The following is a 54,272-nucleotide window of genomic DNA, read 5'->3' as shown; positions in this document are numbered from 1 at the left end:
CGGTGGCCGTGATGCCGGAAGCGGACGAAATCGGCGAAGTCGAAATCAATCCGGCCGATCTGCGGATCGACACGTTCCGCGCGTCCGGCGCGGGCGGACAGCACATCAACAAGACGGATTCGGCTGTGCGCGTCACGCACTTGCCGACGGGAATCGTCGTCGAATGTCAGGACGACCGCTCGCAGCACAAGAACAAGGACCGCGCGCTGAAGGTGCTCGCGGCCCGCATCAAGGACAAGCAGTCGCACGAGCAGCAAGCGAAGGAAGCCGCGACGCGCAAGAGCCTGATCGGCTCGGGCGACCGCTCGGAGCGAATCCGCACCTACAACTTTCCGCAGGGACGTCTGACGGACCATCGGATCAATCTGACACTGTATCGCCTCGACGCGATCATGGACGGTGATCTCGACGAACTGATCGGTGCGCTCGTCAGCGAGCATCAGGCCGAGTTGCTCGCCTCGCTCGGCGACGCGGACTAAGCGCCGATGACGTCGAACGCGCCGGCCAATCGCAACGGTGCCGCTACGCCCGCCGCACTGTTGCGCGCCTCACCGCTGCCGCCGCTGGAAGCGCGGATTCTGCTCGCACACGTGCTCGGCTGGCGGCAAACGCAACTGATCACGCGCGCCGAGGAAGCGCTCGACAGCGGGTGCGTCGAGCGCTATCTGGCGTTGCAAGCGCGGCGCGTGGCCGGTGAGCCGGTGGCGCAACTCGTCGGCGTCCGCGAATTTTTCGGGCTCGAATTCGAGGTTACGCCGGATGTGCTGATCCCGCGCCCCGAGACCGAATTGCTGGTTGAAACGGCACTCACCGCGATGGAAAATCTCGCCCGCCCGCGCGTGCTCGATCTCGGCACGGGCACGGGCGCGATTGCTGTGGCAATTGCGTCGATGCGGCCCGATGCGCAAGTCAGCGCGCTCGATCGTTCGGCAGAAGCACTTGCGGTCGCCGCGCGCAACGCCGCGCGCCTCGTCGATCCGAAACGGCCCGGCGGCGCCGTGACGTTCACGCAGAGCGACTGGTACGGCTCGCTCGATGCGGCGCTGCGCTTCGATGTGATAGTGAGCAATCCGCCTTATATCGCGAGCGGCGATCCGCATCTGTCGCAGGGCGATCTGCGCTACGAACCGCGCGCCGCGCTCACCGACGAAGCCGACGGCATGAGCGCGATCCGCACGATCGCCGCGGGCGCGCCGGCGCATCTCGCTGCACATGGCGTACTGTGGGTGGAGCACGGCTACGATCAAGCCGAAGCCGTGCGCGAGCTTCTGGCTGCGCGAGGTTTCGCCGACGTGAGATCGGAACGCGATCTTGCAGGCATCGAACGGATCAGCGGCGGGCGGCTCGCTGGCTGAGGGAGCTTGGCGCGGACCGCCGCATCGGCCGCCGCAATCGTCGCCGCAATAGACGCAAAACGCAGGGCGACAAAGCGGCCGTCGGCCGGCGCGGGCGAAATCCGCTATCATTTCAGCCTATTCCCTACACATACCGGAACCGCAAGGTCAGTCATGGATACGCAACAACGCATCAAGCAAATCGTCGACGAAAACAACGTCGTGCTCTTCATGAAGGGCAGCGCCCAGTTCCCGATGTGCGGCTTTTCCGGTCGCGCAATCCAGATTCTGAAGGCATGCAACGTCAACGAGTTCAAGACGGTCAACGTGCTCGAAGACGACGAAGTCCGCCAGGGCATCAAGCAGTTCTCGAATTGGCCGACCATTCCGCAGCTTTACGTGAAGGGCGAATTCGTCGGCGGCTCGGACATCATGATGGAAATGTACGAATCGGGCGAACTGCAGCAACTCTTTGCCGCAACCTGAACGTCCACTTCAAAGCTGCTCTGAAAAGGCGCCGCGAGGCATGGAAACACGCGCTCCAATGCCCCGCCGGCTGATTGTCGCGATCACCGGCGCGACCGGCGCCATTTACGGCATCCGTCTGCTCGAGACGCTGCGCAAAGTCGGCGGCGTCGAAAGCCATCTGCTGATTTCCAGCGCCGGCTGGCTCAATATTCAGCACGAACTCAAGCTCGGCAAGGAAGACGTGCATCCGCTCGCGGATGTCGTGCACTCCGTGCGCGACGTCGGAGCAAGCATTGCGTCCGGTTCTTTCGCGACAGACGGCATGGTCGTCGCGCCGTGCTCGATGAAAACGCTCGCGAGCGTCGCGCATGGTTTCTCGGACAACCTGATTACCCGTGCCGCCGACGTCACGCTGAAGGAACGCCGTCGGCTTGTGCTGCTGGTGCGCGAAACGCCGTTCAACCTCGCACATTTGCGCAATATGACGGCCGTCACCGAAATGGGCGGCGTGATCTTTCCGCCCTTGCCTGCCTTCTACAATCAACCTGCCAGCATCGACGAGATGGTGGATCACACGGTAGCGCGCGTGCTCGATCTGTTCGCGCTCGGGCCGGCGTTGTCGCCCTCGTGGGCGGGATTGCGCGGCGCCGACGAGTAACCCTCGGACGAAATACGCCCACGGCTGAAAGAACGGGCGCGCTGAGAGTAGCGGGTTGCCAATCGTCGCCGCGGTTGCCAGCCGTGCCTGCTACAAACGACAGGCAACGGCACTCGCCGCCAACAATTACCAACAGTCGGAACACAATCAATTCCACTTTCGGCCATTTATCAAACGGCGGTGCGGCTCTATATTGGCAGCAACCGAACTTCCGATCGCGCCTCGCGGCCGCGCCGCTGCCATGAACCGCTTACCTTCGCTTTTCCTTTCCCACGGCGCGCCGACGTTGCCGATCGACCCGTCGCTGCCGTCCGCTGAATTCGCCGTGCTAAGCGCGCAGTTGCCGCGTCCTCAGGCCGTCCTGATGCTGTCCGCCCATTGGGGAACGGCGCAGCCGGTCGCAAGCACGTCGACGGAACCTGAGACCATCCACGATTTTTTCGGGTTTCCGCGCCAGCTCTATGAAATCCAGTATCCGGCGCCCGGTGCGCCCGATCTCGCGCGACGTGCGTCCGTTTTGCTCGGCGATAGCGGCATCCACGCCGACGTGCAGCCGCACGGCCTTGACCACGGCGCATGGGTGCCGATGCTGCTCATGTTTCCCGATGCCGATGTGCCCGTCGCGCAGTTGTCGATCCAGCCGCGCCTGGACGCGGAACACCATTTTCGCGTCGGCCGCGCGCTGCGCTCGTTGAGGGAGCAAGGCGTCATGGTGATCGGCTCCGGGCAGATCACGCACAATCTGCGCGCCGCCGATTTTTCGGCTCGGCCCGAGGACGCCGACCCCCGCGTCGCCGACTTCACCGACTGGTTCGAGACCAGGCTCGCCGCGCGCGACATCGACGAGTTGCTCGACTATCGCCGCCGCGCGCCGCACGCCGTGCTGATGCATCCGACCGACGAGCATCTGCTGCCGGTATTCGCAGCGCTCGGTGCCGCCGACGACGATTATTCGCTGACAGTTCAATCGCTTGGCACATACCAGCGTTCGCTCGCGATGACGAACTACGTGTTCGGGACCGCCGCGTGAGCGTCGGGGACGGCACGGTGCACGCGGCCGCAAGAGGCCGTAGAAGAACGAAAAAGCCCGCCTGAGCAGGACTCAGGCGGGCTTTTCATATTGCGTCGGACCTTTGGACCGCTCAACCGAAGGAGTGGACGGCGCAGCCAGCGTCTTAATGCGCGCCCATCCCCTCGAGGACTTCGTCGTGCGTCTGACGCTCTTCGAGATACTCAGAGCGGTAGCCGCTACGCACACCCCAGTAATAGAACACGAGCGAGAACGCGATCACCACCAGCATGTCCCAGCCGTACGGCAGAATGCCGTGGCCGCCGAACTCCTTGCTGCCGATCAGCGACAGAATCGCCATGATCGGCAGATACGCGACCAGCCACCACGCCGCCTTCAGATCGCGGCCCCAGCCGCCGAAACCCGACTTCGCCTGAAAGTAGAAGTACACCGGCAGCGCGACGACCATCAACAGGATGATTTCGCCCGTCAGCGGCCATTTCGCCCAATACAGAATCAGCGATGCGCAGACGAAGGCGAACGGCGCAATCACCTGCATGCCCGGAATGTGCAGCGGGCGCTCGAGGTCCGTCGCCGCGCGGCGCAGCGCCATCAGGCTGATCGGCCCCGTCAGATACGAAATCACGGTCGCGACCGAAATGACCGCCGCGAGCGAACTCCAGCCGCGGAAGAAAAACAGGAAGATGAACGAGACCAGCAGGTTGAACCACATCGCCGGACGCGGCACGCCGTAGAACGGATGCACGTTGCCAAAGATCTTCGGCATTGTGTTGTTGCGCTCCATCGCGTAAATCATACGCGTGGTGGTCGCCATGTAGGTCGTGCCGGTGCCGCTCGGGCTGACGAAGGCGTCGACGTACAGCAGAATCGCCAGCCAATTCAGGTTCAGCGCGATCGCCAGTTCCGCGAACGGTGAAGCGAAGTTGAAGTGGCTCCAGCCTTTCATCACGTCGGTCGGGCTCACCGCGCCGATATACGCGACCTGCAGCAGCACGTAGATCACGAGCGCGAGCAGAATGGAGCCGATCACCGCGAACGGCACGCTCTTCGCCGGATTGCGCGCTTCACCGGCAAGGTTGATCGGGCTCTGGAAACCGTTGAACGCGAACACAATACCGCTCGTCGCGACCGCGGTCAGTACAGCCGACCAGCCGTAGGGCGCGAACGTGCTCGCTTCGCCGAAGTTTTCCTTGTGAAAACCGGTCAGCATCAGGCCGAGGATCGTCGCGCCCGGAATGAGAAACTTGAAGATCGTGATGGCGGAATTGGCGCGCGCGAATAGTTTCACGCCCCAGTAATTCAGCAGAAAGTAAATGATCACGAGGGCTGCCGAGAGCAACAGCCCGTTCGTAGTTAACGATCCATCTACGAATAGAGCGTGCGCCCAGTCGTACGGCCAGGTGCTCATGTATTGAATGGATGCCTCGGCCTCGATTGGAATCACCGACACGATGGCGATCCAGTTGGCCCACGCGCTAATGAAGCCGACCAGCGCGCCGTGCGAATACCGCGCGTAACGTACCATGCCGCCCGACTCCGGGAACATCGCGCCCAGTTCAGCGTAGGTCAGTGCAATAGCCAGAATCACGACTGCGCCGATGATCCACGCGCAGATCGAAGCCGGGCCCGCGATTTTCGCGGCCTTCCACGCGCCGAACAGCCAGCCTGAGCCGATGATCGAACCCAAGCCGGTCAGCATGAGTGCGAACGGCCCGATGTTCCTTTGTATAGAACTTTTCACGTCTTCTCCTTTTTCAGAACCATGTCGGCACCCCAGACCTGCGCTTGTGACGCTGAAAACGGGTGGCACGCATGCATGCGCGGCGGTTATCCCAGTGGTGCAACCGGCGCGGGCGCGTAGTTTAACGGTTGCACCCGTCGCCTGCAGCGCAAGTAAGGGTTCTCCCTAGCAAAAAATCCGGCTACATAGCAAGCTTTGTAAGCAACTTTTTTGGGGCGCTATCGCGAAATTTTTGTAAAGTTGCCGACCGAGTGTTGACCTTCTCTCGAAATCGCCGTATAACGTTCGGGCAGGATTTCAAGCGGCGAGTGAATTGGTCTTTCGTAGTTCGCCCATCAACGGTACTCCGGTTGGTCCCATTACCCCCTTCCTTGATTTTCATGCACCCATTGGGCTTCGGCCTTATTTACCATCTTTAGGAACAAGTAATATGGAAACCGGTACCGTCAAGTGGTTCAATGACGCAAAGGGCTTTGGCTTCATCACGCCGGACGGCGGCGGCGAAGATCTGTTCGCGCATTTCTCGGAAATCCGCACGGAAGGCTTCAAGACGCTGCAAGAAAACCAAAAGGTTACGTTTGAAGTGAAGACGGGCCCGAAGGGCAAGCAAGCTGCTAACATCAAGCCGGTGTAAGCGCTACGCTGCTTCCTTCTGGACGCGAAAAACCCCGCCTCGGCGGGGTTTTTTTATATCCGTCGCTACTCACTGCGGCGATTATCTTCGCAGTATGCGGGGAGTAGTTGGTGGTTATGCGAACACGCGCCGCGCGTGAATACCGAGTCCCGTTGCGACACTCGCAAGACGATCGCCGAATACCGCTTCTGCATCTGGAAATGCCGCCGCCAATGCGCCGGATAGAAACGCGAGACCAGTCGAGCCGCCCGTGAAGTAAATCGCGCTCATGTCGCGAATCGAAACACCCGCGGCCTGAACCGTGTCGCGCGCGGCCGCTACGATGCGCCGCGTTTCTTCCTGACCGGCTTCAATAAGCTGGGCCTCATCGAACGCGAGGCGCAGATCGTCTTCGACTTCATCAAGGTCGATCACGGTCTCGCCGCCCGCCGCGACGCCGATTTTCGCTTCTTCCGCGTGCGCGGCGAGCGCATGCCCGAGGCGCCGCTCCACCACACGCATCAGACGGTCGTGATACTTGACGTCGGTGAAAAGGTGCCGCATCAGACCGAGTTCGCTGACGCGCTTCGGCGCATAAACCGTGTTGATCAGATGCCACGTTGCGAGATCGAAATAGACGCGATTCGGAATCTCGCGGCCTTCCGGATCGAGCGATTGATACCCGAGTTCGCGCAGAATTGTCGTCAGTTCCACGCGGCGGTCGAAGTCGGTTCCCGCGACGTGCACGCCGTGGTGTGCCAGCACGTCGTCCTTGCGTTCCACCTGGTTCATTCGCTCGGGTCCGACGCGCACGAGCGAAAAGTCCGACGTACCGCCGCCGATGTCGGCCACGAGCACAAGCCCTTCTCGCGTGAGACGCGATTCATAGTCGAATGCCGCTGCGATCGGCTCATACTGGAAGTGAATGTCACGCAAACCTACCGCGCGCGCCGCCGTTTCCAACTGCTTTTGCGCCATCTGGTCGGCACGCGGGTCGTCGTCGACGAAGAATACCGGGCGGCCCAGCACCGCGCGATCGATCGCCGCCCCGGCGCTTTTTTCGGCGGAACGCTTCAGGTGGTCCAGGAAAATTGCGATCACGTCCGTGTACTTGATCGCGGAGCCGTCGCCGAGATCGGTCGAATTCTCGGCAAGCGGCGAGCCCAGGATGCTTTTCATCGAGCGCATCAGCCGGCCGTCGAAGCCGTCGATGTACGCCGCGAGCGCCGCACGCCCAAATTCGCGGGTGTCTTCGTCGGTATTGAAGAAAACCGAGGTGGGCAGCGTCGTGTAGGCGCCTTCGACCGGCGCGAGCTTGAGCGCCGCGCCGTCTGGAACGGCTACGGCCGAGTTGGAAGTACCGAAGTCAATCGCGCAATAGTTCATGGCAGGAATCGCCGCTCACGGCTGGCGCGGACAGGAAGGGGGAGCGGCTTTGTATCACGAAAGCCGGATCAGCATCAACTTGCCAATAGAAAGCCGCGACGTGCAATTGCGGCGCATGCTCGCGGAACACAAATTGCTTCTCCCGGCTGTTCACGTCGTCAGAGCATGCAGCCCAGATAAGGCCGCCAAATTCCACATTCAAGGAGACCTTCAGCAATGAGCGCGCCGCCTGCCGCCGACGTCGAGCGAAGAACCGCCGGGACCATCGAAACGGATTTGCCGTCGCGGCTCGACCGCCTGCCGTGGGGGCGCTTTCACACGCTGATCGTCGTCGCGCTAGGCGTGACATGGCTGCTCGACGGACTCGAAGTGACGCTCGCCGGGGCGGTTGCGAGCGCGTTGAAGTCGAGCCCGTCGCTGCATTTCACCAACGCCGAAGTCGGCCTCGCCGGCAGCGCTTACATCGCCGGCGCGGTGCTTGGCGCGCTCGGCTTCGGCTGGCTTACGGACCGGCTGGGCCGTCGCAAACTTTTTTTCATCACGCTTGCGCTCTATCTTGCCGCGACCGCCGCGACCGCCGTTTCGTGGAATCTGGCCAGTTTCCTGCTGTTCCGTTTTCTGACGGGCGCGGGCATTGGCGGCGAATACACCGCGATCAACTCGACGATTCAGGAGTTCACGCCGCCTCGCGTGCGCGGCTGGGTCGATCTTGCGATCAACGGCACGTTCTGGGTCGGGGCAGGGCTGGGTGCGGCGGGTTCGCTGATCTTGCTGGATCCGCATCTGTTGCCGGGCGACTGGGGCTGGCGCGCGTGCTTTTTCATCGGCGCGGCGCTCGCGCTGATCGTGCTGCCGATGCGCATCTGGGTGCCCGAAAGCCCGCGTTGGCTTCTCACCCACGGCAACGAGCGCGACGCACGTGCGATCGTCGAAGGAATCGAAACGCGCTTTCGCAGCGAAGGCCACACGCTTTCCACGGACGGGCTCATGCGCCTGCGTCTGCGCGCGCGCGGACACACACCGCTGCGCGAGGTGTTTCACACGCTCTTCAATGTGCATCGGCGACGAGCGCTGGTCGGCCTGTCGCTAATGACCGCGCAGGCGTTCTTCTACAACGCGATCTTTTTCACTTACGCGCTCGTGCTAACCGATTTCTACGGCGTGCCGGGCGACCACATAGGCTGGTATCTGCTGCCTTTCGCGCTCGGCAATTTTCTCGGACCGCTCGCGCTCGGCCGGCTTTTCGATGTGATCGGGCGGCGCAAGATGATTGCGTCGACCTATGGCGTATCGGCGATTTTACTGACGGTAAGCGGCTACCTTTTCGAGCAGCACATGCTGACGGTCGTCACGCAGACCGTCGCGTGGATGGTGATTTTCTTCTTCGCATCCGCCGCGGCCAGTTCGGCTTATCTGACGGTCAGCGAATCGTTTCCGCTTGAAATCCGCGCGCTCGCGATCGCCGTGTTTTATGCGTTCGGCACGGCGCTCGGCGGAATCGCCGGGCCAGCTTTCTTCGGGCGGCTGATCGACACGCATCAACGCAGCGAAGTATTCTCCGGCTACCTGGTCGGTTCCGCGCTGATGCTCGCGGCCGCCGTGATAGCAGCGATCTGGGGCGTGGATGCCGAGCGCAAATCTCTCGAACATGTTGCGACGCCGCTCTCCAGCGTCGCCGACGACGCGCCGTAGACGCACCCATAAAAAAAGCGCGGTGTGTGCCGCGCGTTTTCTGAGACCTATGAAGCGGAGGAACCCCGTTCAGAACGGCTTCTTCCAGGCGCCGCCGTAGGCGATTTCCGCAAGCGGCAGACGCTGGCGCACCGACTTCTCACGTTCGCGCAAAACGGGGTCGAGCTTGTCGACGTCGCCGTAATGGCCGAGCGAAATTATGGCGATCGGTTCGACGTCGTTCGGCAGATCGAAAGCCGTGCGGAACGCGTTCGGGTCGAAGCCGCTCATCTGATGCGCGGCGAGGCCGAGCGCATGCGCTTGCAATACGAGCGCCATTGCGGCCGCGCCGGCGTCGTACTGAGCGCAGCGGTTGACTTCGCCCTTGGTCGTGCGCGTCAGCGTGGTGACAGCGATCAGCACGGGCGCCGGCCCGTTCCAGCCCTGGTTAAACGGCACGAGGGTGGCGAATGCCTGCTTGAACGCGACTTCGTCGACGCTGCGGTCGAATACGAGAAATCGCCAGGGTTGTGCGTTATACGAGGAAGGCGCCCAGCGTGCCGCTTCGAGCACAGCGTGCAGGTTCTCGCGGCTCACCGGCTCGCTCGAATACGCGCGCGGGCTCCAGCGACCGGCAATCAGCTCGTGAATGGCAACTGCGGTAGGGGCGGGTTTGTTGGTCATGCGCTTCTCTCAGTAGAAATTCATGATCGCGGGCGGCTGCCCGAGGCCACATAGCATAACCGGGGTTCGGCGCGCGCGCTGCATGAGGCGCGCAGTTAGTTTTTCCGTAGCGTGGAAAGACGCGGGCGCGCTGCGGCGCGGGTCCGCGTCTTTCCCGCGCCGCGTCAGACCGCCTGTGGCTGCGGCGCCTTGGCGGGCCGATTGATCCGCAAAACAATGACGGCAGCCACGAGGCACAGACCACCGGAAATCATCGACGCCACCGTGTACGTGCCGAGGCTCGCGCGCAGCATGCCCGCACCGAGCGCCGCAAACGCCGCGCCGAGTTGATGCCCGGCCACCACCCAACCGAACACTACGGGAGCCGCCTCCTTGCCGTAGACGTCCGTCGCGAGACGCACGGTTGGCGGCACAGTGGCGATCCAGTCCAGGCCGTAGAACACGGCGAAGAGCGGCAACCCGAAAAAGTCGATGCCGAAAGCGTGCGGCAGATACATCAGCGACAAGCCGCGCAGCCCGTAATACCAGAACAGCAGCACGCGGCTATTGAAGCGGTCGGACAGCCAGCCGGAGAGCGTCGTGCCGAACAGATCGAAGATGCCCATCGCCGCAAGCAGCGACGCACCCTGCACTTCCGACATGCCGTAATCGCCGCACATTGCGATCAGGTGCGTGCCAACATAACCGTTCGTGCTGGCGCCGCAAATGAAGAAGCTGAAGAACAGCAGCCAGAAATCGCGCGTCTTGCTCGCCATCGCGAGTGTGCCGAACGCAATCGCGAGCGGATTCTGCCTGGTGGCCGTGGCCGCCGCGGGCGCGTCGTGCGGTTCGCCGTAAGGACGCAGCTTCACGTCCGACGGGCGCTCCGGCAGCAGAAACGCGACCAGCGGCAGCACGATCGCCGCGGCTGCCGCGACGACCCACACCACCTGGCGCCAGCCGTAATGCTCGACGATGGCCGCGAGCATCGGCAGAAATACGAGTTGGCCAGTCGCGGAACTCGCGGTCAGAATCCCCATGACGAGCCCGCGATGCGTGGTGAACCAGCGCGTTACCACGGTCGCCGACAAGGACAGCGCCGCCACCCCCGTGGAACCGCCGACCATCACGCCCCAGATCAGGATCATCTGCCACGGATGCGTCATGAGCGATGACAAGGCCACGCCCGCCGCCATAGTGCCGAGCGCGATCAGCAGCGTGGGGCGCACGCCGAAGCGCTGCATCGCCGCCGCCGCAAAGGGCCCCATCAGCCCGTATAGCGCGATATTCACCGAAATCGCGAGCGAGATTGTCGCGCGGCTCCAGCCGAACTGATGCTCGAGCGGCACCATCATCACGCTCGGCGTGGCACGCGTGCCGGCCGCCGCAAGCAACACCAGAAACACCACGGCGACCGTCAACCAGCCGTAGTGGAAACGCCTGCCTATCAGTTTTGCTGCCCAGTTCATCGGCTCTCCTATCAACGCGGCTTTGACCCGCTCCGCCGTTCGCACTATTACTGTTTCGGTAAAGGACTTGTGACAGATCGGTCACAATTGGTGTTGCGATGTTAGTTACCGGTCGGTAACATGTCAAGGCGTCAATTGAATTCAGGAGCGGTCTATGTCTGAAAGCGAAATCTCCAAGCGCGGCGCCTCGGCGGCGGGGTCTTCGCCAGCTTCTTCGGCTGCTTCCTCGCCAACGTCGCGGCGCGCGCGAAGCAGCAAGACTTCTGGGCCTGAAGCGCAACAGCACCTGCTGAGCGCGGCCGACGAACTGTTCTACCGCGAGGGCGTGCGGGCAGTCGGAGTGGACGCTGTCGTCGAGCGCGCCGGCGTCAACAAGATGAGCCTGTACCGCCAGTTCTCGTCGAAAGACGATCTGGTGATGGCGTACCTGGAGCGCAAAGACGCTCAATTTTTCGGCTATGTCGAAAAGAGCTTCGCGAAACACGCCGGACAGCCGGCCAAGCAGTTGCAGCAATACTTCGATGATCTCGCCGTGCGAGCGTCACTCAAAGATTATCGCGGCTGCCCGTTCGTGAACGTCGCGGTGGAGTTCTCCGATAGCGCCCATCCCGCGCGGCAGTTCGTGTTCCGCAACAAGGAACGCCTGCTCGCGCGCCTAACCGAACTGGCGAGCACCGCGGGCGCCGACGATCCTGAGACGCTTGCGAACGCGCTGGCTTTGCTGATTGAAGGCGTGTACGCAGCGAGCCAGACTTACCGCGCAGGATCCGGCCCGGTGCTCGCCGCGCCGAAGGCCGCCGCACTGCTTATTGCTGCGGCATGCGGCGGGAAGGCGGCGCGCTAGCCGTTGGGGGCGTGGTTCCTCGCTTGCCTGTACGGCTTCGATTCTCAACTCCGCTCTCCGGGTGCCGCTGCGGCTTGCGTTTCGCACGCTTGGCGTTACAGCTTCGTTTTTGCGGCTTCTTTTGCGGCTTCGTTTTTTGCGGCTTCGTTTGAGGGAACCGCGGGCTGGCCACTGCAGGCGCCGTTAAAATGGCTTTTTGCCCTTATCGCTGCCTGCCATGCCGTTGACCTCCGAATCGCACGACGCTGTCGTTGCCACCACTCGTCACTGGCTGACTGAAGCCGTGATCGGGCTTAACCTGTGTCCGTTCGCAAAAGCCGTCCACGTAAAGGGGCAAATCCGCTATGCGGTTAGCGATGCGACCGACCTGGAAGGCGCGCTGGCCGACCTCGAAATCGAGCTCAAGACGCTCGCCGCCGCAGACCCGACCGCGTTGGACACCACACTATTGATTCTGCCGCAGACGCTAGGCGAATTTCTGCAATATAACGACGCACTGTTCTTCGCCGAAAGAATGCTCGAGCAACTTCGCCTCACCGGCATTATCCAGATTGCGAGCTTTCATCCTTTTTATCAGTTCGAAGGCACTGAACCGGACGATATCGAGAATTACACAAATCGCGCGCCCTATCCGATTTTTCATTTACTCAGAGAAGATAGTATTGAGCGGGCGGTTCAGGCATTTCCCGACGCCGAAGAGATTTACGAGCGGAATCAGGAAACGCTTCGGCGAATCGGGCTCGCCGGCTGGAATAAATTGATGAAGTCCTGATTTATTCGGAAACGAAAAACCTCTCTTTCAGTTCCTCGATGCCAAGCGTTTGCATCACCTCGTCAAGCCGCTCGGCCGGCCGCCGTCGCGGAAGGTCCTTGAACTGCGCGATGATCAGCTCGTTTTTCATCGAGTGCTCCCAGCCCACAAGTTCAGTTACGCTCACCTGATAGCCGTGTGCCTCCAATTGGAGGCAACGCAGCACATTGGTAATCTGGCTGCCGAATTCGCGCGTATGCAATGGATGCCGCCAGATTTCCGTCAACGCATTGGCGAGCGATTTGCTTTTGTTCTGGCGTAAAACACCCGCCACTTCAGCCTGACAACATGGCACGACCACGATGTACTTCGCCTTCTTTTCGAGGGCAAAGCGAATCGCGTCGTCCGTTGCGGTATTGCAGGCATGCAGCGCGGTGACGATATCGATTCGGGCGGGCAAGCGGTCCGACGTAATGGATTCCGCTACGGACACATTTAGGAACGACATGCCCTTGAAGCCCAGCCGTGCCGCCAGTTCCTCCGACCTCGCGACGAGCTCCTCGCGCGTTTCAATGCCGTAAATGTGCGACGCCCCACCTGCGGCATCCTGAAACTGCTTGAAGAACAGGTCATACAGGATAAAACCTAGATATGACTTGCCCGCGCCGTGGTCGACGAGCGTTACGGCGCCCTGCTCGTCCTTCAAGTCCTTGAGCAAGGGCTCGATGAACTGGAACAGGTGATAGACCTGCTTCAGCTTGCGGCGGCTGTCCTGGTTCATCTTGCCGTCGCGCGTCAGGATATGAAGCTCCTTCAGCAGTTCGATGGACTGGTTCGGGCGAATTTCGTGGGTTTTACTGGACATCGTGGGGAACCGCCAGTGATTGCAACGCGAACGTGCGTCAGGTGACGGAAAAAAGAAAAAGTTGCTGCCAGTTTACCCAAACGACGGCCCGCTCACCGAAGAGCCGCGCAAAAACTGCCGGAAGTGCAACATTCCTGGAACACTTCCTGCTCCTAACGGCACGACGCGGGACGTTTCCCGAGCGGCACAGAACCGCTTCGCGCGGTCGGGTTTCCGGGGCTTACGCGGTGATGCCGATAACAATAGGCTACCGGCCGTGATCACGACACACGGACCGGATGCATGTGGGGAGGGCGGCTCGGTAACACGAGCCGAACGTTACGTAACCGGCAGCGCCACGCGATCTCAACTGGATGCGCGCCCGGACAATAGAAGAGGCAGCAATGGATACGGTACCCAACGGAAACGTCGAACAGAAGTTCCAGGAAATGATGGCGAAGCTCACCGCCATGCCGGCCTGGTCCGAAAAGCAGCAACTGGAACTGGAAATGGCGCGCGACATCTCAACCGAAATGCTTCGTCTTGCGGAAGTCATGCGGGACGGGAGCGCCGACATGGAGACATGCCTGACGCTGCTCAAGTACGCCAAAGTGCTCGACTTCGTGATGACGACGCTGGCTTCGCGGCGCGATATCAAACCGCAAACGCTGCGGGTCATCTTCAAGCTTGCTGGCCTCAAGGTGGACGAGGCTTACCCGAGCTAAGGTCCGGCGAGACATCGCAGACAACATCGAACCCACGCCGCGACTCGCGCGAGTGGCCCGCCGCCGCTCGCCTCCCCCGCGAGTCAGCGCGGCGGCTCTTCATCCCGACCGGCTCTAATCAGGCACGCGGCGCTTCGACCGGCGGCGTGCCTTCGTGGAAGAGCGTCCTCAATTGCGAACGTAGTTCCGGCGAATCGTCGTGTTTGTGCACGCTGACGGCATGCTGCACGGCCGCGTCTAGCAGTTCGTCGTCGTTGTCTGCCGAGAGCGCAACGGTGCAATTCATTTCGCTCGGGAATTCGCGGCAGTCGATGTATTTGCGCGTCATGGCAGTCTCCGTCATCGATATGTTAAGGCTTCCACGCAGGCGTAACGCGCGAACCCGAACCCGCCACTGCCGATGCCACGACATGCGGCGAGGTGGACAACGCGATTACTCGTATGACGTAGGGAATGACGCGAATGCGCCGAATGGAAGGTGTGCAGAAATTATAGTTCGCCATGCTGAATAAGAAAGTTGTGGGCCGTACGAGTGAGGGAGCGAGGGCGCCGGAATCCAGCGTTCTCACGCCCGTTTAGCGGTGGGCGCGTTTTGCTCCACGCTGTGTGCGGTGTGTGAAAATAGCGCGCTTCGTGGCGCATTCCGGCGGGTTGCTGCGCGTTGCGTTGGCTCCTGATGCCTTCGTAGCGCCCTGTGGTCGTTGTTAGCGCCCCTTCGCGCTGTCCGGCCGTCGGTGCTGGCGGCGCGCCGCCTCTTTCGCTCAGGTCCGCATGTCATCTTCGTTCGATTCTGCCCGCGTCGCTGTCATCGGCGGAGGCCCCGCCGGTCTGATGGCGGCCGAGGCGCTTTCTCTGCAAGGCGTGCAGGTCGACGTCCATGACGCGATGCCCTCCGTCGGCCGCAAGTTCCTGATGGCCGGCAAAGGCGGCATGAACATCACGCATTCCGAACCGCTCCAACCGTTTCTCGATCGCTACGGCGCGCGCCGCGAATGGATTGCGCCCCTGCTGCAAACCTTCGGACCAGACGCGTTGCGCGCCTGGCTGCGAGGGCTCGGTGTCGAGACTTTCGTCGGCAGTTCGGGACGCGTTTTTCCCACCGACATGAAAGCCGCCCCAATGTTGCGTGCGTGGCTGCATCGGTTGAGGGAAGGAGGCGTGCGCTTTCACATGCGGCATAAATGGATCGGCTGGCAAGTTGACCCCGAGACTGCCGCTAATGCGCTTGCGACGCCCAATGCCGCGCACTCGCTTTCGTTCGCGACGCCGGACGGTGAACAGGCGGAGACCTACGACGCGGTCGTATTGGCACTCGGCGGCGCGAGTTGGCCGCGCCTCGGATCGGACGCGGCCTGGGTGCCCTTGATCGCGTCGCGCAAGGTGCCTGTGCGCCCGCTGCAACCGGCGAACTGCGGCTTCGACGCGGACTGGAGCCCTTATCTGCGCGAGCGTTTCGCCGGTCAGCCGGTGAAGTCCGTGGCCATTTCACTTGCCGATGTAGACGGAAAAGTCCACAATCGACAAGGTGAAATACTTTTGACCGAAACGGGCCTCGAGGGCAGTTTGATTTATGCGTTGTCGGCGGCGATTCGCGAGCGAATCCTCGCTGACGGCGAACTCACGATCACGCTGGATCTGGCTCCGGGCCTGGCTCTTGAGCGAGTGATAGCGGAGGTGACGAGGCCGCGCGGCTCACGGTCGATATCGAGCCATCTGCACGGAAGAGTCGGGATCAACGGCGTGAAACTGGCCTTACTGCACGAGATTCTGCCGAAGGACGTTTTCGCCGATGCCGCGCGCCTTGCGCACGCTATCAAGGCGCTACCGGTACGGCTCGTTCGCGCACGCCCAATTGCAGAAGCGATCAGTAGCGCCGGGGGCATTCCGTTCGAAGCGCTTGATCGGGATTTGATGATCGAGCGCTTGCCTGGCGTCTTTTGTGCGGGAGAAATGCTCGATTGGGAAGCGCCGACGGGGGGTTATCTGCTGACTGCATGTTTTGCGAGCGGTCTGGTGGCCGGGCGCGGCGCGGCGGCGTTTGTGCGGGCGCGCGCCGCGTTGCGGTGAAGCGGGGACGATGTCGCTAAACGGACGGGGCGTTGGGTCCGTGGGTCGTGGGGTCGTTGAGCCGTTGTCCCGATAAGCCGTTGGGCCGCCGACCCACTGAGCCACTGCCCCGCAGAGCCTCTGCGCCGTATTCAGCCCGCATCAAGACCGCACCTTCAGTCGCCACAGCGATGTAACTTCCGCGGCCCGCGCCGCGTGCAGCGGATCGGCTTCGTCGGTCGATTTGGGGTGCCTCGGACGAATATCCTCGCGCCCCATCACCGTCAGCCCGGCATTGTCGATGGCCGCAAGCAACCACTCGCGCCTGCGCAAACCGAGGTGCTCGGCGAAATCCGACAGAATGAGCCAGCCTTCGCCGCCGGGCGACAAATGCTCCGCCAAACCATTGAGAAAACCGAGCAGCATGCGGCTTTCCGGATCGTACACGGCATACTCGATCGGCGAAGCCGGCCGCGCCGGCACCCACGGCGGGTTGCACACCACCAGCGGCGCGCGTCCGTCGGGAAACAGGTCCGCTTTCACGACGTCGACTTGCTGCTCGTACCCGAGACGCACAATGTTCTCCCGCGCACAAGAAAGCGCACGCGGGTCCTGGTCCGTGGCGACGATTTTCTTCACGCCGCGCTTCGCGAGCAGCGCCGACAGCACGCCGGTGCCGGTGCCGATGTCGAACGCTTTATTCAACGAAGGCAGCGGCGTCCGCGCGACGAGATCGACGTATTCACCGCGCACGGGCGAAAAAACCCCGTAATACGGATGAATCCGCTCGCCGAGCGCGGGAATTTCGACGCCCTTCTTCCGCCACTCGTGCGCGCCTATCAGCCCGAGCAGTTCGCGCAGCGACACGACCGACGCTTCGTCCGTCGGGTGACCATAAGTTTCGATGCACGCCTGCTGCACCTCCGGCGCGCGGCGCAACGGAATCACGTAAGCGGGGTCGAGCGGAATCAGAATCATGCCCAGCGTACGCGCACGTTGCGACTGCGTCTGCCGGTGCAGGTTGAACGCCTCGAGCGGCGTTGCGCCTTGCTTGCGCGGTTTGCGTTCCAGCCGTCGCGTGACCGCCTGCAACAGCTGCCGCGCGTTCTGGAAGTCGCCGTTCCACAGAAGCGCGGTGCCTTCGCACGCAAGCCGGTAGGCGGAGTCGGCGGAGGTCCGGTCATCGGCGACGATCACCCGTTTGGGCGGCGGCACCGCCGCTTCGGAGCGCCAACGCGCGGTGCGGGGGCCGTCGGCTTCGGGCCAGGTGATGCTTGCGGGGCTAGTCATGATGAGGTGGGTCGTGTTGCGGGAGCGACGCGGTAAGACGTGGCTTCGTTGGAGGGCGTTACGCGCGGATGTTGCACCGGTATGCGTGAGCGGATCGCAATGCGGGCCGACGCCCGAATAGTAACCTCTGCCGCCTCGGGCTGCGGCACGCTATTAACCATCGAATTGACAACGAAGATAGACAGTTTCGTCCAAAAACGACAAGGTGAAAGAGATATGGCGAATCTGAGCCCTGGAAACCGCTCACCAAACGGCGACAAGCGGTGATGGGCCACGATTGCGGCCAAGTACCCGGGTCCATAACCACCGGATAACGGCCCAATAAAAAACGGGGTTCCTGACTGAACAGAAACCCCGTTTCGTACTACTGGTGCCGGCTGCAGGACTCGAACCCGCCACCTCATGATTACAAGTCAAGCGCTCTACCTGATGAGCTAAGCCGGCATGAGGCCGTGATTCTACTTCATTTTACGATCTTGAGGCGAGCCCTACCGCCACCTTTCGAACCGTCGTCGTCGGGCTGGTCGCCCTCCGGCGCGCGGTCGGTTTTAGCGGCGTCGTCATCGGCCGCCGAGCGGCTCTCGACCGCCCGCGGCGCACTCGGCGTAACCGGCGCGGCGGCCGGCTCGGTCGTTTCAGCGTCCGCGCCCGAATCCTGCGCTTCACCGCCCGCCGACTCGACCGGAAACGCCATGCCCTGCCCGTTTTCGCGCGCGTAGATCGCCAGGATGTTGGCGACCGGCACCTCGATCTTGTGCGACTTGCCGGAGAAACGCGCGCTGAATTCGACCCACTCGTTGCCCATTTGCAGCTGGCTCGTGGCCTCGAAGCTAATGTTCAACACGATCTCGTTGTCGCGCACGAATTGCCGCGGCACGCGCGTCTGGTTGTCGACGCGCACTGCAATGTGCGGCGTGTAGCCGTTATCCGTGCACCACTCGTACAGCGCCCGCAACAGGTATGGCTTCGTGGAAATCTCTTGCATCAGCGGTCCTCTTACCGGCCACGGGCGCACGCGCGTCAAGCCACGCGGGCGCCCGCAACCCAAAAGCCAAATCAACGACGCATCACCTTTTCCGAAGGCGTCAGCGCCTCGATATAAGCCGGACGGCTAAAAATGCGCTCGGCGTACTTCATCAGCGGCGCCGCATTCTTCGACAACTCGATGCCGTAATGATCCAGACGCCACAGGAGCGGCGCGATCGCGACGTCGAGCATCGAGAACTCCTCGCCGAGCATGTACTTGTTCTTCAGGAAGATCGGCGCGAGTTGCGTCAGGCGGTCGCGGATCGCGAGGCGCGCCTTCTCGTGATTCTTCTCGGCGGCCTTGCCCTTCTCGTTCTCGAGCGTGCCGACGTGAACGAACAGCTCCTTCTCGAAGTTCAGCAGGAACAGGCGAGCGCGCGCGCGCTGAACCGGATCGGCCGGCATCAGCTGCGGGTGCGGGAAGCGCTCGTCGATGTACTCGTTGATGATGTTCGATTCGTAAAGAATCAGGTCCCGTTCGACGAGAATCGGCACCTGACCATACGGATTCATCACGGCGATGTCTTCCGGCTTGTTAAACAGGTCGACGTCGCGGATCTCGAAGTCCATGCCCTTTTCGAACAACACCAGCCGGCAACGCTGGGAGAACGGGCAAGTTGTGCCGGAATACAGAACCATCATGTTTACGTTTCCTCAAAAAGCTGAAGGGCCAGCGCGCGGAAAAACCGTTCACAGGTTTTTCCTGGCGCCGGCCCCACGCCGTGTAGCGGCGTGATTATTTGATATGTTTCCAGTACGCGGCGTTCAGTCGCCAGGCGAAAAAGCTCAGAATGCCGAGGAACATCAGCACCCACACGCCAAGCTGCTTGCGGGTTTTCTGAGTCGGCTCGGACATCCAGGACAGATACGACACAAGGTCGGCCACAGCAGAATCATAATCTACCGGCGACATCGTCCCCGGAGTGACCTGCTGGAAGCCCACAAATTTGTGCACCGTTTCGCCCGTTCTTTCGTCGACTTCGTCACCGAACTTCGCGGTACGTTGCCCCTGAAGCTGCCACAGCACGTGAGGCATGCTCACGTTCTCATACACCAGATTGTTCCAGCCGGTCGGCCGCGTATTGTCGCGGTAAAAGCTGCGCAAATACGTGTAAAGCCAGTCCTTGCCGCGCGCCCGCGCCTCCACCGATAAATCCGGCGGACTCGCGCCGAACCACGCTTTCGCGTCATCCGGGCGCATCGCCACGGTCATCGTGTTGCCGACCTTGTCGGTGGTGAAGAGCAGGTTCGACTGAATTTCGTTCGGCGTAATGCCGAGATCGGTCAGCCGGTTGTAGCGCACGAGGTTCGCACTGTGGCAATTCAGGCAGTAGTTTACAAACAATTGCGCACCGTGCTGCAAAGAAGCGAAATTGTCCGCGTTATCCGGCGCGCGGTCGAGATGAACATTCTCGTCCGCGAACGCCGGGCCGCTCAGCACGGCGAGCAGTGTCGCGCCGATCAGCGCGCACGTCGAAAGCAGTTTCTTCATCTTCGTGTTCTCCTCGCTCGCCATTAGTGGGACTTGAACCGCACCCGCTCGGGCGGCTGCTTGAACGTGCCAAGCCTCGTCCAGAACGGCATGCCGAGGAAAAACGCGAAGTAGATCAACGCGCACACCTGCGCAATCAACGTAGCGGCCGGCGACGGCGGTTTAGTGCCGAGGAAGCCCAACGTCAGGAAAGCGAGCACGAAGATCCCGTAAAACACCTTGTGGAAGAACGGCCGGTAACGGATCGACTTCACCGGCGAGCGGTCAAGCCACGGCAGAAAAAAGAGCGAAATCACCGCGCCGCCCATCACCACCACGCCCCAGAACTTGGATTCGGTGAACGCCATCGCCAGAATCACCAGCACCGCGAGCACCGGCAAGCCGAACTTCCACTTGCCGCGCGCGCGCACCAGCGCAAGCAGACCGAGCAACGCGATCACGACCATCAACACGATCTTGAACGGATCGGTCGTGGCACGCAGCATCGCGTAAAAGGCCGTGAAGTACCACACGGGCGCGATTTCCTGCGGCGTTTGCAGCGGATTCGCCGGAACGAAGTTGTTGGCCTCGAGGAAGTAGCCGCCCATTTCCGGCGCGAAGAAAATTATCGCCGCGAAGATCATCAGGAAGACCGACACGCCAAAGAAGTCGTGCACCGAGTAGTACGGGTGGAACGGGATGCCGTCCAGCGGAATGCCGTCCGGGTCCTTCTTCGCCTTGATCTCGATGCCGTCCGGATTGTTCGAACCGACTTCATGCAGCGCCACGAGGTGCGCCACGACAAGTCCGAGCAGCACGAGCGGAATCGCGATCACGTGAAACGCGAAAAAGCGGTTCAACGTGACGTCCGACACCACGTAATCGCCGCGAATCCACAGCGACAGGTCGGGTCCGATAAACGGAATCGCCGAGAACAGGTTCACGATCACCTGCGCGCCCCAGAACGACATCTGGCCCCACGGCAGCAGGTAGCCGAAAAACGCCTCGGCCATCAGGCACAGAAAGATCGCGCAGCCGAAAATCCACACGAGTTCGCGCGGCTTGCGGTACGAGCCGTACATCAACCCGCGGAACATGTGCAAGTACACGACGACGAAGAACATCGACGCGCCCGTCGAATGCATATAACGGATCAGCCAGCCCCACGGCACTTCGCGCATGATGTACTCGACCGACGCGAACGCAAGCGTCGCGTCGGGCTTGTAGTTCATCGTGAGGAAGATGCCGGTGACAATCTGATTGACCAGCACCAGCAGCGCGAGCGAACCGAAGAAGTACCAGAAATTGAAGTTCTTCGGCGCGTAATACTCGGAAACGTGCTTTTTCCAAGTGGACGTGAGGGGAAAACGCCGGTCGATCCAGCCGACCAGCCCGGTCGTCTCTACTTCGTGTTCGATCGCCATTACGCTTCTCCTTTCTCGTCCTTGCCGATCACGAGCCCGTTGGCCGACGTGAACATATAAGGCGGGATGTCGAGGTTCTGCGGCGCAGGTTTGTTCTTGAAGACGCGGCCGGCCATGTCATAGGTCGAACCGTGGCAGGGGCACAGAAAGCCGCCAGGCCAGTCGTCCGGAAGATTGGGCTGCGCGCCCTCCATGAAGCGCGGCGTCGGCGTGCAGCCTAGATGGGTGCACACGGCAACGGCGACAAATATGTTCTTGCGGTCGGTGCGCGAACGGAATTCGTTGTTGCAGTATTCCGGCAACGGCATCGAAAAAACGTTCTTGCTGTGGGGATCGGCTACTTCGTTATCGGCTTTCTGGACATCGGCGAGCATTTTGTCCGTGCGGTTGATGATCCAGACCGGCTTACCGCGCCATGCAACGGTCATCATGTCGCCGGGCTTCAAGTTGCTGATGTCCACTTCGACCGGGGCACCTGCTGCCTTGGCCTTTTCAGATGGTGCAAACGAACTAACAAAGGGTACGACAGTGGCAACGCCTCCAATGCCACCTGCTACGGTCGTCGCTATCAGCCAGGTACGGCGGCTGCCGTCGACGCGTTCATCTTCCTTGTCTCGCATCACACGCCCCACTTCTGAGTTGGATTTTTCCTTCACGTCGCTTCTACCGCCGCTAGTTTGCTCGAATGGAGTCGCCATTTACAAGGCCCGATTGCCAAAAACCGTGCGAAGCCCTTGATAACTCAGGGTTTCTCCGTACTTATCGCAAACTTTTTCGCAGCTTCTTTTAAGTGCCCCCTCCGTTATTCGTGCCTTTTTCTTAGCTAATGCGCATTTGATAATCCCGCGATTCAAACGGGATTGGGGATGTCGATAAAGAGGTGCTCAATATCGAATTGCTCGGACAGGTGCTTGCCCACCGCCTGCACGCCGAAGCGCTCCGTTGCATGATGGCCGGCCGCGAGAAACGCGACGCCGCTTTCCGCCGACGTGTGCATCACCGACTCCGACACCTCGCCGGTCAGATAGACGTCGGCGCCGGCGTTGATTGCTGCGTCGAACATGCCTTGCGCGGCGCCCGTGCACCAGGCTACGCGGCGCAGACTGCGATCCGGGTCGCCGAACACCAGCGGCGCGCGGCCGAGCGTCTGCTCGATTTCTGCGGTGAAGTGCGCGAGCGTGATCGGCATCGCGAAAGTGGCGAGCCAGCCGAGGTCGTTTTCGCCGAAGCGCGCGTCGCTGATCCAGCCCATCTTCGCGCCGATCTGCGCGTTGTTGCCGAACTCGGGATGGTCGTCGAGCGGCAGGTGATAGGCGAACAGGTTAAGGTCGTTGCCGAGCAGCAGCTTCAGACGAGCGTATTTGCGGCCGGTGATCTGCGGCGCCTCGTTGCGCCAGAAGTAGCCGTGATGAACCAGCACGGCGTCCGCGCCCCAATCGAGCGCCGCTTCGAGAAACGCCACCGAGGCCGTCACGCCGGTTGCGAGTTTGCTGATTTTGCGGCGCCCTTCCACTTGCAGACCGTTGGGGCAATAGTCCTTGAAGCGCGCGGTTTCGAGGAGATTGTTCAAGTACAATTCAAGTTCGATCCGATCCATATAAACCTCTAGTCTTCAGATGCTTAGACGCTTTTGGCTGTTCTTTGCCCAAGCGGTGACTGTGCTGTTGGCGCTGATGTTCATCATCGCGACCCTCAAACCGCAGTGGCTCCAGCGTCAAGGGCAATTCGGCAAGCAGCTTGCCGAACCAATCGTCGCCCTTCGAGAAGTGGCGCCTGGCATCGGCAGCGGGCCGGCAACGGCGTCTTATGCCGACGCCGCTCAAAAGGCCATGCCCGCGGTCGTCAATGTGTTTTCCAGCAAAGATGGCTCACTGCCGCCGGATCCGCGCGCGAAAGATCCGCTGTTCCGCTACTTCTTCGGCGACAAGAACAATCGCAAGCAACGGGAGCAACCGGCAGCGAACCTGGGCTCCGGCGTGATAGTGAGTTCAGAAGGGTACATTCTAACGAACCAGCACGTGGTCGACGGCGCCGATCAGATCGAAATCGCGTTGGCCGACGGCCGCACCACGAATGCCAAGGTGATTGGCATCGATCCCGAAACGGATCTGGCCGTGCTCAAGGTCAACATGACGAACCTGCCCACCATCACGCTTGGCCGCATGGAACAGACCCGGGTGGGCGACGTCGTGCTCGCCATCGGCAATCCGTTCGGCGTCGGACAGACGGTGACAATGGGCATCGTCAGCGCGCTCGGGCGCAACCATCTCGGCATCAATACGTTCGAAAACTTCATTCAGACCGACGCGGCGATCAATCCCGGCAACTCGGGCGGCGCGCTCGTCGACGTGAACGGCAATCTGCTCGGCATCAACACCGCCATTTACTCGCGCTCGGGCGGTTCGCTCGGCATCGGCTTCGCGATTCCGGTCTCGACTGCGCGCAGCGTGCTCGAGAGCATCATCACCACCGGTTCGGTCACGCGCGGCTGGATCGGCGTCGAGCCGCAAGACGTCACGCCGGAGATTGCCGAGTCGTTCGGGCTCGATCAGAAGTCGGGCGCGATCGTCGCGGGCGTGCTGAAGAACGGTCCGGCCGACCGCGCGGGCATCAAGCCGGGCGACATTCTGGTGAGTGTGAACGGCCAGGAAATCACCGACACCACGCGCTTGCTGAACGTCATCGCGCAAATCAAGCCGGGCACGGCCGCGAAGGTGCACCTGGTGCGCAAGAACCGCGAGTTCGATCTCGACGTGATCATCGGCAAGCGCCCGCCGCCGCCGAAACAGCCAGTCGACGACAGCGATCAGCAGGACGACGACGGCGGTTAACGGGCGAGCGGTAACCTCGCGCACGCTTAACCGTGAGGGGAAACGCAGAACGCAAAAAGGGCAGTCCGTGACGGACTGCCCTTTTTGTTTGGCCGCACTCCGCACTGACCGCCCCGCAAGCGTCGCGGCGCGCTCAAATCAAGCCGGCGGACTCGCGTCTTCAACAACGGCCGGTTGCTTGCCGACAATCAACCGCGCAGCGACGATGCCCGCCTCGTATAGCACGATCAGCGGAATGGCGAGAATGAGCTGCGAGAACACGTCTGGCGGCGTGACCACGGCTGAAATGACGAACGCGCCGACGATCACATACGGTCGAATCTCCTTGAGCTTCTTGAGCGTTACCACGTTCATGCGAACCAGCAGCACGACGACGATCGGCACTTCGAACGTCACGCCGAACGCGATGAACATGGTGAGCACGAAGCTCAGGTAATTGTCGATATCGGTGGTCATTTCCGCGCCCAACGGCGCGTTGTAATGCGCCATGACGCGGAAGATGGTCGGGAACACCACGAAGTACGCGAAGGCCATGCCGCAGAGAAACAGCGTATAGCTGCTGCCGACCAGCGGCCCGACGAGCTTCTTTTCATGCTGATAAAGGCCCGGCGCGACGAACGCCCAGATCTGATACAGCACGATGGGCAGCGCGATCACGAAAGCGACCAGCATCGTCACTTTCATCGGCACGAAAAACGAACCGGTCACGTCGGTGACGATCATCTTGCCGTCTTTCGGCAGGTTCTGCATCAGCGGGCGCGCCAGCAGCCGGAAGATATCCGGCGCCCAATACACCAGCCCGACAAACACCACGATGACGGCTAGGCCCGCGCGGATGATCCGGTCGCGCAATTCAACGAGGTGGGAAATGAAGGTCTCTTCAGTGCCTTCGTCCTGGCTTTTCTGGGGGTCGCTCACACCGGCCCTCGGTTAGAGATTGTCGTTCTGATCATCAGAAAAACCGCGTCGGACGACGCATGGTGGCAGGCGTATGCCGCGCGACGCGTGCTGCACCCGACTGCACGCGCGTGCGGCGGGTGGTTGCGCGCTTGTACCAGGTGGGCATTGCGGTTTGCTTGACGCGCCAGTTCTTGCGCCTTGGTGCCCCCGCGGGCGTGCTGCTTTGCCACGAAGTGTTGCCGGCGTCTTCGACTGCACCGCCGGCAATGCTTGGCGACACCGACGTGCCGCTATTCCATGCGTCGTTCAGCTCGGCCTCATGCTTGCGCAGATTTTCCTGCACGGACGTCTGGACATTGTTCGCCGCCGTTTCGAACTCGGTTTTCATGCGACGCAGTTCGTCGAGTTCGATTTCCCGCGTGACTTCCGCCTTGACGTCGTTGATATACCGCTGCGCACGGCCAAACAGCGCGCCGGCCGTGCGGGCGACGCGCGGCAGGCGCTCAGGGCCGAGCACGACCAGTGCGACGACGCCAATCAGCGCCATCTTGGTTAGACCGAGGTCCAGCATGGGGAGAAATGTCCGTCAGTAACGCGGTTAGCCCGCGGCTTAGCGGTAATCGCCCGAACGCGGGGTCTTTTCCTTTGCTTCCACATCCACGGCGCCGTTGCGCGGCAGTTCACGCTGCTGCGCGTCGCTCGCCGGCGTTTCACTTTCCTTCATGCCTTCCTTGAAACCCTTCACAGCGCCACCCAGATCGCCGCCGATATTGCGCAGTTTCTTCGTGCCGAACACGAGCGCCACGATCAACAACACGATCAACCAATGCCAAATACTCAACGAACCCATGACTACTCTCCTTAACCCCGACGCCGCACGTGATGCGGCAAAAATTCGTCTGCCTTGCGGCGTGAATCGAAGCGCATGCGCTTCTTCTATACGTTACGGCGGCTGTACCGCCCTCACCGCCGAGTCCCCACGACACGGTGCTATTGTGACCAGCGAATCGCGTCGCCGAAATTACAACGCGGCAAAAATAACGCCGGCGCGACAGGCTGCTCACCTCGTTTGCGGCGGTCAGCCCATGCGCTGCCACGGACGCGGCCCCGCGAGAATGTGCGCGTGCAGGTGATAGACCTCTTGCCCGCCGCCCGGTCCGGTATTGATGACCGTGCGGAAGCCGGTTTCGCCACCGGTGTATGCCACGCCCAGCTGATCGGCAAGACGCGCCGTCAAAACAAGCATTCTACCAAGCAGCGGCGCATCGCTTTCGGTGCAATCGCTGAGAGTGGCAACGTGCTTGCGCGGGATAACCAGCACATGCGTTTCGGCCGCCGGACGGATGTCGCGGAAGGCGACAAACTCTTCGTCTTCATGGACTTTGGTCGACGGGATCTCGCCGGCGGCGATCTTGCAGAAGAGGCAGTTCGGGTCGTGACTCATCGTATTCCTGATGCGGTGTGGCTAAAGCGCAAAGCGTGGCTTGACACCGCGTGGCGCGGTTCCGGCGCAGTCATACATCGGACGAATCAGAACCACGCACGCGGATTCCCGAGCGGCTTGTTATCGTACAGATACAGCCAGCCCTTGATAATACGGTACAACATCCAGATGCTCACAGCCCACAGCACCGGGATGCCGATCACCACGAAGATCAGCAACCCGCCTATCGCATAGCCCAGGAGGCCGATCCAGAACGTGCGGATCTGCCAGTCGAAATGCGCTTCGTATGGCGTGCCCGCCACATCGCCACGCTTCACATAGTTGATGATGATCGCGACGAGGATCGTCAATCCGCCCGTCAGCCAGTGGACCGCGTACAGCGCGTACAGCACATGCGTGAGCGTGCGCAGGCTGCGTTCCCGCTCCGGCTCGATAGCGTGGCGATACGCTGGCGGCGGATAACTCTCGTGCGACTGTTCCATGCTTGCGTCCTCCCGGGGATGCGTTTTGCGATGCGTTCAGTGCAATGTGGGCGCCGGCGCTCGCCACTTCAAGAAGGGCGGGCAAAACACTAACGAAAAAATCGCGGGGTCAGTCGCCGTTCTGTTCGCGTTCGCGGCTCTTGCGCAGCGCCTTTTCCTCGATACCGGACATGCCTTCGCGCCGCTCCATTTCGGCGAGCACGTCGGCCGGGCTGAGATCGTAGTGCGACAGCATCACGAGGCAATGGAACCACAGGTCCGCGACCTCGCCCACCAGCGCCTTCGTGGGGCCGCCGTGGCGCGTGTCCTTGGCGGCCAGCACGACTTCGGTGGCTTCTTCGCCAATCTTTTTGAGCACCGCGTCGTCGCCCTTATGGAACAGACGCGAGACGTACGAGACGTCGGGATCGCCACCCTTGCGGCTGTCGATGATCGCCGCAAGACGCATCAGCGTGTCGGTCGTGGACGGCGTGGAAGGTGTGGCTGGCGTGGTCTGCGTCATTTGTAAATATGTTCGGGGTCTTTCAGCACGGGATCGGCGGCGATCCAGTCGCCATCTTCGGCCGTGCCTTCGAATTTCTGGAAAAAGCATGAGTGGCGGCCGGTGTGGCACGCAATGCCGGACACCTGCTCGACTTTCAGCAGCACGACGTCTTCGTCGCAATCGAGCCGCACTTCATGCACATGCTGCACGTGGCCGGACTCTTCGCCCTTGAACCACAGGCGCTGGCGCGAGCGGGAGAAGTACACGGCGCGCCCCAGTTCCACCGTTTTCGCCAGTGCTTCGCGGTTCATCCACGCGAACATCAGCACGTCGTTCGTCGACGCTTCCTGCGCGATGACCGGCACAAGGCCGTTCGCGTCCCATTTGACCTTGTCGAGCCAATTGACTGCCGTTGGGTTCACCACGTCACAACCTCACCGAAATGCCTTGCTCGGCCATGAAACGCTTGGCCTCGCCCACCGTGTGCTCGCCATAATGGAAGATGCTCGCGGCGAGCACGGCGTCTGCATGGCCGCTCTTGATGCCGTCGGCGAGATGCTGCAGATTGCCGACGCCGCCCGAGGCGATGACCGGAATCGGCACTGCGTCCGACACCGCGCGCGTGAGCGCGAGGTCAAAGCCGCTCTTGGTACCGTCGCGGTCCATGCTCGTCAGCAGGATTTCGCCCGCGCCGAGCTCGGCCATCTTGCGCGCCCATTCAACCGCTTCGAGGCCAGTGGCTTTGCGCCCGCCGTGTGTGAACACTTCCCAGCGCGGCGCTTCGCCGTCTGCGGATACGCGCTTCACGTCGATTGCGACGACGATGCATTGCGAGCCGTACTTGTCGGTTGCGTCCTTCACGAGTTGCGGATTCGCAACCGCCGACGAGTTCATGCTGATCTTGTCCGCGCCCGCGTTCAGCAGGCGCCGCACGTCTTCGACGGCGCGCACGCCGCCGCCGACCGTCAGCGGAATGAAGACCTGCGAGGCAACCGCTTCGATGATCGGCAGGATCAGGTCGCGCTGATCCGAAGTCGCGGTGATATCGAGGAAAGTGAGTTCGTCCGCGCCCTGATCGTCGTAACGGCGCGCGATTTCGACCGGGTCGCCCGCGTCGCGCAACTCGACGAAGTTGACGCCCTTGACCACGCGGCCAGCGGTGACGTCGAGACAGGGAATGATGCGTTTAGCTAGAGCCATGATCTTGCAAATCCGCCAATACCGCTGATAAGGCCGCTCGCTTCGACTCGATGCGAGCGGTGGTGTGCCGGGGAGGCGAGCCGCGGCGCCGGGGGGGGGGGCGCCTGAAGTGCGCCTCGGGCTGCTCGTGAAGTGCACCTCGATCCACACGTGAGGTGCGCTCTCGGACGGCCTGGAGCGCCGGACTACGCCTGATGTGCGCCACAGACTACGCCCGGGGTGCACCTGCGTTGCGCCTGCGCTACGCTGGACTAATAGCGCGCTTACAACTGCGCCGCATGCGCGTGTCGCTGCGAGCGTTAGCTGCTGGCGCCACGAAAACAAACCGATCGCGCCGCCGCGTTTCACTCACGCGCCACGAGCGCCACAAGCGCCGCAACCGTTCAGGCGTCGTCCGATTCGCGCAGCCGGTCCGCCAAGGTTTGCGCAGCCGCAAAGTCGAGGTCGCCCGAGTAGATGGCCCGGCCGCAGATCACGCCTTCGATGCCTTCGCCCTCGACTTCGCACAGCGATTCGATGTCGGTCAGGTTCGACAGCCCGCCGCTTGCAATCACAGGAATCTTCACCGCGCGCGCAAGACGCACCGTCGCTTCGATGTTGATGCCCTGAAGCATGCCGTCGCGTCCAATGTCGGTGTAAATGATCGACTCGCAGCCGTAGTCCTCGAACTTGCGCGCGAGATCGGCGACTTCGTGGCCCGTCAGCTTGCTCCAGCCGTCGGTCGCGACCTTGCCGTCTTTTGCATCCAGACCGACGATGATATGGCCGCCGAACGCCGTGCACGCGTCCTGCAGAAAGCCAGGATTCTTCACCGCCGCCGTGCCGATGATCACGTATTCGAGACCGTCGTCGAGATAGCGCTCAATTGTGTTCAGGTCGCGGATGCCGCCGCCGAGCTGCACGGGAATCTCGCCGCCCACTTCCTCGATGATTGCGCGAATCGCCTCTTCGTTCCTCGGCTTGCCGGCGAACGCGCCATTCAGGTCGACGAGGTGCAGACGGCGCGCGCCGCGCTCGACCCAATGTCGGGCCATCGCCGCCGGTTCCTCGGAGAATATCGTCGCCTGGTCCATATCGCCCTGTTTGAGGCGTACACACTGACCGTCTTTCAGGTCGATGGCGGGGATCAGCAGCATAGCAATCGGGTGGTGTCTGGGAAGGGGTTGAAGGTCGGCGGCAGCGGCTGGTTGACCAGCCCGCCGGAACGCCGTCTCGCTAGTTTAGTACAACTCTTTCGGCGGCCTTGCGCAGCGGCAGGGCCGCGCGAAGTCGCGGTGCAGCAGCTCTGGCGCGCGGCGAACGTCGCGCTGGTGGCGCAACGACGCACGGCAACGGCACGAAAAAAGGCGTTCACGGGTTCCAGTGCACGAAGTTGCGATACACGCGCAGGCCCGCATCGGCGCTCTTTTCCGGGTGGAATTGGGTCGCGAAGATGTTATCCCGCGCCACCGCCGAGGTAAAGGGCACACCGTACACGGTTTCGCCGGAAGTATGCGCGGCATTGTCGGGCACCACGTAGTAGCTGTGCACGAAGTAGAAGAACGCGTTGTCCGCCACGCCGTCCCACAGCGGATGCGGCTTCGCCTGACGCACACGGTTCCAGCCCATTTGCGGGACCTTGAAGCGCGAGCCGTCGTCCTGAACCTGGCCTTCCAGATCGAAACGCAGCACCTTGCCGGGCAACAGTCCGAGTCCGGGCGTATCGCCCTCCGCGCTCCAGTCGAACAGCATTTGCTCGCCGACGCATACGCCCATCAGCGGCTTCGCTCGCGACGCCTCCACGACCGCTTCCTGCAAGCCGGATTCCGCAAGACTGCGCATGCAATCGGGCATCGCTCCCTGGCCGGGGAGCACCACGCGGTCAGCCGCGCGGATCGCTTCGGGTTGGTCGACGATCGCCACGTCCGCTTCCGGCGCGGCTTTGCGCAATGCCTGCGCCACCGAGCGCAGGTTACCCATGCCGTAATCCACAATCGCTATCGAAGTTTTCATTTCAAGTTAGGCAGCAAAGCCTTCAATCCATCGACGATGAATTCCACCGCCAGCGCCGATAACATCAAACCCATGAGCCGCGTGCCGATGTTGATACCCGTGCGACCAACCCAGCGGGCAATCGGTTCGGCAAGACGCAGCGAAAAAAAACAGATCGCCGCCAGTACCGCGCCGATCAAGATCAGGCTGATTCGGTCGTACCAGTGCGGCGAGCCAGCTGCATAGATGATCGTTGTGCTGATCGCGCCGGGGCCCGTCAACAGCGGAATCGCCAGCGGCACGACCGCGATGTTGTCCTTCTGCTCGGCTTCGTGGCGCTCTTCGGGCGTCGAGCGGCTGTTGCCGATCTGCGCGTTCAGCATGTTGATTGCCATCAGCAACATGATGATGCCGCCGCCCACTTCAAGCGAGCCGACCGAAATGCCGAAGAAGCTGATGATCTGCTGCCCGAGCATCGCGGTTATCGCAATCACGCAGAACACCGAAATCGCCGCGATCCGGATGGTTCTGCGCCGCTCGACGTCGCTCTGATTCGCCGTCAGGCTCATGAAAAACGGAATGGCGCCTATCGGATTGATCAGCGCGAGCAGCGAGATAAACGACTTCAGAATATCCATTGAACACCGGGCGCGCACCGCGCGGTCCCGGTCCTGGTAAATGCGTCGCTTAAAGGCTGCCCTTGGTCGACGGAATCTGTCCCGCCGCGCGTTCGTCCAGCTCCACAGCCATGCGCAGCGCACGACCGAAAGCCTTGAACACCGTTTCCATTTGATGATGAGCGTTCAGGCCGCGCAGGTTGTCGACATGCAGCGTGACGCCCGCGTGATTCACGAAGCCGCGGAAAAATTCGATCGACAGATCGACGTCGAACGTGCCGATGCGCGCGCGCGTGAACGGCACGTGAAATTCGAGTCCCGGACGGCCGGAAAAGTCGATCACGACGCGCGACAGCGCTTCGTCGAGCGGCACGTACGAGTGGCCATAGCGGCGAATGCCCTTGCGATCGCCGATTGCTTTTGCGACAGCCTGACCGAGCGTGATGCCAGTGTCTTCGACGGTGTGGTGGTCGTCGATATGCAGGTCGCCATGCGCCTCGATGTCGAGATCGAACAGGCCATGCCGCGCGATCTGGTCGAGCATGTGGTCCAGAAACGGCACGCCGGTGGCCAGCTTCTGCTGACCGGTGCCGTCCAGATTGATCTTGACACGGATCTGCGTTTCGCTGGTATTGCGAACGACTTCCGCAAGGCGCATGGTAATTCCTCGAATCTAGCTGTGAAGCGATAGTAGTGTGGGATGGGAACGGCGAACCGCTGCGTGTCGCAGTCCGCTCAGTGCAACACAAGTTTCAGTGCGGCGAGCAACTGGGCGTTTTCCTCGGGAGACCCGACGGTCAAACGCACGCAATTGGCCAGCAGTGCATGCATTTTACTCACGTTTTTGATCAAAACCCGCGCAGTCAGCAGGGTTTCGAACAGAACCGAAGCATCCGGCACGCGCACAAGAAGAAAGTTGCCGGCGCTCGGAAAGACTTCGGCGCCTGGCAATTCAGCCACGGCCTGCGCGAGTTTCGTGCGCTCGTCGCGCAATTGCGCGGCTTGCGAGTCGAGCACATCGACGTGGTCCAGCAGGAAATCCGCCGCCGCCTGGGTCAGCACGTTGGTGTTGTACGGCGGGCGCACCTTGTCCAACTCGGTCAGCCAGGCGGGCTTTCCGACCAGATAACCCAGACGGATGCCGGCGAGACCCAGCTTCGACACGGTGCGCATTACGACGACGTTGTCAAACGCGTCGGCGCGCGGCAGCCAGCTTCGCTGCGCGAACGGCTGGTACGCTTCGTCGATCACCACAAGACTTTTCGTCGCCGCGGCGATGATGCGCTCCATGTCGGCGTCGTCGAACAACGTGCCCGTGGGATTGTTCGGGTATGCGAGATAGACGACCGCGGGCTCGTGCTCGGCGATTGCCGCGAGCATGGCTTCGGTGTCGAGCGTGAAGTCCGCGCTCAGCGGCACGCCGACGAACTCCACATTCGCGAGCTTCGCCGACATCTGATACATGACGAAGCCCGGCATCGGTGCGAGCACCTTGGCGCCCGGCTTCGCGCATGCGATCGACACCATGCTGATGATCTCGTCCGAGCCGTTGCCGAGCAGCACGTCGCAGCCGGCCGGCACGCCCATTACGCGCTTGATCTTCTCGATCAGCGCTTCGGGGCGCGGCGCCGGATAACGGTTTAGCGCGACGCCCGCCAGATGCTCGCCAAGATGCGCGGCCAGCACGGGCGGCAGCGGAAAGGGGTTTTCCATTGCGTCGAGCTTGATGTAGCCGGTCGCGTCCGGAACGGGATAGCTCGTCATCGCGAGCACGTCGCGGCGGATGATGTCTTGAGGTGTCGTCATAGGTCAGTTGGCCGGCCGTGTGCGTCGCATGCATCTGGCGCATGGAACGCTTCGGACTCGCCTCGTTTCGCGGCGGGCTTGCCGCGCCAGGTTGGTCTGCGTTGTCGTTGTTGGATGCGGATTCGTGAAATGGCGTTGCGCGGTACGTGGCGGAATTGCGCGGCATCAATGCATCGGCTCGATCCCGCTTCGTTTTCAGCAGTTCGCGGTGAGAAGCGCTTAAGCTGCCTAGCCGCTCGGATCGCTTAGTCCCTCAGCCGGTGGCCGCTTAGCCGCCTTGCCGCTCAAGCCGCGCTCAGCTGCCGTGCCGCATCCGGTACTCGGCGCTGCGTGCATGCGCCTGCAACCCTTCGCCGTAAGCGAGTTCGGCGGCGATCTCGCCAAGCGTTTGCGCACCTTCCGCGCTCACTTCAATCACGCTCGAACGTTTGAAGAAATCATAGACGCCCAATGGCGACGAGAACCGTGCGGTGCGAGACGTAGGCAGAACGTGGTTCGGCCCCGCGCAGTAGTCTCCGAGGCTCTCGCTCGTGTAACGGCCGAGGAAAATCGCGCCCGCATGGCGGATCAGCTGGCCCCACTGATGCGGCTCCAGCGCCGAGATCTCCAGGTGTTCCGGTGCAATGTCGTTGGCGATCGCGCAGGCTTCCGCCATGTCGCGCACCTTGATCAACGCACCGCGCCCTTCCAGCGACGCCCGGATCACGTCCCGGCGCGGCATGGTGGGCAGCAGTTCGTCGATGGCATCCTTCACGCGGCCGATAAACGCGTCGTCCGGACACAGCAGAATGGACTGCGCGAGTTCGTCGTGCTCGGCTTGCGAAAAGAGATCCATCGCGACCCAGCGCGGGTCGGTCGTGCCGTCGCACAGCACGAGGATTTCCGACGGCCCGGCAATCATGTCGATGCCGACGGTGCCGAACACGCGTCGCTTGGCCGACGCCACATAAGCATTGCCAGGACCGCAAATCTTGTCGACGGCCGGCACGGTTTGCGTGCCGTACGCTAGGGCGCCAACGGCCTGCGCGCCGCCAATCGTAAACGCGCGATCCACGCCGCCCAGCAACGCGGCCGCCAGCACCAGCGGATTTTTCACGCCGTCCGGCGTGGGCACGACCATGACGATTTCGCGCACGCCAGCAACGCGGGCCGGAATCGCATTCATCAGCACCGACGATGGATACGCCGCTTTGCCGCCCGGCACATAGATGCCCGCGCGATCGAGCGGCGTGACCTTCTGGCCGAGCACGGTGCCGTCGGCTTCCGTGTATTGCCAGCTATGGCTGCCGCACTCGATCTTCTGCTTCTCGTGATAACCGCGCACGCGCGCTGCCGCCGCTTCGAGCGCTGCGCGGCGCTTCGGCTCGAGGCTTTCGAGCGCCGCTTCGAGCTCGGACATGGGCAGTTCGAGCGACTGGACGCTCTTCGCGTCCAGACGGTCAAAGCGGTTCGTGTATTCGAGCACAGCCGCGTCGCCGCGCGCCTTCACATCGTTGAGAATCTGTGCGACCGAGCGCTCGATTGCTTCGTCTTCGCTCGCCTCGAACGCGAGCACCGCGTGCAGCGACTTCTGGAAGTCGCGAGCGCTGGAATCGAGTTTGCGAATCTTGATAGACATACGGGTATCCGTTTTCGGTAAGGCGCGCTTAAAGCAAAGTCAGACTGGCACGATTCAGACGTCAGGCCGCGGCAAAGCCGGTTTTCGTGGCGCGTTCGAACGCGTCGAGAATCGGCCGCAATGCGGCGCGCTTGAGCTTCAGTGCCGCCTGGTTCACAACAAGGCGCGATGAAATCTGCATGACCTCTTCCACCTCCACGAGATTATTGGCGCGCAACGTGTTGCCCGAACTGACCAGATCGACGATCGCATCAGCAAGACCGACGAGCGGCGCCAGTTCCATCGAACCGTACAGCTTGATCAGGTCGACGTGAACACCCTTGGCGGCAAAATGCTCACGTGCGGTCTCGACGTACTTGGTCGCCACGCGCAAGCGGGCGCCCTGGCGCACCGCGTTCGCATAATCGAAACCGGCCGCGACCGCGACCGACATCCGGCAGCGCGCGATATCGAGATCCACAGGCTGATACAGCCCGCTGCCGCCGTGTTCCAGCAGCACATCTTTACCCGCCACGCCGAAGTCGGCCGCGCCGTATTCGACATAGGTCGGCACATCGGTCGCACGCACGATGATTACGCGCAGATTGGCGTCGGTGGTCGGCAGAATCAGCTTGCGCGAGCTCTCGGGATCTTCGGCCACTTCGATGCCGGCTGCGGCGAGAAGCGGCAGCGTTTCTTCAAAGATACGCCCCTTCGACAAAGCGAGCGTAAGCGGCGCGCTGACCGCCGGCGAGCTCGACGTTTGCGGCATCGAACTCATGCCTGGCTCCCGGCGATGCGGCGCACCTTCGCACCGATCGCATTGAGCTTGGTTTCCATCCGATCGTAGCCGCGGTCGAGGTGGTAAATGCGGTCGATCAGGGTCTCACCTTCCGCACGCAACGCCGCGATTACGAGACTGGCCGACGCACGCAGATCCGTCGCCATCACCTTCGCGCCGGAGAGTTTGTCGACGCCGGTCACGAGCGCAGTCTTGCCGTCCGTCGTGATGTTAGCGCCGAGCCGGTTCAATTCCTGCACATGCATGAAGCGGTTTTCGAAGATCGTCTCGACGACCTGCGCCTTGCCGTCCGCCACCGTGTTCAGCGCCATGAACTGCGCCTGCATGTCGGTCGGAAACGCCGGATATTCGGACGTGCGAAACGACACGGCATTTGGACGCTTGTCCATGCGCACGCGCATCCAGTCGTCACCTTCCTCGATTGTCACGCCGGCTTCGCGCAGCTTGTCGGTCACCGCTTCCAGAATCTGCGGACGCACATGGCGCAGCGTGACGTCGCCGCCCGCCGCGGCCACTGCGCACAGGAACGTACCGGCTTCGATCCGGTCGGGAATCACGGTGTGCTTCGCGCCATGCAGCTTGTCCACGCCCTGAATCACGAGGCGATCCGTGCCGATGCCTTCGATCTTCGCGCCCATCTGCACGAGCAGATGCGCAAGGTCGCCGACTTCCGGTTCGCGCGCCGCGTTTTCGATGACCGTCTCGCCTTCCGCGAGCACCGCTGCCATCAGCAGGTTCTCGGTACCCGTGACGGTGATCATGTCGGTGATGATGCGAGCCCCCTTCAGACGCTCCGCGCGCGCTTCGATGAAGCCGTGCTCGATCGTGATCTCGGCGCCCATCGTCTGCAGACCCTTGATGTGCTGATCCACCGGGCGCGCGCCGATCGCGCAACCGCCGGGTAGCGACACGCGCGCGTGACCGAAGCGCGCGACCAGCGGGCCGAGCACGAGGATCGACGCGCGCATGGTCTTGACCATTTCATACGGCGCGACGAGGTTGTCGACCTTCGACGCGTCGAGCAACACGCGTCCATTGCCGCTTTCGATGCGCACGCCCATCTGGCCGAGCAACTTGAGCATCGTGCGCACGTCCTGCAGATCGGGGACGTTATCCAGTTGCACCGGCTCCGCGCTCAGCAAGCTGGCGCACAGGATCGGCAACGCCGCGTTTTTCGCGCCCGAGACAACGACTTCACCCGACAGCGGGTAGCCACCTTCAATGACGAGTTTGTCCATGCCTGTCTGTTCCTGATCGACCCGGACTTCAGCCGGGACTGCTTTGATTGTGTTCGACGCGCCGCTGCGGGCGTCGCGCCCTTCCTGAGTAATTCGCACTAAATTTCCAGATTACGCGTTCTGCCATTCGGCGGGCGTCAGCGTTTTCATGCTGAGCGCGTGAATTTCTTCGCGCATGCGGTCGCCGAGCGCCGCGTACACGAGTTGATGACGCTGAATGAGACGCTTGCCCTCGAAGCTCGGAGAAACGATGGTCGCAAAGAAATGCTGACCGTCGCCTTCGACTTCGAGATGCTGGCAAGCGAGACCAGCGGCGATGTATTGCTTGACCTGTTCGGGAGTCGGCAACATGAGAAAAGCTCCTGTCAGTGGCGCAGCTTGTAGCCGGACGCGAGCATGCGCATCGCCACCACGGCCAGCACCACGAAGAAACCGGCGACAATTGCGAGGCTCGCGAGCGGATTGATATCCGACATCCCGAAGAACCCGTAGCGAAAGCCGTCGATCATGTAGAAAAAAGGATTGAGCCGCGACACTTCGCGCCATACCGGCGGCAGCGTATGTGTGGAGTAGAACACGCCCGAGAGAAACGTGAGCGGCATGATCAGAAAGTTCTGGAACGCGGCGAGCTGGTCGAACTTTTCGGCCCAGATGCCCGCGATCAGCCCGAGCGTGCCGAGAATCGCCGCACCGAACATCGCGAACAGAATGATGTAGAGCGGCGCGGTGAAACTGACCGGCACGAACCAGATCGTCACGATGAACACGCCGAAGCCGACCGCGAGCCCGCGCGCGACCGCCGCGAGAACGTATGCGCCGAACATCTCGTAATGCGACAGCGGCGGCAACAGCACGAACACCAGATTACCGGTGATTTTCGACTGGATCAGCGACGATGAACTGTTCGCAAACGCATTCTGCAACACGCTCATCATGACGAGCCCCGGGATCAGGAAGCTCGTGTATTCGACGCCCGGATAAACCTGCACATGGTCGCGCAATGCGTGGCCGAAAATCGTCAGATACAGGAGCGCGGTGATGACGGGCGCGAGCACCGTCTGGAACGACACTTTCCAGAAGCGCAGGATTTCCTTGTAGAACAGCGTGCCGAAACCGCTATAGCCGCTCATGCGAGCCCCTCGATCACTTCCGGACCGTTCATCACCTGAACGAAAACGTCTTCGAGGTCGGCTTTGCGGACCTCGATTTCTTCGAATGTGCAGCCCGCTGCACGGCATTGCGCGAGTATTTTCTCGACGTCGTCATAGCTCGTGAGACGCAGCAAGTGCTGGCGGCCATTGCCGTTGTCCGCGCCGCCCTCCGCTTCGAGCAGCCGCAGTTCGGCAGGCAGCACGCCTTGCGCGAAACGCACGAACAACTGCATCCCGGCAAAGCGTTGCAGCAGCGTGCTGGTGCGATCGAGCGCCACCACTTCTCCGCGACGCAGCATCGCGATGCGGTCGCACAGCGATTCGGCTTCTTCGAGATAGTGCGTGGTCAGCACGATGGTGTGGCCTTCGCGATTCAGGCGCGAAATGAATTTCCAGAGCGTCTGGCGCAACTCGACATCGACGCCGGCGGTCGGCTCGTCAAGCACGATCACGGGGGGCCGGTGCACGAGTGCCTGCGCGACCAGCACGCGGCGCTTCATGCCGCCGGATAGCGCGCGCATGTTGGCGTCGGCTTTGTCGGTGAGGTCGAGATTCGCCATGATCTCGTCGATCCACGCGTCGTTGTTGCGCAGCCCGTAATAGCCAGACTGAATACGCAACGTTTCGCGCACCGTGAAGAACGGATCGAACACGAGTTCCTGCGGCACCACGCCTAGCGCGCGGCGTGCCGCGCGGAAATCGCCGACCACGTCGTGGCCGCGCACGGCGATGCTGCCTTCGTCCGCGCGCGCGAGGCCCGCGAGAATGCTGATGAGCGTTGTCTTGCCCGCGCCGTTCGGACCGAGCAGCCCGAAGAACTCGCCTTCTTCCACTGAGAGGCTGACGCCCTTGAGCGCCTGCAAGTCCTTGTAGCGCTTCTTGACGTTACGAATTTCTATGGCTGACATGACAGTGCGCCGCGCGCGGGGCTGCGCTTAAAGGAGCCCTGGGCGGGCGCAAAAATGCTGAAAGAAACGGAATTGGGGCCGGTTATGTTGCCAAACGCAGCAGAACCGGGCCCTAAAAAACGTTTGATTATAGGGCAAAAATCAGCGGCCCTATTCGGTAGCGGGGAGTGGCAAGCGACGCGTTGAACGCGTCAGGCGAGCGTCAATGTCGCGCCGGCAACAAGGTATCGACGCCGTAGGCTTGGGCAAGACTGGCAAGGCCAGCAGGCAGATTGAGGATTTCGAACGCGGCACCGCGAGCCTGGGCGGCTCGCTGCCATGCGAGGAGCACCGCGAGCGCCGACGAATCGAACTGCGTGAGCGGCGCGCAATCGACGCCGCCCGCGCCCGCCGCGATCCGCTCGAGGCCCGCCGCGAGCGCGGCTTTGGCACTCGCGTGGGTCAGCGTCGCGCCGCTCGCGAAGCGATTGGCGACGGGGCTCAGCACTTCGCTCACGACTGTTTGCCCGCGGCGAGTTGCTGGTTGCGCTGCGTGAGGAACTGGATCAGCCCGTCCACGCCCTTCTGCTGGATCTGCTCGTTGAACTGCTGCTGATACGCCTGGATCAGCCACGCGCCGAGCACGTTGATGTCATACACGCGCCAGCCTTGGGGCGTCTTGTAGAGACGGTAGTCGAGTTCGATCGGCGAGCCGTTGTTCATCACGACCGAGCGAACCACCGTGTCGGTGTCGTCCGGGTTCATGCGGAACGGCTTGTACTGGATCTGCTGGTCGCGCACCTGAGCAAGCGCGCCCGAATACGTGCGGATCAGCAGCATCTTGAACTGCTCGACGACCTGATTCTGCTGCTCGGGCGTCGCGGTGCGCCAGTTGCGGCCCATCGCCAGTTGCGTGGTGCGGCGGAAATCCGTGTACGGCAGGATCTTCTGATTGACGAGCTGCGTGATATGCGAGATGTCGCCCTGCTGGATCGACTTGTCGGCGCGCACCGCGTCGATCACCTGCTGGGTGACCGTTTTGACGAGAACGTCCGGCGCACTGCTGTCGACGGTTTGTGCCGATGCACCAGCACTCATGAACGAGAACAGCGCAGCAAACAACGGAATGAGGAAGAATTTTTTCATATCGAGCCTTGCGTAAAAAAATAGTGCAACCGTTTGAGCCGACATTAACACGCGAGTTCAGCGGCAATCCATGCGCAAACTGCGAGAGTCGTATCGATCTGTTACGGCCACGCTGTCAGCGCAACTTGAGTGACGGGAAGTTGAACCGCGTGGGCGGAACAAGCTGGCCTGCCGGGATTTGTGTGGTTTCCGGGCCGCCGTTTACATCCAGCGGCGGGGCTTCCGCGCTGCCCGAAGCGGCCTGGGGTGCGGCGGCGCTGTTAGCCGTTCCGGTTCCCGAAGCGGCTTGCGCCGGCGTCGCAGCGCTTGCACCGGACGCGGCCGACGCCTTCGCGGCAGCACCGCTCGTTCCCGCAGCGCCCGCCGTGCCCGTCACCGCGCCTGCTGGCGCACCGGCGGCCGTGCCGTCGACGTCCTCGTATTTCGGCAGCGGCGCTTCGTCGCCATAGTTCGGCAACGCCTGCGACTGCTTGCCGTCTGACAGCAGATACTGACGCCGCTGCAAATACGCGTTACGCACGAACGAATACTTGTCGAGGGCGGCGCCTTCCAGCACGTCGCTTGCGTTCAGCAGATTCGCACGCGTATTGACGATGTTCAGGCCGTACAACGCCCAACTCAAACCCGCCGGGTCGACGTAGCTGAGCGGGTTTACATAGTAATTGCCGATGGAACCCACCGCGTCGCGCACCGTGCTCGGGCCAAACAGCGGCAGCACCAGATACGGACCTGCCGGCACGCCATAGTGGCCGAGCGTCAGACCCAGGTCGTTGTCGTGCTTGGGCAGCTTTGCGAGCGTCGCCACGTCGAACAGGCCGCCGACACCGAAGACCGTGTTGATCACGATCCGCATGATGTCCTGCACACCGTCGGTGATCTTCAATTGCAGCAGATTGTTTGCCGCGATATAGACGTCGCCGATGTTCGAGAAGAAGTTCGTCACGCTGTCGCGAACCGGCTGCGGCGTGATGAACACGTAACCCTTGGCGACCGGCTTCAGTGCGTATTGATCGAGCTTGTCGTTAACCGTGAAGATCGTGCGGTTCAAGCCTTCGAGCGGATCACCCTTGGTCGGCGTCTGAACCGTGGTGCAGCCGGCGAGCAGCGCGGCGGCGACGGCCAGTTTGGCCACCCGGAAGGCGCTCGCGCCCCCGGCGTGTAAGGTCTGCATTATTGTTCTCCTTATTGACCGGCCGAGCCGGAAGCGGGTAAAGCCGCCGCAGGCGCCGGCGCAGTTGCCGCCGATCCGGTGCCCGGCTTCGACGCGCCCGAATCAGCCGCTTTGCTATAGAGGAACTGCCCGATCAGGTTTTCCAGCACGATCGCCGATTGCGTCATCGAAATCGTGTCGCCGGCTTTGAGCATTTCCGAGTCGCCGCCCGGCTCGAGCCCAATGTATTGCTCGCCGAGCAGACCGGAGGTCAGAATCTTCGCCGACGTATCCTTCGGAAACTGGTACTGCTTGTCGATGTCGATCGTGACGACCGCCTGATAGGCGTTGCTGTCAAAACCGATCGAACCGACGCGGCCCACCGTGACACCCGCGCTCTTCACGGGCGCGCGCGCCTTCAATCCGCCGATATTGTCGAACTTGAGCTTGACCGGGTAGGTCGCCTGGAACGACAGCGAGCTCATGTTGCCCGCCTTCAGCGCGAGGAACAGCAACGCAATAAAACCCAGCACCACAAACAGGCCGACCCAGAAGTCGAGAGCAGTCTTTTTCATCGTCATCCCAAAGTGAATCTGCCGCGCCGCCGTTGATCACCGTTCATCACCATTGACCACCGTTGATCACCGTTATTGCGCCGCCGCGCGGCTAGTGACGCGCCGCAGCGGACAACGCGCAACGCAGTCTTAGCTGAACATCAGTGCGGTCAGCAGAAAATCGAGGCCGAGCACTGCGAGCGACGCGTACACGACGGTCTTCGTCGTGGCGCGCGACACGCCTTCCGGCGTCGGCTTGGCTTCATAGCCCTGAAAGAGCGCCACGAAGGTCACCGCGAGGCCGAACACCACGCTCTTGATGACACCCGCGCCCACATCGCGCCAGACATCCACGCCGCCTTGCATTTGCGACCAGAACGCCCCGGCATCCACGCCGATCAGCAACACGCCGACCACATAGCCGCCCGTCACGCCGACCGCGCTGAAGATCGCGGCGAGAATCGGCATCGAAATGATGCCGGCCCATAGGCGCGGCGCGACCACGACCTTAACCGGATCGACCGCCATCATTTCCATCGCAGTCAATTGCTCGCCCGCCTTCATCAGGCCGATTTCGGCCGTGAGCGACGTGCCTGCGCGGCCGGCGAACAGCAGCGCCGTGACCACCGGCCCCAGCTCGCGCACGAGCGACAGTGCGACCAGCAGCCCGAGCGCCTGCTCGGAGCCGTAGCGATTCAACGTGTAATAACCTTGCAAACCGAGCACGAAGCCGACGAACAACCCCGACACGGCAATGATCACCAGCGAATAATTACCTACGAAGTGGATCTGCTTCGTGACAAGACGCGGGCGGCGCAGCAACGGGAAAAACTCGAACAGCAGCCGGAAGAAAAAGCGCGTCGCATAGCCGGCGGTGCCGAGCCCGTCGAGCACCGAGCGGCCAACCGAACTGATCAGTGAACCGATCATGATTGACCTCCGCCGACGCCGAAGTCTGCCGCGAGCGGCGTCCTGCTCGGATAGTGAAATTTGAACGGGCCGTCTGGTGCGCCGTCGATGAACTGCCGCACGGTCGGGTCTGTCGACGCGCGCAGTTGCGCTGGCGTGCCTTCGGCGTGAACGCCGCCATTGGCAAGGAAATAGACGTAGTCGGCGATGGCGAACGATTCCGGCACATCGTGCGTAACCAGAATGGACGTTGCGCCGAGCGCCTGATTGAGCGCCCGGATCAGATTCGCCGTGATGCCGAGCGAGATCGGATCGAGGCCGGCGAACGGCTCGTCGTACATCATCAGTTCGGGGTCGAGGGCGATGGCGCGCGCCAGCGCCACACGCCGCGCCATGCCACCGGAAATCTCCGACGGCAGCAGGTCGCGCGCGCCGCGCAGGCCGACCGCGTTGAGCTTCATCAGCACGAGGTCGCGGATCAGTTCTTCGGGAAGCTCCGTGTGCTCGCGCAGTGCGAACGCAACGTTTTCGAACACCGACATGTCCGTGAACAGCGCGCCGAACTGGAACAGCATGCCCATCTTGCGGCGCAGCGCGTACAGCCCGTCACGCGTTTGCCCGCCGACGTCTTCGCCGTCGAGCAGAATCTGGCCGCGCTGCGCGCGCACCAGACCGCCGATCAGTCGCAGCACCGTGGTTTTGCCGCAGCCCGAGCCGCCCATGACCGCGACCACCTGGCCGCGTTTGAAGCGCAGGTTCAGGTTAGACAGGACGAGCCGGTCGCCGTAACCGAAGTCGACGTCGCGCAGCTCGAGTAAGGTCTCGGTAGGGGAAGACACTGACTGACAATCCTTTTACACGGAAGGCCGAATTATAGGGCCATCATGCAAAAGTTGCCGTGAGGTGCCCTGTCCCTTAACGAATCATGACGATTATTGCGTAAACGCTTGTTGCAGTGCGGAAACGGCGGCGGCAGGATCAGCCGCTTCCGTGACCGCGCGCACCACCGCCGCGCAACCGACGCCCGTCGACAGAACCTCGGGCAACACCTGCAAGTCGATTCCGCCGATTGCCACGAGCGGCACGACGCCGTCCAGCAGCCGCACATATCGCGCGAGACGCTTCAGGCCCTGCGGCGCCGTCGGCATCACCTTGGTCGTGGTCGGAAACACCGCGCCCAACGCGATGTAGCTGGGCCGGAAATGCAGCGCCTTCAGAATCTCGTAGAAACCGTGCGTTGACAGGCCGAGCCGAACGCCGGCCGCGGCCAGCGCCGACAGATCCGCCGTATGCACGTCTTCCTGGCCGAGATGCACGCCGTAGGCGCCTGCGTCGAGCGCGGCCTGCCAGTGGTCGTTGATGAAAACCTGCGCGGCGTGCTGGCGCCCGGCCGCCACGCAGCGGGCGATTTCACGCTGAAGCTCGTCTGCGGGATTGGCGGATTTGCGGCGCAACTGCACCGTTTTCACGCCAAAACCGACTACCCGCTCGACCCACTCCGCGCTCGGCAGCACCGGGTAGAGCCCGAGCCGCTCCGGACAGCGCGGGAACGCCTGCGCCGGCGCTTGCGCCAATCCGGCGAGGCGCGGGAAAGTCGCCAGATCGCAGGGGAATGAATCGCCGTCCGCGTTCGTCCGGGTTTCGTCGCCGTCGCGCCAGGCGAGCGCCAGCACGAGCGCGTCGTGCGGATCGAAACCGCAATCGAGAAACGCGGCGAGCGCGGGAATCCAGTCTTCCGCGAGATGCCCTTCAAGGCGGTACTTTTCGCCGCCCAGATGCAGCGTCGCCCTGTTCTCGGCGGCTTCCACCACCGCCGCGCCCCGCACGAGCCAGCGAGCTACCTGTTCACCGTGGCTCGCTGCGTCGGCGACGATAATCAGGTCGCCGCCGTTCGGCTCATCGGGCGCCGTCAGGCAGATGCGCCACGGCGCATGAGTAGGCGGCCAGTCGCCCAGGCGTGCACGGATGCGCTCCGTCGCTTCGGTGAGTTCGTCCGCGGGCGGCCAGAACAGGTCGCGGTTTTTCAAAGCCAGTGTCTGCGTCATGCGGCGCTCCCGTCCTGATGCCAGAACGGCATGCCGACCACCGGCGTGCTCGCGTGCGCACTTTCGCGCTCGGCCATCGGTCCTGCGAGGAAAGCCTGCCGGCCCGCGTCGACGCCCAGCGCGAAAGCGCGCGCCATCGCATCGGGATGCGTGGCCTGCGACACCGCAGTGTTCAGCAACACGCCGTCGAAGCCCCACTCCATCACCTGAGCCGCATGCGACGGCACGCCGAGTCCGGCGTCGACAATCAGCGGCACGTCCGGCAACCGCTCGCGCAGCACGCGCAAGCCATACGGATTGATGACGCCCTTGCCGGTGCCGATTGGCGCGCCCCACGGCATCAACGCTTCACAACCGGCGTCCAGCAGACGGCGGCCGATCACCAGATCTTCCGTGCAATACGGCAGCACCTTGAAGCCGTCCTTGACGAGCTTCGCGGCGGCTTCGATCAGACCGACCGGATCGGGCTGCAACGTGTAGTCGTCGCCGATCAGCTCGAGCTTGATCCACTCCGTTTCGAAGATTTCGCGCGCCATGTGCGCGGTGGCCACCGCCTCGCCGACGGTCAGGCAGCCGGCCGTGTTCGGCAGCAGCGGCACGCCGTGACGCTTGAGCAGATCGAAGAAGCCGGCTTCGGCGCCGCCTTCGTTCATCTGCCGGCGCAGCGCGACGGTTACCATGCCCGGTCGCGCGGCGTCGATCGAATCGGACAGCGATTGCAGCGACGGATAGCGCGACGTGCCGAGCAGCACGCGGCTTGCGAAGGGTTGGCCGTAGAGCGTGAGCGCGTCGGCGGCCTGCGGGGTAGTCATTTGCATGATCCTGGTCTCCGGCAATGCGTGGCGGCTTTATCCGCCGGCCACGGGTTGCACGACATCGAGCTTGTCGCCCGGCTGCAGTGCGCGCGCCGCATGCTGCGCGCGCGCGACGAAATCGCCGTTCAGCGCGACCGCGAACGGCGGACGCGCGCCGTATGCGGCGAGCGCATCGGCGACAGTCGCGCCTTCGGGCAGCGACAACGGCTTCTGGTTGATATGAATGTCCATGATGTTCGAATACGGTTCAGTCGATGGCTAAAGCACAAGCGGGCCAACCGCGCCGCGGAACGGTGCGGCGCTCATGCGGGCTCCCGTGCGCAACCGTGCTGGAAAAGCTCGCTCCAGCGCGCGCCGCGCTGCCAGTCCGCGAACGCGTCGGCGTCACCGATGCGCCCGTCCAGCAGCGCCGCCGCGAAACGCACGGCTTCGTCGGCGACTTCGGGCACGATCATGTAGCCGTGCCGGTAAAGTCCGTTCACACGTAATGTCTGCGAGCCGTCCCACAGCAACGCCGGCCGATGGTCGGGCAAAGTTGGACGGCACTGCGAATTCAGTTCCAGAATGCGCGCCTCGCCAAAGCCCGGATGCACCGAAAACGCCGCGCTCAAAAGTTCCAGCGCGGAACGCACGCTGACGGGCGACATGTCCTCGCCTTCCACTTCGGTCGCGCCGATTACGTAGACATCGTCCTGCTTCGGCGCGATATAGAGCGGATAACGCGGATGCAGCAGCCGCACTGGCCGTGTCAGATTGATTCCGGGCGCATGCACGCGGGCGACTTCGCCGCGAATGCCGCGCAGCGTCGGCAGTACGGGCTTCGCGCCGAGGCCCCGGCAGTCGATCGTGACGCGCGCAGGCGGCAGCGCGCTATCGCTCACTGGCGTGTTCCAGTGCGTTTGAACGCCGCGTTGCTCAAGACCCGCCGCGAGCGCGCGAAGCACCTGGCGGTTATCCAGCTGACCCTCGCGCGGCAGCAGCCAGCCCTGATTGAAGCGTCCCGCCAGCGCGGGCTCAGCCGCGCCAAGCTGTGCGCCGGCCAGCGTGACGAAGCCACCGTCCAGCAGTTCGGCCGGCGCGTTCGAGCGCACGCGCCTTTCAAACAGCGGCGCCTCCGTGCGATCCGCGTGATGCCAGACCACAAGCGTGCCATTGCGCTGAAAGAACACCGGCTCGGGCAGTTCGGCCAGCACTTGCGGCCAGGTATCGAGCGAGGTCGCGCCCAATCGCGTGATTAGAAGTTCGGCACTGGCAGCTTCGGCGAGCGGCGCCAGCATCGCAGCGGCGACCCACGCGGCGGCTTGCGAACCGGCAGCGTCACCACGCTCATAAAGCGCCACGCGATGCCCTTCGCCGGCAAGCCGCCACGCGACGAGACGCCCACACAGGCCGCCGCCGAGCACCGCGAAATCGGGTTGTGTGGCGCGGCTCATCGTGCGCGCTCCGATTCGATGCGACGGGCAATAGCAAACCAGCTCACGCCGGCGGCGACGTGACAAGGAGCAAAAAACATAACTGAAGAATAGGCGGTCATCGAGTCCTTTCCGTACGGCCAAAAAGAAGCGCGTACCCAGGACGAAACCGGCGGGCAAGGCCGGCCAGGCAAATGCGTGCTCCAATGAAGAACGCCGCCCGGCGGGGAATGGAAGACTGGCTGCTTCCGGAAACTTCCCGCGCCGGTATTACCCGGATCGGGTGCAAAGGGTCTCTCTCAGCCTCGCTGCCGCAGCGTGAAAATCACGCCGCTCAAGTGCGAAGCACCCCTGTTTCGTCGAAGGTCATTAGACCATAAAAGGCACGGCGCTCGCAAACGAGCGGCGCGTCGCATCGCACGCGCCTTGATCCGGCACCGCGTTTGATGTCGCCGCTATCGCCGGCACGGCGCTCTGGCACAATGCCAGCAGAGATGGCGCTGAACGCGGCATCGCGCGAGGTGGGAGCGGTGAAAGCTTGCGGCGACGCCTGCGGAACATCTGCCGCGTGATCCCCGGCAAAACCCGCGCCGATAATTAATTTTCGCTTAAGGGCTTCGCGCGAGAATCACCAACCGCCCCGGCAACCGCCCCGGCGGGCGGCCGCAAGCGCCCCGCCTGGACATACACCCATACTCGCGATGGACCGGCCTGCGTGGGTCGGCCCGAATGGAACAGAACTCCTCAGGACGCTCATGTCAATGAATACCTCTGTCAGCCCCGCGCTGCCACCCGACGAGAAAGTCTCCGCATGGAGTCTGATCAAACCTTATTGGGTGTCGGAAGAACGGAAGATAGCGTGGGCGCTGCTCGTCGCGATCATCGTGATGAACCTGCTCGTCGTGTGGATCAACGTCCGGCTCAACCGCTGGAGCGCGGACTTCTACAACGCGCTGCAAACCAAGAACGTGCGCGACTTCCCGCATCTGCTGATGGTGTTCTCGGGCCTCGCGTTCGGCTACATCATTCTCGCGGTGTACGGGCGCTATATGCGGCAGATGCTCGGCTTCCGCTGGCGTCAGTGGCTGACCACGCGGTATCTGAACGAGTGGCTGCATGACAGCGCGTTCTACCGGATCGAGCGTGACCGTCTCGCCGACAACCCCGACCAGCGGATCAGCGACGACCTGCAATCGTTCGCCACCACCACGCTTTCGCTCACGCTCGACCTGCTGTCCACGGTCGTCACGCTGGTGTCGTTCATCACGATACTGTGGTCGCTCGCCGGCGCGCTGACCATCACGCTCGGCGGCGTACCCTTGCACATCCCCGGTTATATGGTGTGGGCGGCGGCGCTCTACGCGGTGATCGGATCGTTCCTCATCCAGAAAGTCGGCCACCCGCTCGTGCCGATCAACTATCAGGCGCAGAAAGTGGAGGCGGATTTCCGTTTCGGTCTGATCCGTCTACGTGAAAACGCCGAGCAGATCGCGTTCTACAACGGCATGGACACGGAAAAGAAGAACGCACACACGCTGTTCGGCCGAATCCGCGACAACTGGTGGCAAGTGATGAAGTACACGCGGCGGCTCACCTTCGTGTCGGCCTTCTATGGTCAGATCGCGATCATCTTTCCGATCGTGGTCGCAGCGCCGCGCTACTTCGCGGGCGCCTTCACGTTCGGCGTGCTGATGCAGATTTCAAGCGCATTCGGTACGGTCAGCGATTCGTTCTCCTGGTTCATCAACAGTTACACGAGCCTCGTGGAGTGGCGCGCGACCGTGAACCGGTTGCGCGAATTCAAGCGCATCGTGCACGCGCCGCGCCTGAAGGAATCGGTGTCGCCCGCCACCGCGCACGGCGGCATCAACCTGCATTTCGTCGATGCCGACAGGCTCTCCACCGACGGCCTCAAGCTCGCGTTGCCGAACGGCAGCCCGCTGTCGCGCATACGCGATATCGCAATCGAACCCGGCTCGCGTTGGCTCGTGCGTGGCGCTTCCGGCTCGGGCAAGAGCACGCTGATGCGCGCGCTCGCCGGCCTCTGGCCATTCGGCGACGGCTCCATCGACGCGCCGGTGAACGCGCGCATCATGTTCATTCCGCAGGTCAGCTACATGCCGATCGGCACGCTGAAAGCGGCGCTCACGTATCCGTCGGCGGCCGACACTTATAGCGACGACGAATGCCGAGAGGCGCTCGTCACCTGCCATCTGTCGCACTACGCGGACCGCTTGCAGGAACCGGGGCACTGGACGCGCATTCTCTCGCCGGGCGAGCAACAGCGCCTCGCCGCCGCGCGTGTGTTGCTGCATAAGCCCGACTACCTGTTCCTCGACGAAGCGACGAGCGCGCTCGACGCCGAGAACGAAGCGCGTCTGTATCGCCTGTTCACCGAGCGCTTGCCGAAGGCGGCGATTGTCAGCGTCGCGCATCGCGAATCGCTTGCTGCGTTCCATGACGAGACGCTCGAGGTCGAGCGCGCAGGCGAAGCGGTCGCGGCATGAATTCCGACAGCGACGTCGACGGCGGAAACAACGCGGCTTTCGAGCGCGTCGTGCTTATTACCGGCGCTGGCTCGGGCATCGGCGCGGCGCTGGCACGGCGGCTGACCGCTCCGCTGACGACGGCCGCTCCACCAACCGCCGCCGTACCAACGGCCGCTCTCCCAACGGCCGCTCCCCTCGGCGCTCCGCGCATTGCGCTGATGCTGCACGCACGCGGCGCGGAACAGGAGTCGCGTGAACGCCTCAGGCAAGTTGCCGCCGAGTGCAGCGCGAACGGCGCGGCTTGCGCGACCGTGTTCGGCGACCTCGCCGAGCGAGGCGCGGCGGAACATGTCGTGCATCAAACGCTCGCAAGCTTTGGCGCACTCGATCAACTGGTCGCCAACGCGGGCCACGCGCAACGCCAAACGCTCCAGACACTCGATCCCGACACGCTAAGCGCGGCGTTCGCCGCGATGCCCGCCGCGTTTGCAGCGCTTGTCAAACGCGCCACGCCCGCATTGGAAACATCGAAGCGTGGCCGCGTTGTCGCGCTCAGTTCGTTCGTCGCACATCGGTATCGCGCCGACGCGCCGTTTGCCGCCACCGCGGCGGTCAAGGCGGCGCTCGAATCGCTGGCGAAAACCGCGGCCGCCGAACTCGCGCCGCATGGCGTGACCGTCAATTGCGTCGCGCCCGGCTATACGCGCAAAGACCGCGGGCCGAGCGCCGACAACGCCGCGCTCTGGACACACGCCGCCGAGTCGACGCCGCTTGGCCATATCGCCGAACCTGCGGATGTGGCCGCGCTGATTGCGTTTCTGCTTTCCGACGAAGCGCGTCACATCACCGGCCAGGTGATTCACGTCGACGGCGGATTGACGCTGGGTTGAACAACGGAGCTCAACTACGGGAGCTCAACTACGCAGCTCAGTTGCCAAGTTCAACCACCAAGTCGAACAACGCGCCGGCACAACCGCCCTGAGCAACGAAGCTGGCGCATCGGCTCCGCACAGCGGCAACATCCGGAAACGCCCGAGAACAGTTCGAAAGCATTTGCGAAGCGGGCAAGCTTTTCCGCCCTTTGAAAAGAGACCAGAACAGCGACGATAGTCGTGCGCGCCGTCTCTGCGGCCCGCATGCCATCCACTGCTAACGGACTCTTTGCTCATGTCACTCGATCGCCGCTCTCTTCATCGGACTCACCGCCTTGCGCTTGCTCTCGGCGCTGCCATGCTGCTCGCGAGCGCCGCGCACGCAGCACAAACCACACCGCCGAACGAGCCGGCCGACCTGTGCCCCGCGCTCAAGCACATCGTCGAGGCTTCCGACTTCAAGCAACTGCACACGCAGCCGGCCGCACAACTGCCGGGCGTCGCAAGCGCCGAAGATTGCCGCTCGAACGCGCACGCGTACGATTGCCACTGGCGCGCGCACTGGCAGGCCGACGGTGTCGTCAACGATCCGCTGGAAGAAATCGGCGCCGACATCGCCGCCTGTTTCCCGAACGTCGTGCACGACGTCAATACGCCGACGCGCCAGCACTTCATCGTCATGACCGCCGAGCGCCGCGTCAACGTGACCGCCAGCGTGCAAGGGCAAAACGAACTGCGCCTGCGCGTCACGCGCTAAGCGTCGCGGCCATGCGCTTGTCGTCGTATTGCGTCGCATACCGTTGATCTCTTGCCTGCTTTCATCGTCACCTGGCTCTGCTTCATGACCTTCCTGCCTGGCACCCACCCTAACGCTTTCACGCGAGCCCCTCGGGCGGCCTGGGTCATGTTGCGGCGGCCGAGCGCACGGCTTGTCGCCTGCACGGCGCTGACCGTGGGACTGAACGGCTGCGCGTGGACGCTAATCCAGGCAGCCGACGCCACCGGCTCCGTGATCCAGGCCGGCTACGCGATTGCCGCGAACTATTCGTCGCCGACCTTCGTGAACGGCCGTCCCGCGGATGTGCGTCACGTTTGCATCGAAGTGAATCAGACGGTGTCGGTCGGTGATTTCGTGCCGGCGCTGCAACTCGCGCTGGATCGCCGCGGCATTCGTTCGGACGTCTACAATCCGGGCACGTCGCCCGCGGGCTGCGAGGCGCGCCTCGTCTACAACGCGGCGATCGATTACGGCCGCCGCTCGTTCAGCGACGAGTCGATCCAGTATCTGTCGATCATCGATTTGACGCTCGTGCAGAACGGCCGCATTCTCGTCACCGCGCGCTATCAGACGGGCGGCCTGAACACCGACCGTTTCTCTTCGGCATCGACCAAGCTGAACGGACTCATCGACAGGATGGTGGTCGATCAGACCGATTTCGGCCGCCAGACGCAGCGGACGATCCAAACCTCGCAAGTCAATTGAAACGGGCGCTCATTGCTTTCTCTTACACGCGAAAGTATTGGAAAGCGTCAGCCGCTTTGCTGCGTCCGCGCGGATCACTAAGATGGTCTGAATGAACCAATCCATTCTGGTCGTCGACGACGACCCCGTCGTACGCGAGCTCGTCACCCAGTATCTCGAAGGGCGCGGCTTTAAGGTCGCCACGCTCGAACATGGCATGGCGCTTCAGCGCAAGCTTCAGGAAGAGCGCCCTGCACTGGTCGTGCTCGACATCATGATGCCCGAGCTCGACGGCATCAGCGCGCTGCGCGCGTTGCGCGTTGCTGGCGACGATATTCCCGTGATCCTTCTCACCGCGCGCGCGGATCCGATCGACCGTGTGATCGGCCTCGAACTGGGCGCCGACGATTACCTCGGCAAGCCGTTCGAACCGAGCGAACTGGTGGCGCGAATTCGCACGGTGCTGCGCCGTCGCGGTTCGATTGCGCCGAGCGCGCCGGAACAACGCGCGCCGTATCGCTTTGGCCGCTTCGAAGTCAACTTCCCGGCGCGCGAATTGCGCCGGGACGGTGAGCGCATCACGCTGCGTTCGAGCGAATTCGCCATGCTGAAAGTGTTCGTCACGCACGCAATGACGGTGCTGACGCGCGCGCAGTTGCTGGAAAAACTGCACGGCAACAGCGAGGCGCATCGCAACCGTAGTCTGGATGTGTCGATCTGGCGTTTGCGCCGGCTGATCGAGGTCGATCCGTCCGAACCGCGCTACGTGCAAACGGTGTGGGGACGCGGCTATGTGTTCGTGCCGGACGGCGAGATCGGCGCGGCGGAGCGCGGCCCGGCCACCGTTTCACAGTAAGCGCGGCAAGGGCTGCGGCAATACGCGGCCCAACGCACACAGGAGGCAGACACGGCGCGATGTATTGCGCCGCATCCGCGTCAGAAAGTCAGCACGCTCAGAAACATCCGCTGCAGCCAACCCACGGTCGTGGCATCGGAGATCATGCCCACGCCCGCCTGTTCGATGCGTGCATTCGCGACCTTACTCGACGCCACGTAGTTGCCTGCTTCGATATCCTTAGGATTGACGACGCCCGACAAGCGCAGACGGTCGCGGTTGCCGCTCATCGAGATAATCTTTTCACCGGACACGACGAGGTTGCCCGTGGGCATCGTGCCGATCACCGTGACAGCGAGTGTGCCGTTCATGCCGCTTGTGTCGGTGAGGCTGCCTTGGCCTTTGAATTCCGTGCTTGCCGAGCCGACGTTGAAAAGCCTCGCGAGCCGGGCGGCGGCACCGCTCGAATGATCGGCGGCATCCGCGGTGATGCTACTTGCGCGGCTCGCCGCTGCCGTCGAGCTGTTGTTGCCGCTATACGACTCCGAGAGACGAATCGTGAGCACGTCGCCGATATGCTGGGCGCGCGGCGTCTCGTAGAGCACCATCAGCGTGCCCGCCTGGTAGATCGCGCCCTGCGTGTTGACGTTCAGTGGGGCGGACACCAGCGGTGGCGCCATCGGCGTTTCGACGATCGATTTCTGTCCGCCGGCGCAAGCCGATAAGCCGGCCATCGCGCACATCGCGACGGAAAAACGTAGCGTAGCCATTGTTTTGCTCCCTGGCCTGATCGGCCTCATCTTCAAGCGCATTGGCCGTAATGGCCGCATAGCGCATCAACCGGCTTCCGCATCGCTCGCCTGCCACTGCCGCACGACGGACTTGACCCACGCGTCGGAACCCTTCAGCAGGTACGTCAGCGTGCCGTTGCGAGTGCCCGGCAGAAAACACAATGTGATCGAACTGACCGCGTTTTCCCATACGTAGACGGGCAACGCGCCAGGCGCCGAGACGTTCTGCGTCGCGTGACGCGGCGGGCCGTAGCGCTCCGCGAGCGCATCGCGCAAGTCCTCGGCGGTGACTTCGTCGATCACGAAGGAAATCTCGTAGAGACGCAGCGGGCTTTGTCCTCCGCTTTGTCCCCCGCTTTGCCGTTCAGTACGCGCAAAGCGCAGCACGTGCTCAGCCGCCGGCGCGCCGTCGACGACCGCTTGCGACAACGCCCAGCCGTTGTCGCCGCGATGCGCCCAGCGGCACGCGACCGTCAGGCTCTCGTGCGACTTGAGCCGCATGCCGAGCGCGCCTGCCTGCACGTCGGTCTCGCACACCGGCACGCTGCCGACTGGTGTCGCGCGCACCTTCGAGCCGGCGCGGAATTCGTCGAGTGTGATGCCAAGCGCAATGCCGCGGAAGGCGAACGGTGTGTCCTGCGCGCGCCGCCGTACGTCGGGCAAACCGTCTTTCGATGCGGGAGCGGCCGCGCTCGGTTCGCGCGCCACCGCCGGCAACGCCGGCACGGTTAGCGAAAGCGCGCTGCAAACGAGCGCCAACGTGCAGGCAATCCGTGTGGGTGTCATGATTCAGTCGATTGCGGATGAACACATGTCGAACGGGCTGGCCGCTGCATGGCCGACGACCGGGATGATTTTCAGCGTGGCTGAAGTCAGCCGGCAGGGCAGCGCGGCAACGGCGCAGCCGCCGAGCGGCAGCAACGCCGCG

The 54,272-nt window shown here is 62.7% G+C and carries 63 protein-coding genes, 1 tRNA gene and 1 riboswitch (2 of these 65 only partly in view); of the genes, 17 read left to right on the top strand and 47 right to left on the bottom strand.

The genetic code is table 11. The annotated features are described in order from the left end of the window. The 5 genes from prfA to F759_RS0114345 form a co-directional block, all read left to right on the top strand. Window positions 1-479, top strand: partial view of a peptide chain release factor 1 gene (prfA, locus tag F759_RS0114365; protein WP_027800461.1) — the end only. It extends 604 nt beyond the left edge of the window; 479 of the gene's 1,083 nt are visible here — the last part of the coding sequence; its start codon lies beyond the left edge, outside the window; its stop codon occupies window positions 477-479. A gap of 6 nt (window positions 480-485) precedes the next feature. Further along, on the top strand, window positions 486-1,355 hold the full coding sequence (gene prmC / locus F759_RS0114360; protein WP_027800460.1) for a peptide chain release factor N(5)-glutamine methyltransferase: 870 nt from the start codon (window positions 486-488) through the stop codon (window positions 1,353-1,355). A gap of 153 nt (window positions 1,356-1,508) precedes the next feature. Beyond that, the gene (gene grxD, locus F759_RS0114355) at window positions 1,509-1,820 is read left to right on the top strand and encodes a Grx4 family monothiol glutaredoxin (protein ID WP_027800459.1); all 312 of its coding nucleotides are present in this window, start codon (window positions 1,509-1,511) and stop codon (window positions 1,818-1,820) included. A gap of 40 nt (window positions 1,821-1,860) precedes the next feature. After that, window positions 1,861-2,460, top strand: coding sequence for a UbiX family flavin prenyltransferase (locus tag F759_RS0114350; protein ID WP_027800458.1), 600 nt, complete (start codon window positions 1,861-1,863; stop codon window positions 2,458-2,460). Between the two features lie 241 nt (window positions 2,461-2,701). Further along, window positions 2,702-3,490, top strand: coding sequence for a DODA-type extradiol aromatic ring-opening family dioxygenase (locus tag F759_RS0114345; RefSeq protein WP_027800457.1), 789 nt, complete (start codon window positions 2,702-2,704; stop codon window positions 3,488-3,490). Window positions 3,491-3,635: 145 nt separating this feature from the next. Here the strand turns inward: F759_RS0114345 and F759_RS0114340 are convergent, their stop codons facing one another. Beyond that, window positions 3,636-5,231: an APC family permease gene (locus tag F759_RS0114340; RefSeq protein WP_027800456.1), complete on the bottom strand. Its 1,596-nt coding sequence runs from the start codon at window positions 5,229-5,231 to the stop codon at window positions 3,636-3,638. A gap of 430 nt (window positions 5,232-5,661) precedes the next feature. Here F759_RS0114340 and F759_RS0114335 point away from each other — a divergent pair, with 430 nt between their 5' ends. Beyond that, on the top strand, window positions 5,662-5,865 hold the full coding sequence (locus tag F759_RS0114335; RefSeq protein WP_007180251.1) for a cold-shock protein: 204 nt from the start codon (window positions 5,662-5,664) through the stop codon (window positions 5,863-5,865). A 114-nt stretch (window positions 5,866-5,979) separates the two neighbouring features. On the opposite strand, the gene F759_RS0114330 is transcribed toward F759_RS0114335, so the two are convergent. Next, window positions 5,980-7,230, bottom strand: coding sequence for an Hsp70 family protein (locus tag F759_RS0114330; protein WP_027800455.1), 1,251 nt, complete (start codon window positions 7,228-7,230; stop codon window positions 5,980-5,982). Beyond that, complete coding sequence (locus tag F759_RS42140; RefSeq protein WP_152530636.1) at window positions 7,211-7,447, bottom strand: hypothetical protein; 237 nt, start codon at window positions 7,445-7,447, stop codon at window positions 7,211-7,213. Before F759_RS42140 ends, F759_RS0114330 begins: the two co-directional genes overlap by 20 nt. Here F759_RS42140 and F759_RS0114320 point away from each other — a divergent pair. Further along, the gene (locus F759_RS0114320; protein WP_027800453.1) at window positions 7,447-8,922 is read left to right on the top strand and encodes an MFS transporter; all 1,476 of its coding nucleotides are present in this window, start codon (window positions 7,447-7,449) and stop codon (window positions 8,920-8,922) included. The two genes, F759_RS42140 and F759_RS0114320, sit on opposite strands and share 1 nt — an antisense overlap. A 69-nt stretch (window positions 8,923-8,991) precedes the next feature. Here F759_RS0114320 and F759_RS0114315 read toward each other — a convergent pair whose 3' ends face one another. Together F759_RS0114315 and F759_RS0114310 are read right to left on the bottom strand one after the other, a co-directional pair. After that, on the bottom strand, window positions 8,992-9,585 hold the full coding sequence (locus tag F759_RS0114315) for a nitroreductase family protein (protein ID WP_027800452.1): 594 nt from the start codon (window positions 9,583-9,585) through the stop codon (window positions 8,992-8,994). A 164-nt stretch (window positions 9,586-9,749) separates the two neighbouring features. Next, window positions 9,750-11,033 carry an MFS transporter gene (locus tag F759_RS0114310; RefSeq protein ID WP_027800451.1) on the bottom strand — a complete coding sequence of 428 codons (1,284 nt, stop codon included), beginning with the start codon at window positions 11,031-11,033 and terminating at the stop codon, window positions 9,750-9,752. 154 nt (window positions 11,034-11,187) lie between these two features. Here F759_RS0114310 and F759_RS0114305 point away from each other — a divergent pair, with 154 nt between their 5' ends. Next, a complete protein-coding gene (locus F759_RS0114305) occupies window positions 11,188-11,877 on the top strand; it encodes a TetR/AcrR family transcriptional regulator (RefSeq protein ID WP_027800450.1) in 690 nt (229 codons plus the stop codon). 217 nt (window positions 11,878-12,094) lie between these two features. Next, complete coding sequence (locus tag F759_RS0114300) at window positions 12,095-12,649, top strand: DUF1415 domain-containing protein (RefSeq protein ID WP_027800449.1); 555 nt, start codon at window positions 12,095-12,097, stop codon at window positions 12,647-12,649. 1 nt (window position 12,650) lies between these two features. Here the strand turns inward: F759_RS0114300 and F759_RS0114295 are convergent, their stop codons facing one another. Next, entirely contained in the window at window positions 12,651-13,493 is an 843-nt protein-coding gene (locus F759_RS0114295) for a class I SAM-dependent methyltransferase (RefSeq protein ID WP_027800448.1), read from the bottom strand. A 383-nt stretch (window positions 13,494-13,876) separates the two neighbouring features. On the opposite strand from F759_RS0114295, the gene F759_RS0114290 reads away from it, so the two are divergent. Beyond that, window positions 13,877-14,197: a type II toxin-antitoxin system HicA family toxin gene (locus F759_RS0114290; RefSeq protein ID WP_027800447.1), complete on the top strand. Its 321-nt coding sequence runs from the start codon at window positions 13,877-13,879 to the stop codon at window positions 14,195-14,197. 118 nt (window positions 14,198-14,315) lie between these two features. Here F759_RS0114290 and F759_RS0114285 read toward each other — a convergent pair whose 3' ends face one another. After that, entirely contained in the window at window positions 14,316-14,525 is a 210-nt protein-coding gene (locus F759_RS0114285; protein WP_027800446.1) for a DUF1059 domain-containing protein, read from the bottom strand. Between the two features lie 443 nt (window positions 14,526-14,968). Here F759_RS0114285 and F759_RS0114280 point away from each other — a divergent pair, with 443 nt between their 5' ends. Beyond that, entirely contained in the window at window positions 14,969-16,264 is a 1,296-nt protein-coding gene (locus F759_RS0114280) for a TIGR03862 family flavoprotein (RefSeq protein WP_027800445.1), read from the top strand. Between the two features lie 141 nt (window positions 16,265-16,405). On the opposite strand, the gene F759_RS0114275 is transcribed toward F759_RS0114280, so the two are convergent. From F759_RS0114275 to F759_RS0114240, 8 genes are all read right to left on the bottom strand, one after another. After that, on the bottom strand, window positions 16,406-17,533 hold the full coding sequence (locus tag F759_RS0114275; protein WP_027800444.1) for a methyltransferase: 1,128 nt from the start codon (window positions 17,531-17,533) through the stop codon (window positions 16,406-16,408). Window positions 17,534-17,901: 368 nt separating this feature from the next. Beyond that, window positions 17,902-17,977: transfer RNA gene (locus F759_RS0114270), tRNA-Thr, on the bottom strand. A gap of 19 nt (window positions 17,978-17,996) precedes the next feature. Next, window positions 17,997-18,518, bottom strand: a complete 522-nt coding sequence (locus F759_RS0114265; protein ID WP_027800443.1) for a ClpXP protease specificity-enhancing factor — start codon at window positions 18,516-18,518, stop codon at window positions 17,997-17,999. A gap of 71 nt (window positions 18,519-18,589) precedes the next feature. Beyond that, entirely contained in the window at window positions 18,590-19,201 is a 612-nt protein-coding gene (locus F759_RS0114260; protein ID WP_006052302.1) for a glutathione S-transferase N-terminal domain-containing protein, read from the bottom strand. A 94-nt stretch (window positions 19,202-19,295) separates the two neighbouring features. Then, on the bottom strand, window positions 19,296-20,051 hold the full coding sequence (locus F759_RS0114255) for a cytochrome c1 (RefSeq protein ID WP_027800442.1): 756 nt from the start codon (window positions 20,049-20,051) through the stop codon (window positions 19,296-19,298). Window positions 20,052-20,074: 23 nt separating this feature from the next. Further along, window positions 20,075-21,454 carry a cytochrome b gene (locus tag F759_RS0114250; protein WP_027800441.1) on the bottom strand — a complete coding sequence of 460 codons (1,380 nt, stop codon included), beginning with the start codon at window positions 21,452-21,454 and terminating at the stop codon, window positions 20,075-20,077. Then, complete coding sequence (gene petA / locus F759_RS0114245) at window positions 21,454-22,074, bottom strand: ubiquinol-cytochrome c reductase iron-sulfur subunit (RefSeq protein ID WP_027800440.1); 621 nt, start codon at window positions 22,072-22,074, stop codon at window positions 21,454-21,456. The genes F759_RS0114250 and petA overlap by 1 nt, the downstream gene beginning before the upstream one ends. Window positions 22,075-22,304: 230 nt before the next feature. Continuing rightward, window positions 22,305-23,051: a Nif3-like dinuclear metal center hexameric protein gene (locus F759_RS0114240; RefSeq protein ID WP_027800439.1), complete on the bottom strand. Its 747-nt coding sequence runs from the start codon at window positions 23,049-23,051 to the stop codon at window positions 22,305-22,307. Window positions 23,052-23,070: 19 nt separating this feature from the next. On the opposite strand from F759_RS0114240, the gene F759_RS0114235 reads away from it, so the two are divergent. Then, window positions 23,071-24,285 carry a Do family serine endopeptidase gene (locus F759_RS0114235; RefSeq protein ID WP_027800438.1) on the top strand — a complete coding sequence of 405 codons (1,215 nt, stop codon included), beginning with the start codon at window positions 23,071-23,073 and terminating at the stop codon, window positions 24,283-24,285. Between the two features lie 138 nt (window positions 24,286-24,423). On the opposite strand, the gene tatC is transcribed toward F759_RS0114235, so the two are convergent. The 29 genes from tatC to F759_RS0114090 form a co-directional block, all read right to left on the bottom strand. Beyond that, on the bottom strand, window positions 24,424-25,203 hold the full coding sequence (tatC, locus tag F759_RS0114230) for a twin-arginine translocase subunit TatC (protein ID WP_027800437.1): 780 nt from the start codon (window positions 25,201-25,203) through the stop codon (window positions 24,424-24,426). A 34-nt stretch (window positions 25,204-25,237) separates the two neighbouring features. Next, entirely contained in the window at window positions 25,238-25,756 is a 519-nt protein-coding gene (gene tatB / locus F759_RS0114225; RefSeq protein ID WP_027800436.1) for a Sec-independent protein translocase protein TatB, read from the bottom strand. A gap of 39 nt (window positions 25,757-25,795) precedes the next feature. After that, a complete protein-coding gene (gene tatA / locus F759_RS0114220) occupies window positions 25,796-26,035 on the bottom strand; it encodes a Sec-independent protein translocase subunit TatA (RefSeq protein WP_027800435.1) in 240 nt (79 codons plus the stop codon). 228 nt (window positions 26,036-26,263) lie between these two features. Then, window positions 26,264-26,629, bottom strand: a complete 366-nt coding sequence (locus tag F759_RS0114215; RefSeq protein WP_027800434.1) for a histidine triad nucleotide-binding protein — start codon at window positions 26,627-26,629, stop codon at window positions 26,264-26,266. Between the two features lie 86 nt (window positions 26,630-26,715). After that, a complete protein-coding gene (locus F759_RS0114210) occupies window positions 26,716-27,111 on the bottom strand; it encodes a DUF4870 family protein (protein WP_027800433.1) in 396 nt (131 codons plus the stop codon). 109 nt (window positions 27,112-27,220) lie between these two features. Then, the gene (locus tag F759_RS0114205; protein WP_027800432.1) at window positions 27,221-27,613 is read right to left on the bottom strand and encodes a phosphoribosyl-ATP diphosphatase; all 393 of its coding nucleotides are present in this window, start codon (window positions 27,611-27,613) and stop codon (window positions 27,221-27,223) included. Further along, window positions 27,610-28,020: a phosphoribosyl-AMP cyclohydrolase gene (gene hisI, locus F759_RS0114200; protein ID WP_027800431.1), complete on the bottom strand. Its 411-nt coding sequence runs from the start codon at window positions 28,018-28,020 to the stop codon at window positions 27,610-27,612. The genes F759_RS0114205 and hisI overlap by 4 nt, the downstream gene beginning before the upstream one ends. Window position 28,021: 1 nt before the next feature. Continuing rightward, the gene (hisF, locus tag F759_RS0114195; RefSeq protein ID WP_027800430.1) at window positions 28,022-28,795 is read right to left on the bottom strand and encodes an imidazole glycerol phosphate synthase subunit HisF; all 774 of its coding nucleotides are present in this window, start codon (window positions 28,793-28,795) and stop codon (window positions 28,022-28,024) included. 383 nt (window positions 28,796-29,178) lie between these two features. Continuing rightward, complete coding sequence (gene hisA, locus F759_RS0114190; protein WP_027800429.1) at window positions 29,179-29,931, bottom strand: 1-(5-phosphoribosyl)-5-[(5-phosphoribosylamino)methylideneamino]imidazole-4-carboxamide isomerase; 753 nt, start codon at window positions 29,929-29,931, stop codon at window positions 29,179-29,181. A gap of 214 nt (window positions 29,932-30,145) precedes the next feature. Next, window positions 30,146-30,787: an imidazole glycerol phosphate synthase subunit HisH gene (gene hisH, locus F759_RS0114185; protein WP_027800428.1), complete on the bottom strand. Its 642-nt coding sequence runs from the start codon at window positions 30,785-30,787 to the stop codon at window positions 30,146-30,148. Then, window positions 30,784-31,404 (bottom strand): MarC family protein, encoded by a 621-nt coding sequence (locus F759_RS0114180; protein ID WP_027800427.1) that lies wholly within the window; start codon window positions 31,402-31,404, stop codon window positions 30,784-30,786. The genes hisH and F759_RS0114180 overlap by 4 nt, the downstream gene beginning before the upstream one ends. A gap of 49 nt (window positions 31,405-31,453) precedes the next feature. After that, window positions 31,454-32,041 carry an imidazoleglycerol-phosphate dehydratase HisB gene (gene hisB, locus F759_RS0114175; RefSeq protein ID WP_027800426.1) on the bottom strand — a complete coding sequence of 196 codons (588 nt, stop codon included), beginning with the start codon at window positions 32,039-32,041 and terminating at the stop codon, window positions 31,454-31,456. 77 nt (window positions 32,042-32,118) lie between these two features. Then, entirely contained in the window at window positions 32,119-33,189 is a 1,071-nt protein-coding gene (gene hisC, locus F759_RS0114170; protein WP_027800425.1) for a histidinol-phosphate transaminase, read from the bottom strand. A gap of 295 nt (window positions 33,190-33,484) precedes the next feature. After that, on the bottom strand, window positions 33,485-34,807 hold the full coding sequence (gene hisD / locus F759_RS0114165; RefSeq protein ID WP_027800424.1) for a histidinol dehydrogenase: 1,323 nt from the start codon (window positions 34,805-34,807) through the stop codon (window positions 33,485-33,487). Window positions 34,808-34,868: 61 nt separating this feature from the next. After that, complete coding sequence (gene hisG / locus F759_RS0114160) at window positions 34,869-35,567, bottom strand: ATP phosphoribosyltransferase (RefSeq protein ID WP_027800423.1); 699 nt, start codon at window positions 35,565-35,567, stop codon at window positions 34,869-34,871. Continuing rightward, window positions 35,564-36,826: a UDP-N-acetylglucosamine 1-carboxyvinyltransferase gene (gene murA, locus F759_RS0114155; RefSeq protein WP_027800422.1), complete on the bottom strand. Its 1,263-nt coding sequence runs from the start codon at window positions 36,824-36,826 to the stop codon at window positions 35,564-35,566. Before murA ends, hisG begins: the two co-directional genes overlap by 4 nt. Before the next feature lie 111 nt (window positions 36,827-36,937). Further along, window positions 36,938-37,177: a BolA family protein gene (locus F759_RS0114150; protein WP_006052280.1), complete on the bottom strand. Its 240-nt coding sequence runs from the start codon at window positions 37,175-37,177 to the stop codon at window positions 36,938-36,940. Window positions 37,178-37,191: 14 nt separating this feature from the next. Next, window positions 37,192-37,956, bottom strand: coding sequence for an ABC transporter permease (locus F759_RS0114145; RefSeq protein WP_027800421.1), 765 nt, complete (start codon window positions 37,954-37,956; stop codon window positions 37,192-37,194). Then, a complete protein-coding gene (locus F759_RS0114140) occupies window positions 37,953-38,885 on the bottom strand; it encodes an ABC transporter ATP-binding protein (RefSeq protein WP_027800420.1) in 933 nt (310 codons plus the stop codon). Before F759_RS0114140 ends, F759_RS0114145 begins: the two co-directional genes overlap by 4 nt. A 202-nt stretch (window positions 38,886-39,087) precedes the next feature. After that, window positions 39,088-39,381 carry an STAS domain-containing protein gene (locus F759_RS0114135; protein WP_027800419.1) on the bottom strand — a complete coding sequence of 98 codons (294 nt, stop codon included), beginning with the start codon at window positions 39,379-39,381 and terminating at the stop codon, window positions 39,088-39,090. Next, window positions 39,378-40,010: an MlaC/ttg2D family ABC transporter substrate-binding protein gene (locus tag F759_RS0114130; protein ID WP_027800418.1), complete on the bottom strand. Its 633-nt coding sequence runs from the start codon at window positions 40,008-40,010 to the stop codon at window positions 39,378-39,380. The genes F759_RS0114135 and F759_RS0114130 overlap by 4 nt, the downstream gene beginning before the upstream one ends. 115 nt (window positions 40,011-40,125) lie before the next feature. Further along, a complete protein-coding gene (locus F759_RS0114125; RefSeq protein ID WP_027800417.1) occupies window positions 40,126-41,181 on the bottom strand; it encodes an MlaA family lipoprotein in 1,056 nt (351 codons plus the stop codon). A gap of 11 nt (window positions 41,182-41,192) precedes the next feature. Continuing rightward, window positions 41,193-41,735: an outer membrane lipid asymmetry maintenance protein MlaD gene (gene mlaD, locus F759_RS0114120; protein ID WP_027800416.1), complete on the bottom strand. Its 543-nt coding sequence runs from the start codon at window positions 41,733-41,735 to the stop codon at window positions 41,193-41,195. A gap of 129 nt (window positions 41,736-41,864) precedes the next feature. Continuing rightward, window positions 41,865-42,632: a lipid asymmetry maintenance ABC transporter permease subunit MlaE gene (mlaE, locus tag F759_RS0114115; protein ID WP_027800415.1), complete on the bottom strand. Its 768-nt coding sequence runs from the start codon at window positions 42,630-42,632 to the stop codon at window positions 41,865-41,867. Window positions 42,633-42,640: 8 nt separating this feature from the next. Next, window positions 42,641-43,462 (bottom strand): ABC transporter ATP-binding protein, encoded by an 822-nt coding sequence (locus tag F759_RS0114110; protein WP_027800414.1) that lies wholly within the window; start codon window positions 43,460-43,462, stop codon window positions 42,641-42,643. 93 nt (window positions 43,463-43,555) lie between these two features. Next, on the bottom strand, window positions 43,556-44,668 hold the full coding sequence (gene thiE, locus F759_RS40865) for a thiamine phosphate synthase (protein WP_084534262.1): 1,113 nt from the start codon (window positions 44,666-44,668) through the stop codon (window positions 43,556-43,558). Further along, a complete protein-coding gene (locus F759_RS0114100) occupies window positions 44,665-45,480 on the bottom strand; it encodes a thiazole synthase (protein WP_027800413.1) in 816 nt (271 codons plus the stop codon). Before F759_RS0114100 ends, thiE begins: the two co-directional genes overlap by 4 nt. A gap of 36 nt (window positions 45,481-45,516) precedes the next feature. Further along, on the bottom strand, window positions 45,517-45,714 hold the full coding sequence (gene thiS, locus F759_RS0114095) for a sulfur carrier protein ThiS (RefSeq protein ID WP_020070630.1): 198 nt from the start codon (window positions 45,712-45,714) through the stop codon (window positions 45,517-45,519). 71 nt (window positions 45,715-45,785) lie between these two features. Continuing rightward, on the bottom strand, window positions 45,786-46,916 hold the full coding sequence (locus tag F759_RS0114090) for an FAD-dependent oxidoreductase (protein WP_027800412.1): 1,131 nt from the start codon (window positions 46,914-46,916) through the stop codon (window positions 45,786-45,788). Window positions 46,917-47,134: 218 nt separating this feature from the next. After that, window positions 47,135-47,258: riboswitch (TPP riboswitch) on the bottom strand. Between the two features lie 392 nt (window positions 47,259-47,650). Here F759_RS0114090 and F759_RS0114080 point away from each other — a divergent pair. From F759_RS0114080 to F759_RS0114060, 5 genes are all read left to right on the top strand, one after another. Beyond that, entirely contained in the window at window positions 47,651-49,402 is a 1,752-nt protein-coding gene (locus tag F759_RS0114080) for an ABC transporter ATP-binding protein/permease (RefSeq protein ID WP_036024376.1), read from the top strand. Then, window positions 49,399-50,274 carry an SDR family NAD(P)-dependent oxidoreductase gene (locus F759_RS0114075; protein ID WP_027800410.1) on the top strand — a complete coding sequence of 292 codons (876 nt, stop codon included), beginning with the start codon at window positions 49,399-49,401 and terminating at the stop codon, window positions 50,272-50,274. The genes F759_RS0114080 and F759_RS0114075 overlap by 4 nt, the downstream gene beginning before the upstream one ends. A gap of 277 nt (window positions 50,275-50,551) precedes the next feature. Beyond that, complete coding sequence (locus F759_RS0114070) at window positions 50,552-51,013, top strand: hypothetical protein (protein ID WP_027800409.1); 462 nt, start codon at window positions 50,552-50,554, stop codon at window positions 51,011-51,013. Window positions 51,014-51,160: 147 nt separating this feature from the next. Beyond that, window positions 51,161-51,739, top strand: a complete 579-nt coding sequence (locus F759_RS0114065; protein WP_152530637.1) for a hypothetical protein — start codon at window positions 51,161-51,163, stop codon at window positions 51,737-51,739. Window positions 51,740-51,830: 91 nt separating this feature from the next. After that, window positions 51,831-52,574 carry a response regulator gene (locus F759_RS0114060; RefSeq protein WP_027800407.1) on the top strand — a complete coding sequence of 248 codons (744 nt, stop codon included), beginning with the start codon at window positions 51,831-51,833 and terminating at the stop codon, window positions 52,572-52,574. An 80-nt stretch (window positions 52,575-52,654) separates the two neighbouring features. Here F759_RS0114060 and F759_RS0114055 read toward each other — a convergent pair whose 3' ends face one another. The 3 genes from F759_RS0114055 to F759_RS40860 form a co-directional block, all read right to left on the bottom strand. After that, window positions 52,655-53,323 carry a flagellar basal body L-ring protein FlgH gene (locus F759_RS0114055; protein ID WP_027800406.1) on the bottom strand — a complete coding sequence of 223 codons (669 nt, stop codon included), beginning with the start codon at window positions 53,321-53,323 and terminating at the stop codon, window positions 52,655-52,657. Between the two features lie 66 nt (window positions 53,324-53,389). Beyond that, on the bottom strand, window positions 53,390-54,130 hold the full coding sequence (locus F759_RS0114050) for a hypothetical protein (RefSeq protein ID WP_027800405.1): 741 nt from the start codon (window positions 54,128-54,130) through the stop codon (window positions 53,390-53,392). Between the two features lie 3 nt (window positions 54,131-54,133). Further along, window positions 54,134-54,272, bottom strand: partial view of a DUF6726 family protein gene (locus F759_RS40860; protein ID WP_084534261.1) — the 3' portion only. It continues 59 nt past the right edge of the window; only the last 139 of its 198 coding nucleotides appear in the window; the start codon falls outside the window, past its right edge — the gene reads right to left on this strand; it ends in the stop codon at window positions 54,134-54,136.

Source organism: Paraburkholderia dilworthii, from assembly GCF_000472525.1.
Lineage (GTDB): Bacteria > Pseudomonadota > Gammaproteobacteria > Burkholderiales > Burkholderiaceae > Paraburkholderia > Paraburkholderia dilworthii.
Note: the sequence above shows the minus strand (reverse complement) of the source record. Positions and strands in the feature narration are given on the sequence as shown.

What these genes read in the sequence shown, in the direction of transcription:
- F759_RS0114205 (WP_027800432.1), bottom strand. Translation starts at nt 27,613, where the DNA reads ATGACGCAGACCACGCCAGCCACACCTTCCACGCCGTCCACGACCGAC.
- F759_RS0114125 (WP_027800417.1), bottom strand. Translation starts at nt 41,181, where the DNA reads ATGCAGACCTTACACGCCGGGGGCGCGAGCGCCTTCCGGGTGGCCAAA.
- mlaD (WP_027800416.1), bottom strand. Translation starts at nt 41,735, where the DNA reads ATGAAAAAGACTGCTCTCGACTTCTGGGTCGGCCTGTTTGTGGTGCTG.
- F759_RS0114330 (WP_027800455.1), bottom strand. Translation starts at nt 7,230, where the DNA reads ATGAACTATTGCGCGATTGACTTCGGTACTTCCAACTCGGCCGTAGCC.
- F759_RS0114050 (WP_027800405.1), bottom strand. Translation starts at nt 54,130, where the DNA reads ATGACACCCACACGGATTGCCTGCACGTTGGCGCTCGTTTGCAGCGCG.
- hisA (WP_027800429.1), bottom strand. Translation starts at nt 29,931, where the DNA reads ATGCTGCTGATCCCCGCCATCGACCTGAAAGACGGTCAGTGTGTACGC.
- F759_RS0114310 (WP_027800451.1), bottom strand. Translation starts at nt 11,033, where the DNA reads ATGAACTGGGCAGCAAAACTGATAGGCAGGCGTTTCCACTACGGCTGG.
- F759_RS0114140 (WP_027800420.1), bottom strand. Translation starts at nt 38,885, where the DNA reads ATGTCAGCCATAGAAATTCGTAACGTCAAGAAGCGCTACAAGGACTTG.
- F759_RS0114300 (WP_027800449.1), top strand. Translation starts at nt 12,095, where the DNA reads ATGCCGTTGACCTCCGAATCGCACGACGCTGTCGTTGCCACCACTCGT.
- F759_RS0114255 (WP_027800442.1), bottom strand. Translation starts at nt 20,051, where the DNA reads ATGAAGAAACTGCTTTCGACGTGCGCGCTGATCGGCGCGACACTGCTC.
- tatA (WP_027800435.1), bottom strand. Translation starts at nt 26,035, where the DNA reads ATGGGTTCGTTGAGTATTTGGCATTGGTTGATCGTGTTGTTGATCGTG.
- F759_RS0114295 (WP_027800448.1), bottom strand. Translation starts at nt 13,493, where the DNA reads ATGTCCAGTAAAACCCACGAAATTCGCCCGAACCAGTCCATCGAACTG.
- thiE (WP_084534262.1), bottom strand. Translation starts at nt 44,668, where the DNA reads ATGACGCAGACACTGGCTTTGAAAAACCGCGACCTGTTCTGGCCGCCC.
- F759_RS0114080 (WP_036024376.1), top strand. Translation starts at nt 47,651, where the DNA reads ATGTCAATGAATACCTCTGTCAGCCCCGCGCTGCCACCCGACGAGAAA.
- hisC (WP_027800425.1), bottom strand. Translation starts at nt 33,189, where the DNA reads ATGACGACACCTCAAGACATCATCCGCCGCGACGTGCTCGCGATGACG.
- grxD (WP_027800459.1), top strand. Translation starts at nt 1,509, where the DNA reads ATGGATACGCAACAACGCATCAAGCAAATCGTCGACGAAAACAACGTC.
- F759_RS0114055 (WP_027800406.1), bottom strand. Translation starts at nt 53,323, where the DNA reads ATGGCTACGCTACGTTTTTCCGTCGCGATGTGCGCGATGGCCGGCTTA.
- F759_RS0114250 (WP_027800441.1), bottom strand. Translation starts at nt 21,454, where the DNA reads ATGGCGATCGAACACGAAGTAGAGACGACCGGGCTGGTCGGCTGGATC.
- hisG (WP_027800423.1), bottom strand. Translation starts at nt 35,567, where the DNA reads ATGAGTTCGATGCCGCAAACGTCGAGCTCGCCGGCGGTCAGCGCGCCG.
- F759_RS0114265 (WP_027800443.1), bottom strand. Translation starts at nt 18,518, where the DNA reads ATGCAAGAGATTTCCACGAAGCCATACCTGTTGCGGGCGCTGTACGAG.
- hisF (WP_027800430.1), bottom strand. Translation starts at nt 28,795, where the DNA reads ATGGCTCTAGCTAAACGCATCATTCCCTGTCTCGACGTCACCGCTGGC.
- hisH (WP_027800428.1), bottom strand. Translation starts at nt 30,787, where the DNA reads ATGAAAACTTCGATAGCGATTGTGGATTACGGCATGGGTAACCTGCGC.
- F759_RS0114215 (WP_027800434.1), bottom strand. Translation starts at nt 26,629, where the DNA reads ATGAGTCACGACCCGAACTGCCTCTTCTGCAAGATCGCCGCCGGCGAG.
- thiS (WP_020070630.1), bottom strand. Translation starts at nt 45,714, where the DNA reads ATGGACATTCATATCAACCAGAAGCCGTTGTCGCTGCCCGAAGGCGCG.
- F759_RS0114350 (WP_027800458.1), top strand. Translation starts at nt 1,861, where the DNA reads ATGGAAACACGCGCTCCAATGCCCCGCCGGCTGATTGTCGCGATCACC.
- F759_RS0114145 (WP_027800421.1), bottom strand. Translation starts at nt 37,956, where the DNA reads ATGAGCGGCTATAGCGGTTTCGGCACGCTGTTCTACAAGGAAATCCTG.
- F759_RS0114210 (WP_027800433.1), bottom strand. Translation starts at nt 27,111, where the DNA reads ATGGAACAGTCGCACGAGAGTTATCCGCCGCCAGCGTATCGCCACGCT.
- F759_RS0114305 (WP_027800450.1), top strand. Translation starts at nt 11,188, where the DNA reads ATGTCTGAAAGCGAAATCTCCAAGCGCGGCGCCTCGGCGGCGGGGTCT.
- F759_RS0114260 (WP_006052302.1), bottom strand. Translation starts at nt 19,201, where the DNA reads ATGATGGTTCTGTATTCCGGCACAACTTGCCCGTTCTCCCAGCGTTGC.
- F759_RS0114235 (WP_027800438.1), top strand. Translation starts at nt 23,071, where the DNA reads ATGCTTAGACGCTTTTGGCTGTTCTTTGCCCAAGCGGTGACTGTGCTG.
- F759_RS0114280 (WP_027800445.1), top strand. Translation starts at nt 14,969, where the DNA reads ATGTCATCTTCGTTCGATTCTGCCCGCGTCGCTGTCATCGGCGGAGGC.
- hisD (WP_027800424.1), bottom strand. Translation starts at nt 34,807, where the DNA reads ATGTCTATCAAGATTCGCAAACTCGATTCCAGCGCTCGCGACTTCCAG.
- F759_RS0114335 (WP_007180251.1), top strand. Translation starts at nt 5,662, where the DNA reads ATGGAAACCGGTACCGTCAAGTGGTTCAATGACGCAAAGGGCTTTGGC.
- F759_RS0114315 (WP_027800452.1), bottom strand. Translation starts at nt 9,585, where the DNA reads ATGACCAACAAACCCGCCCCTACCGCAGTTGCCATTCACGAGCTGATT.
- F759_RS0114065 (WP_152530637.1), top strand. Translation starts at nt 51,161, where the DNA reads ATGTTGCGGCGGCCGAGCGCACGGCTTGTCGCCTGCACGGCGCTGACC.
- F759_RS0114075 (WP_027800410.1), top strand. Translation starts at nt 49,399, where the DNA reads ATGAATTCCGACAGCGACGTCGACGGCGGAAACAACGCGGCTTTCGAG.
- F759_RS0114070 (WP_027800409.1), top strand. Translation starts at nt 50,552, where the DNA reads ATGTCACTCGATCGCCGCTCTCTTCATCGGACTCACCGCCTTGCGCTT.
- F759_RS0114150 (WP_006052280.1), bottom strand. Translation starts at nt 37,177, where the DNA reads ATGTTGCCGACTCCCGAACAGGTCAAGCAATACATCGCCGCTGGTCTC.
- F759_RS0114240 (WP_027800439.1), bottom strand. Translation starts at nt 23,051, where the DNA reads ATGGATCGGATCGAACTTGAATTGTACTTGAACAATCTCCTCGAAACC.
- F759_RS0114345 (WP_027800457.1), top strand. Translation starts at nt 2,702, where the DNA reads ATGAACCGCTTACCTTCGCTTTTCCTTTCCCACGGCGCGCCGACGTTG.
- prmC (WP_027800460.1), top strand. Translation starts at nt 486, where the DNA reads ATGACGTCGAACGCGCCGGCCAATCGCAACGGTGCCGCTACGCCCGCC.
- F759_RS0114285 (WP_027800446.1), bottom strand. Translation starts at nt 14,525, where the DNA reads ATGACGCGCAAATACATCGACTGCCGCGAATTCCCGAGCGAAATGAAT.
- F759_RS0114130 (WP_027800418.1), bottom strand. Translation starts at nt 40,010, where the DNA reads ATGAAAAAATTCTTCCTCATTCCGTTGTTTGCTGCGCTGTTCTCGTTC.
- F759_RS0114180 (WP_027800427.1), bottom strand. Translation starts at nt 31,404, where the DNA reads ATGGATATTCTGAAGTCGTTTATCTCGCTGCTCGCGCTGATCAATCCG.
- F759_RS0114290 (WP_027800447.1), top strand. Translation starts at nt 13,877, where the DNA reads ATGGATACGGTACCCAACGGAAACGTCGAACAGAAGTTCCAGGAAATG.
- F759_RS0114100 (WP_027800413.1), bottom strand. Translation starts at nt 45,480, where the DNA reads ATGACTACCCCGCAGGCCGCCGACGCGCTCACGCTCTACGGCCAACCC.
- F759_RS0114320 (WP_027800453.1), top strand. Translation starts at nt 7,447, where the DNA reads ATGAGCGCGCCGCCTGCCGCCGACGTCGAGCGAAGAACCGCCGGGACC.
- F759_RS0114090 (WP_027800412.1), bottom strand. Translation starts at nt 46,916, where the DNA reads ATGAGCCGCGCCACACAACCCGATTTCGCGGTGCTCGGCGGCGGCCTG.
- hisB (WP_027800426.1), bottom strand. Translation starts at nt 32,041, where the DNA reads ATGCGCCTTGCGGAAGTCGTTCGCAATACCAGCGAAACGCAGATCCGT.
- F759_RS0114275 (WP_027800444.1), bottom strand. Translation starts at nt 17,533, where the DNA reads ATGACTAGCCCCGCAAGCATCACCTGGCCCGAAGCCGACGGCCCCCGC.
- petA (WP_027800440.1), bottom strand. Translation starts at nt 22,074, where the DNA reads ATGCGAGACAAGGAAGATGAACGCGTCGACGGCAGCCGCCGTACCTGG.
- tatB (WP_027800436.1), bottom strand. Translation starts at nt 25,756, where the DNA reads ATGCTGGACCTCGGTCTAACCAAGATGGCGCTGATTGGCGTCGTCGCA.
- F759_RS0114060 (WP_027800407.1), top strand. Translation starts at nt 51,831, where the DNA reads ATGAACCAATCCATTCTGGTCGTCGACGACGACCCCGTCGTACGCGAG.
- murA (WP_027800422.1), bottom strand. Translation starts at nt 36,826, where the DNA reads ATGGACAAACTCGTCATTGAAGGTGGCTACCCGCTGTCGGGTGAAGTC.